This is a genomic window from Hydrogenophaga sp. (assembly GCF_041913525.1).
Classification (GTDB): Bacteria; Pseudomonadota; Gammaproteobacteria; order Burkholderiales; family Burkholderiaceae_C; genus Hydrogenophaga.
Map to the genome: position 1 here is coordinate 106983 of NZ_JAYSFD010000009.1, position 56393 is coordinate 163375.

The 56393-nt window shown below is 65.6% G+C and carries 50 protein-coding genes, 1 tRNA gene and 1 pseudogene (2 of these 52 cut by a window edge); 29 read left to right on the forward strand and 23 right to left on the reverse strand.

Going from position 1 to position 56393, the window contains the following annotated elements; all coding sequences use genetic code 11:
- From ACE3RQ_RS12645 to ACE3RQ_RS12660, 4 genes are all read right to left on the reverse strand, one after another.
- A protein-coding gene (locus tag ACE3RQ_RS12645; RefSeq protein WP_374522373.1) for a GDP-L-fucose synthase family protein crosses the window boundary here: on the reverse strand, nt 1-511 show its 5' portion. It extends 467 nt beyond the left edge of the window; the window shows 511 of its 978 coding nt (coding positions 1-511); it begins with the start codon at nt 509-511; its stop codon lies off the left edge, out of view.
- Between the two features lie 74 nt (nt 512-585).
- Nucleotides 586-1479, reverse strand: a complete 894-nt coding sequence (locus ACE3RQ_RS12650) for a hypothetical protein (RefSeq protein WP_374522374.1) — start codon at nt 1477-1479, stop codon at nt 586-588.
- A 635-nt stretch (nt 1480-2114) separates the two neighbouring features.
- Nucleotides 2115-2190, reverse strand: a tRNA-Ala gene (locus ACE3RQ_RS12655).
- Between the two features lie 23 nt (nt 2191-2213).
- A complete protein-coding gene (locus tag ACE3RQ_RS12660) occupies nt 2214-3113 on the reverse strand; it encodes an NAD(P)-dependent oxidoreductase (protein WP_374522431.1) in 900 nt (299 codons plus the stop codon).
- A 155-nt stretch (nt 3114-3268) separates the two neighbouring features.
- Between ACE3RQ_RS12660 and ACE3RQ_RS12665 the strand changes: the two genes are divergently transcribed.
- A complete protein-coding gene (locus ACE3RQ_RS12665; protein ID WP_374522375.1) occupies nt 3269-4156 on the forward strand; it encodes an alpha/beta hydrolase in 888 nt (295 codons plus the stop codon).
- A 13-nt stretch (nt 4157-4169) separates the two neighbouring features.
- On the opposite strand, the gene ACE3RQ_RS12670 is transcribed toward ACE3RQ_RS12665, so the two are convergent.
- Nucleotides 4170-5147, reverse strand: a complete 978-nt coding sequence (locus ACE3RQ_RS12670) for a GMP reductase (RefSeq protein ID WP_374522376.1) — start codon at nt 5145-5147, stop codon at nt 4170-4172.
- 205 nt (nt 5148-5352) lie between these two features.
- On the opposite strand from ACE3RQ_RS12670, the gene ACE3RQ_RS12675 reads away from it, so the two are divergent.
- The 5 genes from ACE3RQ_RS12675 (at nt 5353) to ACE3RQ_RS12695 (ending at nt 12978) form a co-directional block, all read left to right on the forward strand.
- Nucleotides 5353-7707: a UvrD-helicase domain-containing protein gene (locus ACE3RQ_RS12675; protein WP_374522377.1), complete on the forward strand. Its 2355-nt coding sequence runs from the start codon at nt 5353-5355 to the stop codon at nt 7705-7707.
- A gap of 165 nt (nt 7708-7872) precedes the next feature.
- Nucleotides 7873-8490, forward strand: coding sequence for a hypothetical protein (locus tag ACE3RQ_RS12680; RefSeq protein WP_374522378.1), 618 nt, complete (start codon nt 7873-7875; stop codon nt 8488-8490).
- A 190-nt stretch (nt 8491-8680) separates the two neighbouring features.
- Nucleotides 8681-10906: a PhoX family phosphatase gene (locus ACE3RQ_RS12685; protein ID WP_374522379.1), complete on the forward strand. Its 2226-nt coding sequence runs from the start codon at nt 8681-8683 to the stop codon at nt 10904-10906.
- Nucleotides 10907-11099: 193 nt separating this feature from the next.
- Nucleotides 11100-12374, forward strand: a complete 1275-nt coding sequence (locus ACE3RQ_RS12690; RefSeq protein WP_374522380.1) for an alpha/beta fold hydrolase — start codon at nt 11100-11102, stop codon at nt 12372-12374.
- A gap of 187 nt (nt 12375-12561) precedes the next feature.
- Complete coding sequence (locus tag ACE3RQ_RS12695; protein WP_374522381.1) at nt 12562-12978, forward strand: N-acetyltransferase family protein; 417 nt, start codon at nt 12562-12564, stop codon at nt 12976-12978.
- 8 nt (nt 12979-12986) lie between these two features.
- On the opposite strand, the gene ACE3RQ_RS12700 is transcribed toward ACE3RQ_RS12695, so the two are convergent.
- The 3 genes from ACE3RQ_RS12700 to ACE3RQ_RS12710 are packed head-to-tail and all read right to left on the reverse strand — an operon-like array spanning nt 12987 to nt 15125.
- Complete coding sequence (locus ACE3RQ_RS12700) at nt 12987-13772, reverse strand: BPSS1780 family membrane protein (protein WP_374522382.1); 786 nt, start codon at nt 13770-13772, stop codon at nt 12987-12989.
- A complete protein-coding gene (locus ACE3RQ_RS12705; protein WP_374522383.1) occupies nt 13769-14782 on the reverse strand; it encodes a homoserine kinase in 1014 nt (337 codons plus the stop codon). The genes ACE3RQ_RS12700 and ACE3RQ_RS12705 overlap by 4 nt, the downstream gene beginning before the upstream one ends.
- Nucleotides 14783-14801: 19 nt before the next feature.
- Entirely contained in the window at nt 14802-15125 is a 324-nt protein-coding gene (locus ACE3RQ_RS12710) for a hypothetical protein (RefSeq protein ID WP_374522384.1), read from the reverse strand.
- Nucleotides 15126-15193: 68 nt separating this feature from the next.
- Between ACE3RQ_RS12710 and polA the strand changes: the two genes are divergently transcribed.
- The 3 genes from polA (at nt 15194) to ACE3RQ_RS12725 (ending at nt 19901) form a co-directional block, all read left to right on the forward strand.
- Nucleotides 15194-17983 (forward strand): DNA polymerase I, encoded by a 2790-nt coding sequence (gene polA, locus ACE3RQ_RS12715; protein ID WP_374522385.1) that lies wholly within the window; start codon nt 15194-15196, stop codon nt 17981-17983.
- 86 nt (nt 17984-18069) lie between these two features.
- On the forward strand, nt 18070-18969 hold the full coding sequence (locus ACE3RQ_RS12720) for a dienelactone hydrolase family protein (protein WP_374522386.1): 900 nt from the start codon (nt 18070-18072) through the stop codon (nt 18967-18969).
- Nucleotides 18970-19031: 62 nt separating this feature from the next.
- The gene (locus ACE3RQ_RS12725) at nt 19032-19901 is read left to right on the forward strand and encodes a ZIP family metal transporter (protein ID WP_374522387.1); all 870 of its coding nucleotides are present in this window, start codon (nt 19032-19034) and stop codon (nt 19899-19901) included.
- 27 nt (nt 19902-19928) lie between these two features.
- Here the strand turns inward: ACE3RQ_RS12725 and ACE3RQ_RS12730 are convergent, their stop codons facing one another.
- Genes ACE3RQ_RS12730 through ACE3RQ_RS12740 form a run of 3 tightly spaced genes read right to left on the reverse strand, consistent with a single transcriptional unit; the run spans nt 19929 to nt 22907 of the window.
- Nucleotides 19929-20780 (reverse strand): sulfurtransferase, encoded by an 852-nt coding sequence (locus ACE3RQ_RS12730; protein ID WP_374522388.1) that lies wholly within the window; start codon nt 20778-20780, stop codon nt 19929-19931.
- Between the two features lie 37 nt (nt 20781-20817).
- Entirely contained in the window at nt 20818-21708 is an 891-nt protein-coding gene (locus tag ACE3RQ_RS12735) for a DMT family transporter (protein ID WP_374522389.1), read from the reverse strand.
- A 50-nt stretch (nt 21709-21758) separates the two neighbouring features.
- Nucleotides 21759-22907 (reverse strand): aromatic ring-hydroxylating dioxygenase subunit alpha, encoded by a 1149-nt coding sequence (locus ACE3RQ_RS12740; RefSeq protein ID WP_374522390.1) that lies wholly within the window; start codon nt 22905-22907, stop codon nt 21759-21761.
- Between the two features lie 293 nt (nt 22908-23200).
- Between ACE3RQ_RS12740 and xseB the strand changes: the two genes are divergently transcribed.
- The 7 genes from xseB to dut all read left to right on the forward strand — a co-directional run bounded on the left by xseB (nt 23201) and on the right by dut (nt 30800).
- Entirely contained in the window at nt 23201-23461 is a 261-nt protein-coding gene (xseB, locus tag ACE3RQ_RS12745) for an exodeoxyribonuclease VII small subunit (RefSeq protein WP_374522391.1), read from the forward strand.
- On the forward strand, nt 23458-24360 hold the full coding sequence (locus ACE3RQ_RS12750) for a polyprenyl synthetase family protein (RefSeq protein ID WP_374522392.1): 903 nt from the start codon (nt 23458-23460) through the stop codon (nt 24358-24360). The genes xseB and ACE3RQ_RS12750 overlap by 4 nt, the downstream gene beginning before the upstream one ends.
- Nucleotides 24361-24390: 30 nt before the next feature.
- A complete protein-coding gene (gene dxs, locus ACE3RQ_RS12755; RefSeq protein WP_374522393.1) occupies nt 24391-26289 on the forward strand; it encodes a 1-deoxy-D-xylulose-5-phosphate synthase in 1899 nt (632 codons plus the stop codon).
- A gap of 183 nt (nt 26290-26472) precedes the next feature.
- The gene (locus tag ACE3RQ_RS12760) at nt 26473-27078 is read left to right on the forward strand and encodes a TRAP transporter small permease subunit (protein ID WP_374522394.1); all 606 of its coding nucleotides are present in this window, start codon (nt 26473-26475) and stop codon (nt 27076-27078) included.
- A gap of 18 nt (nt 27079-27096) precedes the next feature.
- Entirely contained in the window at nt 27097-28902 is a 1806-nt protein-coding gene (locus tag ACE3RQ_RS12765) for a TRAP transporter large permease subunit (RefSeq protein WP_374522395.1), read from the forward strand.
- Between the two features lie 208 nt (nt 28903-29110).
- Entirely contained in the window at nt 29111-30193 is a 1083-nt protein-coding gene (locus ACE3RQ_RS12770; RefSeq protein ID WP_374522396.1) for a TRAP transporter substrate-binding protein, read from the forward strand.
- A 157-nt stretch (nt 30194-30350) separates the two neighbouring features.
- Nucleotides 30351-30800, forward strand: coding sequence for a dUTP diphosphatase (gene dut / locus ACE3RQ_RS12775; RefSeq protein ID WP_374522397.1), 450 nt, complete (start codon nt 30351-30353; stop codon nt 30798-30800).
- Between the two features lie 6 nt (nt 30801-30806).
- On the opposite strand, the gene ACE3RQ_RS12780 is transcribed toward dut, so the two are convergent.
- Complete coding sequence (locus tag ACE3RQ_RS12780) at nt 30807-31340, reverse strand: peptidylprolyl isomerase (protein ID WP_374522399.1); 534 nt, start codon at nt 31338-31340, stop codon at nt 30807-30809.
- Between the two features lie 26 nt (nt 31341-31366).
- On the opposite strand from ACE3RQ_RS12780, the gene ACE3RQ_RS12785 reads away from it, so the two are divergent.
- The 3 genes from ACE3RQ_RS12785 (at nt 31367) to ACE3RQ_RS12795 (ending at nt 33548) form a co-directional block, all read left to right on the forward strand.
- The gene (locus ACE3RQ_RS12785) at nt 31367-32524 is read left to right on the forward strand and encodes a JmjC domain-containing protein (protein ID WP_374522400.1); all 1158 of its coding nucleotides are present in this window, start codon (nt 31367-31369) and stop codon (nt 32522-32524) included.
- An 11-nt stretch (nt 32525-32535) separates the two neighbouring features.
- The gene (locus ACE3RQ_RS12790; protein ID WP_374522401.1) at nt 32536-33060 is read left to right on the forward strand and encodes a hypothetical protein; all 525 of its coding nucleotides are present in this window, start codon (nt 32536-32538) and stop codon (nt 33058-33060) included.
- Between the two features lie 161 nt (nt 33061-33221).
- A complete protein-coding gene (locus ACE3RQ_RS12795; protein WP_374522402.1) occupies nt 33222-33548 on the forward strand; it encodes a hypothetical protein in 327 nt (108 codons plus the stop codon).
- 96 nt (nt 33549-33644) lie between these two features.
- Here the strand turns inward: ACE3RQ_RS12795 and bamC are convergent, their stop codons facing one another.
- From bamC to ACE3RQ_RS12820, 5 genes are all read right to left on the reverse strand, one after another.
- Nucleotides 33645-34760, reverse strand: a complete 1116-nt coding sequence (gene bamC, locus ACE3RQ_RS12800; RefSeq protein ID WP_374522403.1) for an outer membrane protein assembly factor BamC — start codon at nt 34758-34760, stop codon at nt 33645-33647.
- A gap of 36 nt (nt 34761-34796) precedes the next feature.
- Entirely contained in the window at nt 34797-35690 is an 894-nt protein-coding gene (gene dapA, locus ACE3RQ_RS12805) for a 4-hydroxy-tetrahydrodipicolinate synthase (RefSeq protein ID WP_374522404.1), read from the reverse strand.
- 73 nt (nt 35691-35763) lie between these two features.
- Nucleotides 35764-36318: a class I SAM-dependent methyltransferase gene (locus ACE3RQ_RS12810; RefSeq protein ID WP_374522405.1), complete on the reverse strand. Its 555-nt coding sequence runs from the start codon at nt 36316-36318 to the stop codon at nt 35764-35766.
- On the reverse strand, nt 36318-36446 hold the full coding sequence (locus ACE3RQ_RS12815; RefSeq protein ID WP_374522406.1) for a hypothetical protein: 129 nt from the start codon (nt 36444-36446) through the stop codon (nt 36318-36320). The genes ACE3RQ_RS12810 and ACE3RQ_RS12815 overlap by 1 nt, the downstream gene beginning before the upstream one ends.
- A complete protein-coding gene (locus ACE3RQ_RS12820) occupies nt 36443-37681 on the reverse strand; it encodes an MFS transporter (protein WP_374522407.1) in 1239 nt (412 codons plus the stop codon). The genes ACE3RQ_RS12815 and ACE3RQ_RS12820 overlap by 4 nt, the downstream gene beginning before the upstream one ends.
- Nucleotides 37682-37782: 101 nt before the next feature.
- Between ACE3RQ_RS12820 and ACE3RQ_RS12825 the strand changes: the two genes are divergently transcribed.
- Both ACE3RQ_RS12825 and parC read left to right on the forward strand, forming a co-directional pair.
- Nucleotides 37783-39753 (forward strand): DNA topoisomerase IV subunit B, encoded by a 1971-nt coding sequence (locus tag ACE3RQ_RS12825; RefSeq protein WP_374522408.1) that lies wholly within the window; start codon nt 37783-37785, stop codon nt 39751-39753.
- A 128-nt stretch (nt 39754-39881) separates the two neighbouring features.
- Nucleotides 39882-42197 carry a DNA topoisomerase IV subunit A gene (parC, locus tag ACE3RQ_RS12830; RefSeq protein WP_374522409.1) on the forward strand — a complete coding sequence of 772 codons (2316 nt, stop codon included), beginning with the start codon at nt 39882-39884 and terminating at the stop codon, nt 42195-42197.
- Nucleotides 42198-42289: 92 nt separating this feature from the next.
- Here the strand turns inward: parC and ACE3RQ_RS12835 are convergent, their stop codons facing one another.
- Together ACE3RQ_RS12835 and ACE3RQ_RS12840 are read right to left on the reverse strand one after the other, a co-directional pair.
- Complete coding sequence (locus ACE3RQ_RS12835; protein WP_374522410.1) at nt 42290-42958, reverse strand: CsgG/HfaB family protein; 669 nt, start codon at nt 42956-42958, stop codon at nt 42290-42292.
- 93 nt (nt 42959-43051) lie between these two features.
- Nucleotides 43052-43519, reverse strand: coding sequence for a RidA family protein (locus tag ACE3RQ_RS12840; RefSeq protein ID WP_374522411.1), 468 nt, complete (start codon nt 43517-43519; stop codon nt 43052-43054).
- 230 nt (nt 43520-43749) lie between these two features.
- Between ACE3RQ_RS12840 and ACE3RQ_RS12845 the strand changes: the two genes are divergently transcribed.
- The 5 genes from ACE3RQ_RS12845 to ACE3RQ_RS12865 all read left to right on the forward strand — a co-directional run bounded on the left by ACE3RQ_RS12845 (nt 43750) and on the right by ACE3RQ_RS12865 (nt 51758).
- On the forward strand, nt 43750-46164 hold the full coding sequence (locus ACE3RQ_RS12845; protein ID WP_374522413.1) for a DNA internalization-related competence protein ComEC/Rec2: 2415 nt from the start codon (nt 43750-43752) through the stop codon (nt 46162-46164).
- Entirely contained in the window at nt 46161-47600 is a 1440-nt protein-coding gene (locus ACE3RQ_RS12850; RefSeq protein WP_374522414.1) for a circularly permuted type 2 ATP-grasp protein, read from the forward strand. Before ACE3RQ_RS12845 ends, ACE3RQ_RS12850 begins: the two co-directional genes overlap by 4 nt.
- 56 nt (nt 47601-47656) lie before the next feature.
- Nucleotides 47657-48616 carry an alpha-E domain-containing protein gene (locus tag ACE3RQ_RS12855; protein ID WP_374522415.1) on the forward strand — a complete coding sequence of 320 codons (960 nt, stop codon included), beginning with the start codon at nt 47657-47659 and terminating at the stop codon, nt 48614-48616.
- A gap of 99 nt (nt 48617-48715) precedes the next feature.
- Complete coding sequence (locus ACE3RQ_RS12860; protein ID WP_374522416.1) at nt 48716-49534, forward strand: transglutaminase domain-containing protein; 819 nt, start codon at nt 48716-48718, stop codon at nt 49532-49534.
- A 100-nt stretch (nt 49535-49634) separates the two neighbouring features.
- A complete protein-coding gene (locus ACE3RQ_RS12865; RefSeq protein ID WP_374522417.1) occupies nt 49635-51758 on the forward strand; it encodes a hypothetical protein in 2124 nt (707 codons plus the stop codon).
- Here ACE3RQ_RS12865 and ACE3RQ_RS12870 read toward each other — a convergent pair.
- A pseudogene (locus tag ACE3RQ_RS12870) lies at nt 51748-51978 on the reverse strand (lytic murein transglycosylase B); the annotation flags it as partial. The gene ACE3RQ_RS12865 and the pseudogene ACE3RQ_RS12870 overlap by 11 nt on opposite strands.
- Here ACE3RQ_RS12870 and ACE3RQ_RS12875 point away from each other — a divergent pair.
- Nucleotides 51959-52114 (forward strand): hypothetical protein, encoded by a 156-nt coding sequence (locus ACE3RQ_RS12875; protein WP_374522433.1) that lies wholly within the window; start codon nt 51959-51961, stop codon nt 52112-52114. The pseudogene ACE3RQ_RS12870 and the gene ACE3RQ_RS12875 sit on opposite strands and share 20 nt — an antisense overlap.
- A gap of 36 nt (nt 52115-52150) precedes the next feature.
- Nucleotides 52151-52780, forward strand: a complete 630-nt coding sequence (locus tag ACE3RQ_RS12880; protein WP_374522432.1) for an FAD-binding domain-containing protein — start codon at nt 52151-52153, stop codon at nt 52778-52780.
- Between the two features lie 26 nt (nt 52781-52806).
- Here the strand turns inward: ACE3RQ_RS12880 and ACE3RQ_RS12885 are convergent, their stop codons facing one another.
- On the reverse strand, nt 52807-54081 hold the full coding sequence (locus ACE3RQ_RS12885; protein ID WP_374522418.1) for an alpha/beta hydrolase family protein: 1275 nt from the start codon (nt 54079-54081) through the stop codon (nt 52807-52809).
- Nucleotides 54082-54244: 163 nt separating this feature from the next.
- On the opposite strand from ACE3RQ_RS12885, the gene ACE3RQ_RS12890 reads away from it, so the two are divergent.
- Nucleotides 54245-55102 (forward strand): delta-class carbonic anhydrase, encoded by an 858-nt coding sequence (locus tag ACE3RQ_RS12890; RefSeq protein ID WP_374522419.1) that lies wholly within the window; start codon nt 54245-54247, stop codon nt 55100-55102.
- 53 nt (nt 55103-55155) lie between these two features.
- Here the strand turns inward: ACE3RQ_RS12890 and mltB are convergent, their stop codons facing one another.
- Both mltB and ACE3RQ_RS12900 read right to left on the reverse strand, forming a co-directional pair.
- Nucleotides 55156-56265: a lytic murein transglycosylase B gene (gene mltB, locus ACE3RQ_RS12895; protein WP_374522421.1), complete on the reverse strand. Its 1110-nt coding sequence runs from the start codon at nt 56263-56265 to the stop codon at nt 55156-55158.
- On the reverse strand, nt 56262-56393 hold the 3' end of the coding sequence (locus ACE3RQ_RS12900; protein ID WP_374522422.1) for a transglutaminaseTgpA domain-containing protein. Its footprint extends 1893 nt past the window's final position; only the last 132 of its 2025 coding nucleotides appear in the window; its start codon lies beyond the right edge, outside the window; its stop codon occupies nt 56262-56264. Before ACE3RQ_RS12900 ends, mltB begins: the two co-directional genes overlap by 4 nt.

The following is a 56393-nucleotide window of genomic DNA, read 5'->3' on the forward strand; positions in this document are numbered from 1 at the left end:
GATTGGTGGGCATGACGCTGCGGTAGTCCACCCCATGTTGGCGGTTGTAGCTTTCACAAAGCTTGATGCCGGCGATCTTGGCAATGGCGTAGGGCTCATTGGTGGGCTCCAGTTGGCCGGTGAGCAGGGCATCTTCTGTGATGGGCTGGGGAGCCAGGCGTGGGTAGATGCAGCTTGAACCCAGGAACAGGAGCTTGTGTACGCCGTGCTGGAACGCCGCCTCGATTACGTTGGCCTGAATCATCAGGTTTTGGTAGATGAAGTCGGCTGGGTAGGTGTTGTTGGCGTGGATGCCGCCCACCAGGGCGGCGGCCAGGTACACCTGATCTGGCCGTTCCAAGTCGAAAAACCGTTGCACGGCGGCCTGATTGGTCAAGTCAAGCTCAGCGTGGGTTCGGGTGACGATCTGGGCTGGCGGTGTGCCTTGGGCCAGCAGGTGCCGCACGATGGCGGAACCCACCATGCCGCGGTGGCCGGCGACGTAGATCTTCTTCTGGGTGTGCAATCTCATGAGGCTAGGCTGTTGTGCCGCGGGGCTGCGGGATTGGCTGTGGCGCCGTGTGGGACACGTCAGCGAAAGGCAGATTAGTGGCCACCTGGCTTGGTTGGCGTGGCTTGCGGCTGCCCCAAATGGTGCCCTGCAGGACCACGGGCTGCGCGCCAATCAAGCCACGCACGATGCAGAAGAACCGCGCTGATCAACAGGCACAAGGTGCCCAATGCAGCAATTGCCGACCACAGGCTGCGTCGGGGTCCGGTTGTCTCATCGGGTAGGGTTGGAGTGGTCGCGATGGAGGCCTTTGATAGCCCGTTTAGCCGAGCCGCATTCAGGGCCAGTCGCTTTTCCAGTACCACCGTTTGTTCCATCACGGCGGGAACCGCCATGGCCAAAGCGCCGGTTTCCTGTGGCGACGACGCGCGCGACAGCCCTTCGCGCAACTGACGAGCAGTTGTTTCCAACAGGAGTCGCTGATCGGTCAGGCGTTGGCGTTCGGCTTCCAGCCAGGTGCGCTCCTCGTTCTTGGCGCGGCTGGCTTCAAGGGTTGCATTGAGCAGGGCGTCTGCCAACTGCTTGGCCTGCGCTGGCGACGCGGCAGTCACGGCCAATGCGATCGATCCCTCGGCGTTATTCACCCTGGTTTTTATTTGGTGGGGGGCCAATTCCAAGCCGGCCGATCCCGCGGCTTTCAGGACCTCTGGTGAAACCATGAGCGCAGGGATGGTCTTGAGCATTGAGGCATGCCAACCAGCCAATTCTGGTTCGATTCCCGAAGCCCCTTCCGCCGCAGGCTTGACCAGTGCCGTGCTGACGTACCGCTTGGGTGCCCAGTCAATAGCAAAAAAGGTGATGAGACCCACCAAGACCGGACCAAGCAGGAGTAAGCGAAGGTACTTGCTTAGGCTTTTCCAAAGCTCGCGCAGATCTGGGTTGCTCTCGGCGGTGACATCAGCAGAGCGAGATCGAAAATGACCAGTCACAAGCCCCACTCCGCTGTCAAGGCAGATCGAGAACCACCTGCTTCATCCCAGGGGGTGGACCCGGCGCCTCCTTGATGGACGCGACTCTTGGTCTGCATCATCTATCTCTCTCCCGTTTGGTTGTGGCTGCGAAGACTTTTCGTCTTGTGTGGCTCCGCGAATTATCTACGCCAAAGAACCCAGATTAGGCTGGGGTATTCCGATGGTCGTGACGATTTGCAACCCGAGTAGCAAGCCGTAAATCCGCTTGGCTTGGTTGAGTGCCGGGGCGCGAGCGGGCCCGAGTGATCGGAGCCCTGGACATGGTTGCCAACCAAGAGCGATTGGATCTGGAGCCGTCAATTCACGGCCCCTCATGGTGTTGAGGGTTGGGCTTGGCCAACCAATGAGCTTCGGCGAAACCAAGCACGGGCATGCCGAAGTCCGTTATAGGTCGACCATCAAAACCTCAGCGGCGATCGAGATGGATGTGGGTTATCCGGGGGCTTTTTCGTTGTTAATTGGCTCTGGTTCGCGCGACCGGCAGCCAATCAATGCGACTGGAGCGCTGTGCACTCGCTCCGCCGCGCCTGTCCAGGGGGCTGAACCGATCTCGCTCAATGAGACAAGTGGTTCCCGCCAAGCATTGTCTGGGGTGGTGGAGACGAGGAGGATCGAACTCCCGACCTTCGCATTGCGAACGCGACGCTCTCCCAGCTGAGCTACGTCCCCACGTTGCCGAAATTCTAACCAGATCAGGCCATGCCGTTGCGGCTGGCGAGCTCCACGAACAGGGCGGAATGGTCCAGCTCGGCCAGGCCGTGGTCGACGGCCTGGGCGTAGAGCTGCTCGAACAGGCCGGTGATGGGGGCCTCGAAGCCGATTTCCTGGGCGGTGGCCAGGGCGTTGCGCATGTCTTTGAGCTGCACCGCCACCGCGCCGCGCTTGGCGAAGTCGCGCTCGATCATGCGTTGGCCGTGCACTTGAAGGATGCGGCTGTCGGCGAAGCCGCCGGTGATGGCTTGTTTCACCTTGGCCATGTCGGCGCCGCCTTTTTCGCACAGCAGCAGGGCCTCGGCCACGGCGCCGATGGTGATGCCCACGATCATCTGGTTGGCGAGCTTGGTGAGCTGCCCGGCCCCGTGCGGGCCCACGTGGGTGGACCGACCCAGCACGTCCAGCACTGGTCGAGCCCGATCGAACGCGGCGGCCTTGCCGCCCACCATGATGACCAGCGTGCCTTCTTCTGCACCCAGCGTGCCGCCAGACACTGGTGCGTCCAGGTGCGACACGCCTTGCGACGCCAGGCGCGCCGCGTGGTCTCGGGCCTGGCGCGGTTGGATGGAGGACATGTCGATGACCACGGTGGCGGGGCGCAGCGCCTCGGCTGCACCTTGGCGGAAGAGCACATCTTCCACGGTCTGGCCGTCAGACAGCAGGGTGATGACGGCGTCTGCCTGGGCCACTGCTTCGGCAGGGGTGTCACACACCTGGGCGCCAAACGGGGCCAGTCGATCGGCCTTGCTGCGTGAGCGGTTCCAGGCGCTGACCTGCAGGCCAGCTTCGCACAGGCGCCGTGCCATTGGGAAACCCATCATCCCGATGCCAAGCACGGCCACGCGGGAAATGGGAGACGAAAGTGACGGTGTAGACAAAGGGTCGCTCACGGCCTTTGAGGGTTGTTCCGCCTGGAAAGACGGCGGTGGGTCAAATAGGATGGGGGAGAAGGGTACCGCATTGGCAGTGGCTCAGCGCATGGTGTGCTGGCCTGACAGCTTGCCGTCAGCAGCGGTGCCTTGAGGTGCCCACGATGTTGACCGCTCCGTCCCTTGATCCTGACTGGCTGAATCGCGAATACAACAACCGAGCCCTTGTGCCCGAACACGCCGACATGTTCGCCCGCTGGGCCAAGGCGTCGGCCGAGGTGCGCCAACAGGGCCCGGCACTGGTGGACGTGCGCTATGGGCACGGCCTCAATGAGCAGTTGGACATTTTCCCGGCACAGGCTGGGCGTGGTCAGCGGGCGTTGGCCCCGGTGCTGTTCTTCATTCACGGCGGTTATTGGCGCAGCCTGGACAAGGCCGACCACTCCTTCGTCGCACCAGCGTTCACCCAACAGGGCGCCTGCGTGGTCATGCCCAACTACGCGTTGTGCCCGGCGGTGACGATTCCCGACATCGTGATGCAGATGGTGCAGGCGCTGGCCTGGACCTACCGCCACATTGCCAAGCACGGAGGCGACCCGAAGCGCATTTCGGTGGTGGGGCACTCGGCCGGCGGTCACCTGGCCACCATGCTGTTGCTGTGCCGCTGGGCCGAGGTGGGGGCCGACCTGCCGGCGGACCTGGTGAAGAACGCGCTCTCCGTTTCGGGCCTGTACGACTTGGAGCCGGTCATGCACACGCCCTTTGTGCAGCCCTCGCTCAATATCACGCCTGAGCAGGTGGCCAAGGCCAGCCCGGCTCGCTTGCCCTCGCCGCCTGTGAGGGCAGGGCGGGGCAGCTTGGCCGTGGTGGCCGGCGCCAACGAAAGCAGCGAGTTCCGTCGCCACAACCGCCTCATCCGCGACGCCTGGGGCCCGGCCGTGGTGCCGGTGTGCGAAGAGTTGCCTGGGCTCAACCACTTCAACATCGTTGAGGCCATGGCCCAGCCTGGGCATCGCCTGCACCGGCTCTTGCGGGATTTGCTGGGCGTGTGAGCTGGCGTTCCAGTTACATGAGCAGGTGCTCGCCCGCGTTGTCGCCGCCCAGGATCACGTAGTTCACCTTGCGGATGTCCAGCAGCTTGGTGCCGCCCGAGTAGCTGATGGAGCTTTGCACGTCTTGCTCCATTTCGATGAGCGTGTCGGCCAGCTTGCCCTTCACCGGCTCCAGGATGCGCTTGCCTTCCACGTGGCGGTATTCGCCTTTGTTGAAGTCGCTGGCCGAGCCGTAGTACTCCTTGTAGAGCTCGCCGTCCACCTCCACCGTGCGCCCGGGCGACTCTTCGTGGCCCGCGAAGAGCGAGCCGATCATCACCATGGTGGCGCCGAAGCGCACGCTCTTGGCGATGTCGCCGTGGCTGCGGATGCCGCCGTCGGCAATGATGGGCTTGGTGGCCACGCGGGCACACCACTTCAGCGCGCTGAGCTGCCAGCCGCCTGTGCCAAAGCCGGTCTTGAGCTTGGTGACGCACACCTTGCCCGGGCCGATGCCCACCTTGGTGGCGTCTGCGCCCCAGTTCTCCAGGTCAATCACGGCCTCGGGCGTGCCCACGTTGCCGGCGATCACGAAGGCGCGCGGCAGCTTGGCCTTGAGGTAGGCGATCATGTCCTTCACGCTGTCGGCGTGGCCGTGGGCGATGTCGATGGTGATGTACTCGGGGCTCAGGCCTTCGGCCACCAGTTGGTCCACGGTGGCACGGTCGGCGGCCTTCACGCCCAGCGAGATCGAGGCGAACACGCCCTGCGCGTGCATCTGCTTCACGAAGGCCACGTTGTCCAGGTCGAAGCGGTGCATCACGTAGAAGTAGCCGTTCTGCGCCAGCCAGGTGCAGATGGACTCGTCCACCACCGTCTTCATGTTGGCCGGCACCACCGGCAGGCGAAAGCGCCGGCCGCCGAGTTCCACGCTGGCGTCGCATTGCGATCGGCTGTCCACGCGGCACTTGCGCGGCAGCAGCAACACGTTGTCGTAGTCAAAGATTTCCATACCAAGCTCCAGGGGGCTGTTGTTGAACAGATGAGCGCTTGGCTTGTGCCGGCCTTTGTGTCGCAGGGACAAAAAGAAACCGGGCGCAAGAAACTTGGGCCCGGTGATTGATTCTAGGCGTCAACCCTGGTCAGCGGGGGGTATGGGCGCTATACGGGAATCCTTATGGGGCGCCGGGCCCATGGGTGCTTCCTACAATCCCCGGATGTTCCCCGCTGACCCCAATGCCTCGTCCCCGCTGCTCGCGGGCCTGAACACCGAACAGACCGCCGCGGTTACCCTGCCGGCCGAGCACGCCCTCATCCTGGCCGGCGCCGGTTCGGGCAAGACCCGTGTGCTCACCACCCGCATCGCCTGGCTGCTGCAAACCGGGCAGGTGACGCCTGGCGGCATCATGGCCGTGACCTTCACCAACAAGGCCGCCAAAGAAATGATGACGCGCCTCTCGGCCATGCTGCCGGTGAACGTGCGGGGCATGTGGATTGGCACCTTCCACGGCCTGTGCAACCGCTTCCTGCGGGCACACCACGCAGTGGCGGGCCTGCCGGCCACGTTTCAGATTCTGGACACGCAAGATCAGCTCTCGGCCATCAAGCGCCTGTGCAAGCAGTTCAACGTGGACGACGAGCGCTTCCCGCCGAAGCAGCTGCAGTACTTCATCAGCGGCTGCAAGGAAGACGGTATGCGGCCACGCGATGTGGTGGCGCGCGATGAAGACGCACGCAAGAAGGTTGAGCTCTATGAGTTGTATGAGGCCCAGTGCCAGCGCGAAGGCGTGGTCGATTTCGGTGAGTTGATGCTGCGCAGCTACGAGGTGATGCGCGACAACGACCCCATCCGCGCCCACTACCAGCGGCGCTTTCGCCACATCCTGATCGACGAGTTCCAGGACACCAACCGCCTGCAGTACGCCTGGATCAAGATGTTCGCCAGCCCGCCCATCGCGGGCCTGCCGGCCGCCGGCAACGCGGTGTTCGCCGTGGGCGACGACGACCAGAGCATCTACGCCTTCCGCGGCGCGCGCGTGGGCAACATGGCCGACTTCGTGCGCGAGTTCCAGGTGCGCCACCAGATCAAGCTGGAGCAGAACTACCGCAGCGTGAGCAACATCCTGGAGTCGGCCAACCACCTGATCAGCCACAACACCAGCCGCCTGGGCAAGAACCTGCGCACCGACGCGGGCGCGGGCGAGCCGGTGCGCGTGCACGAGGCGGTGAGCGACTTCGCCGAGGCGCAGTGGATGGTGGACGAGATCAAGGCCTTGGTGAGTGACGGCCTGGCGCGCCACGAGATCGCCGTGCTCTACCGCAGCAACGCGCAAAGCCGCGTGGTGGAAACCGCGCTGTTCAACGCCGGGCTGCCCTACCGCGTGTACGGCGGCCTGCGCTTCTTCGAGCGTGCCGAAATCAAGCACGCGCTGGCCTACCTGCGCCTAATCGAGAACCCGCACGACGACACCAGCTTCCTGCGGGTGGTGAACTTCCCGCCGCGCGGCATTGGCGCGCGCAGCATCGAGCAGTTGCAAGACGTGGCCCGTGCCTCGGGCTGCTCGTTGCACGACGCGGTGAGCGCGGTCACCGGCCGCGCGGGTGTGGCCATCGGCGCCTTTGTGGCCAAGATGGACGTGGTGCGCGAGCAGAGCGAGGGCAAGAACCTGCGCGAGATCATCGAGCTGGTGCTGGACCGCAGCGGCCTGATCGAGCATTTCCGCGCCGAGCGCGAAGGGCAAGAGCGGGTCGAGAACTTGGAGGAACTGGTCAACGCGGCCGAGAGCTTCGTGATGCAGGAAGGCTTTGGCCGCGACGCCACCGCCCTCAAGCAAAGCCCGGCCAGCCAGGGCATTGACCCGAGCTTGCCGGTGATCGATGAGCCCCTGGAGCCCGCGGCGCCCGATGCCGACACCGGCGAGACCCTCAGCCCGCTCGCGGCTTTTCTGTCGCACGCCGCGCTGGAGTCGGGTGACAACATGGCCCAGGCCGGGCAAGACGCGGTGCAGCTCATGACGGTGCACGCCGCCAAGGGCCTGGAGTTCGACGCGGTGTTCATCACCGGCCTGGAAGAGGGCCTGTTCCCGCACGAGAACGCCATGAGCGACCGCGACGGCCTGGAGGAAGAGCGCCGCCTGATGTACGTGGCCATCACCCGCGCCCGCCAGCGCCTGTACCTGAGCCACTCGCAGACCCGCCTGCTGCACGGGCAGACCCGTTACAACCTCAAGAGCCGCTTTTTCGACGAGCTGCCCGAGCACTGCCTGAAGTGGCTCACGCCGCCGCAACCTTCCACCTGGGGTGGGGCCGGCAGCGCAGGGTGGGGCGGCAACCGGCAGATGGCGCAGCCTGCGTGGTCAACCGGCTTTACCAAGGCGCCGGCCCCGGCGCCCGAGCCCGACCGGGGGGTGGACATTCGCGTGGGTCAGGCGGTGTTCCACAACAAGTTTGGCGAGGGCAAGGTGCTGGCCATCGAAGGGGCGGGGGCCGATGCGCGCGCGCAGGTCAACTTCAACCGCCATGGCAGCAAGTGGTTGGCCCTGAGCGTGGCCAAGCTCACGCCGATCGAGTAGGGCCATGGGCCCTCGGGGGCGGTAGCGGTTGCAGGCCCCGGTGTGTCGGCGCTAGGGGGACCAAGCGATGGGCAAGGGCGTGGGCAGGAGATGAAATCACGCCCCAGCCCCAGGGACGCCACATTGGTCCCCTGGATTTGCGTTACCCCCCCGGAGATTCGCCTCATGTCCCAAGCCCTGTCCATTCCTGCCGCCGACTTTTCCCCTCTCAAATTGCTCAACGCCGGTGACCGCACGGCGCTCATTGGGTATGGACTGGCGCTCAGTCCGAGCGCGCTGATGGGCTCTTTCGGCTTCGTTGCCAAAGACGCGGTGACCCGCCGCCACTTGATGGAGGCCACGGTGGACCGCCTGCTGAGCACCTCCGGCATTCAGGTGTTTGGCTGCTATGACACCCGCGGCGATCGTTTGCTGATGATCACCATCCTGCTGCCCGACCCGCACGAGCCCGCCGTCACTTGGGAGCTCGCCATCAGTTCAATTGCCGCCGAGATGTCGGAGGCGCTCTGGCACAGCGCGTACGCCCATGCCCTGCAGTGCGCGATGGATGCAGGCGTTCAACGCCTCTCCGTCGTGGCTTCGATGCGTTACGAGGCTGTGGCCAACGTGCTGGGTGAGGTGGCCGAGCGCCTGGAAACCCGCGAGGGGCTGACGCGGGCCTATTTCTCGGTTCCCCATGAACTGGACGAACTGGTCAAGACCCTGGCCAAGTTCCAGGCGCTGGCGCACGTCAGCCACCTGGATTCTGGCCTTGGCGCTGTCGTGCCCTGGGCGGCGGACTGACGATTGCGCTGCGCACAGCAAGTGGCTGCTTGCTGTGCATTGGGCTGCTGTGCATCGGAATGGCAGTTTCGTGACGGTGGGGCAATTCCCTCTGTCACCAGGGGAGACCTGAGCCTTCACGGTTTCGTCATGGTCATTGACCACACTGCGCCTCGTTTCCAACCCGAGGCCTGCAGAGGCAACCACCAACATGGCGCACCACCCCATCGACGACCTCAATCCCACCGACAACGAACACTTCCAAGACGTGCTGGCACAGGCCAGTGTGTCCCGTCGCCACCTGATCCGTGGCGGCGTTGGCTTGGCTGCGTTGGGCACCGTGCCCTTCCTGGCCGCTTGCGGCGGCGGCGACGCCGCGCCTTCGCCTGCACCCACCGAGGCTGCGCTGGGTTTCAATGCCGTGGCCAAGAGCCTGCTGGACGAGGTAAAGCTGCCCGCCGGCTATACCTATAGCGTGGTGCACGCCACCGGCGACCGTTTGGTCTCCTCCGTGCCTGCTTACTCCAATACCGGCGCAGAACTGGATGCCTGGGAGCAGCGCGTGGGCGACCACCACGACGGCATGGACCTTTTCTACGTGGACGCCAGCGGCCGCTACTCGCGCACCGCCACCGCCCGCGCCGTGCTGGCGGTCAACCACGAAAGCTCGGCCGATTCGCACTTCTGGCACACCAAGGGCCAGACCAGCGGCGGCGTGAACGGCAAGAAGTTCAGCCAGTTCAACGGCTGGGACCTGCTCCCCCGCCCCGAGCTGGAGGTGCTGAAGGAGATCAACCACCACGGTGTGTCCATCGCCGAGGTGCGCAAGGGCGGCGACGGCAAGTGGATCTACACCGTTGACGCGCCCCTGAACCGCCGCGTCAACGGCCAGACGGTGATGCGCATCGCCGGCCCCGCCGCGCACCTGAGCGACATCAAGGCCTTCATGGCCACCGCCTACGACCCCAGTGGCGCCACCTCGCGCGGCACGCTCAACAACTGTGGCCACGGCAAGACCCCCTGGGGCACCTACCTGGCCTGTGAAGAGAACTGGGCCGCCTACTTCTTCATGCCCGCTGGCTCCGTGGACGTGGACGCTAAGACCAAGGCTTCGCGCCAGCGTTACGGCGTGATCCGTGCGCCCTTTGCCGGCACTGGCAACGCAGGCTCGCAGGGCTGGTCGTCGGTGTCCACCACCGACAACCGCTTTACCCGCTTCAACGTCTCCGCCCCGGGCGCCACGGCGGCCGACGATTTCCGCCAAGAGCCCAATACCTTCGGCTACATCGTCGAGATCGACCCGCTCAACCCCAACACCCAGCCTGCCAAGCGCGTGGCCATGGGCCGCTTTGCCCACGAGGCTGCCGTGTGTGGCATTCCCGTGGTGGGCCAGCCGCTGGCCTTCTACATGGGCTGCGATTCGCAGAACGAATACGTCTACAAGTTCGTCTCCACCGCGCTGTGGAGCGAGGCCGACATCGGCGGCGGCATGGTCGCTGGCGACAAGTACCTGAACGAGGGCAAGCTTTATGTCGCCAAGTTCAAGGCCGATGGCACGGGTGAGTGGATCGAATTGAACTTCGCCAACCCGCTCATCTCTGGCTACGCCAACTACAGCTTCGACAACCAGGCCGACGTGCTGGTGAATGCCCGCCTGGCCGCAGACGCCGTGGGCGCCACCAAGATGGACCGCCCGGAGTGGGGTGCCGTGAACCCGAAGAATGGTGAGGTGTACTTCACCATGACCAACAACAGCTCGCGCACCGTGGCCGGCACCGACGCCGCCAACCCGCGCGCTTACCTCGACAACGACGGCAAGGGCCGCTCGGGCAACCCCAACGGCCACATCATTCGCCTGAAGGAGACGGGTGCGGTTAACGCCACGGCCACCGGTTTCCGTTGGGACATCTTCCTCTTCGGCGCCGAAGAAGACGCGGGTGCCGGCATCAACCTCTCGGGTCTGAGCGCCAAAAATGATTTCTCGTCCCCCGATGGCCTGTGGTTCAGCCCGAGCACTGGCATCTGCTGGATTCAGACCGACGACGGCAACTACACCGACGCCACCAACTGCATGCTGCTGGCTGCCATTCCCGGCAGCGTCGGCGACGGTGCCAGCGTGACGGTGAACAACAGCCTCGGTGGCAACACCGCCTCACAGCAGACCTTTATCGGTGCTGCGCTGGGCGATGCCAAGCTGCGCCGCTTCCTGGTAGGCCCCAAGGGTTGTGAGGTCACGGGCATCACCGAAACCGCTGACGGCAAGACGCTGTTCGTGAACATCCAGCACCCGGGCGAAAACACCCCTGCCATCGCGAATGCTGCCGATTTCACGTTTGAGAGCCAGTGGCCTTCCAACGCCGGTTATGGCCCGGGTTCGCGCCCGCGCTCGGCCACCATTGCCATCTCGCGCACCGATGGCGGGGTGATCGGACTCTAAGACGCCTGTCATCAGTCGCCGGCCTTCAGAGAAAGACCCCGGAGGTGTTGGCCTCCGGGGTCTTTGTGTTGGCGTCGCTCTGCCCAGGGCCTTAGGCACCTGGCATGCGACGTTGGCACGATGTTGGTGTTGGGGGTGGATTTCTAGCATGCCCAGACCGATCGGTTTGGTCGGGCACGTAACAGGAATCCACATGACTATCAGAGACAACGTCGTTCGCCGGTGCATCAATGTGCGCGGCCTAGATACGCCCTCGGGACAGGCGCATATTCAGCAGGTGCCGGTCTATTACGAGGAGTACCGGACCAGTGATCAGGCCGACAAGACAGCCGTGATCTTTCCCTTCTTCCTGGGCAGCGCCCATGCGGCAGGGCAGCAGTCCTTGGACGCAAAGGGGCAGGTCATCGAAACAAGGCCTGGGTATTGGGACGCCCTCATCGGCCCCGGCGCCGCCATCGATACCAACGAGTACCGGGTGATCAGCTTCGAGCCCATCCTGAACCCCAACTTCCATCCTGGCCTTATCAATCCCGCCACGGGTAAGCGCTACGCCAGCTCCTTCCCCGGGTACAAGATTGCCGATTACGTCCAGCTCTACAACCGGGCCTTGTCGGCGCTGGGCGTTGACCACGCGAACCTGGTGGCCGGAGCCTCCATGGGCTCCATCCAGGCCATCCAGATGGCGCTGAGCGACCCAGACGGTTTTGATCAACTTCTGCTGGTGGTGCCTGGTTCCTTGTCGCTGGGCGACAAGGCCACGGCCCTTGTGTCGGGTTGGGTAAAGCAACTGGAATCCGATCCCGATTGGAACAACGGCGACTATGACCCCGCCTCGCCACCCAAGGCGGCGCTGGGGGATGTGTTGACCGACTTCTGGTTCCGTGCCATCTACCCGCAGAGCGGCCTGCTGGGCTGGGACCCGCAAGCCATCGATGAATTCAACGAGACCATCAGCGCCATGATGGCGGGCAGCGATGACGAGTTGCCCATCAAGCGCCTGGGCGCCGATTACGTGAGCCACCTGCAAGAAGAACTCAAGCGTAATGGAAAACTGTGCAGTGCCGCTTCCAAGGCCTTTGATGGCTATCTGAAGCAACGCGCTGCCCTGACCGCAGCGGTGGACCACAACATTCTGTTGTGGCAGCTGCGCTCCCTGCTGGACTTCACGGTCGATCTCGCCGGTATCACCTACATCGATGCTCCAGCGGTGGCGCTGGAAGGCAAATCGATGCTGGCTTTGGTGGCGCCCATGGATGATGTCTTGTCGGCCGACAGGGTGGACAGTCTGGAGTTGGTGTTCCGTCTTTTCGGCGGATCTGCCCGGGTGGAGGCGCCATTTGGCAGTGCAGCCCATCGGGTCGGGCTGAACGCGGCGACCTCAAAAGACGCCATGGCTAGGCAGGCCGATGGCCTGATTCGCGGCTTCCTGAGAAACCCTGGCGCAGGCAAGGTGCCAGCTAAGCTGTGAGGGGCCCGAGATGGACAACCCCTCTTCGCGCGCATGGGCGGTCGTGACCCTTACCCCGGTCGATGCCTCGCGAGTGGTTGAGCACTACTTGCAGCTGTCTCGGGAGGAACTGAGCCTTCGCTTTTTCTCGGGGATGCCCGAAGCGCCTGATCGCTTGAGGGAATGGGTGCAATCCACGGTGACGAGCATGCTCAACCGCAACAAGGTTCAACACTTGGGCATCGTCGATCCGCAGGCTAGCGAATCGCTGATCGCGGTGGGATCCTGGGGGCCCAGTCTTGGATTGCCCAAGACTGCTGATTTTGGCGTGAGCGTGGTGCCCAAGTGGCGAGGCAAGGGGCTCACGCTGGCCCTGCTGGACCACGCTTGTACAAAGGCGGTTCAGGCCGGGATGGAGACAATGCGCGTGGACTACCGGCCCGACAACTCGCCTGTGCGGACGCTGCTGCAATCCGTGGCCCTGGTGTTGCCGGTGGGCCAAGGCCAGGCCAGCGCCAAGGCCTCGCTGGGGCCATACGCCATTGAGGTCAGGAAAGTGGTGGAATCCGTGGCCGCGTTTCTGGATGCGGTGGGCATGGGCCCATCGGGCGAAGCCAAGCTCTGACGAGGCAATTAGCCGACGTCGGCTGATCCGGCTTCGTCCTGGAAGCTGTCGCGCACCGTGAACCACACCGAGGTGTGGAACATGGCCGCCATGATGAGCACCAGGGGATAGGCCAGCACGCTCAGCACCTGGGGGCTGCCGATCAACGCGGCCAGCACGCCCAGGGCCAGGCCCACCACCAGGAACACGGCCGCCCAGCCCAGTGTGTACACCAGCATGGCCCACTTATTGGCCCAGCAGGCCAGCAAGCTGAAGAACAGGCTTTTCACCGGGCGCACGCCACGCCAGTACACCAGCGCCGGTGCATGCCAGAAGGCCATCAGCACCGGCGTGTAGAGCAGCATGGCCATCCACAGGCCCGGCTGGTTCAAGGTCTCGCGCATCAGGTCGGTGGCGGCGTCGCTGGCGGCGCCCTGTGTTGCCGCCGGGGCAGGGCCGGCCATCAACAGGGAAAGCGAGATCACCGCGAACAAGGCCGCGGCGTACATGGCACCCAGCACGGCCATCGATTTGCGCTGCTCGGGGCTGCCCCGAAAAGCCGTGGCCAGCACAATGGGCATGGGAAACCGCCCGGCCTCGGCCTCGCGCGTGGCCGCCATCAGACCCAGCGTGGCCGCTGGCACCAGGGCCGCCGCCAGGGCCATGCCCACCACGGGCAAGAGCTGCAGCAGCGACACCACGGCCATGAACATGAAAAACAGCCCCGCCAGGGCCAGGGGCTGGCGCCAGAAGGTCTTGGCGCCCAGCTTCACCCAGGTCAGGCCCGTTCGGGCGGAAACGAGGTTGAGCTTCATGCCGCCACCGCCACACCCGCCAGCCAGCCCGCGGCCGTGTCAGCGTCGATCAGCAGGCAGTGCCGCAACACGCGCTCAAAATGGCCCGGGTCGTGGGGCTTGAGCAAGGCCGCTTCGCGCGGCAGGTAGAAGTCCCACAGGCGAGACAGCCAGAAGCGCAGGGCGCCGGCGCGCATCATGGCCGGTAGCAGTTCGCGCTCGGCCGCGCTCAGGGGACGCACCCGCTGGTAGGCGCCCAGCAAGGCACGCACCCGCTCGGCGTCGTGGCGCCCGCCCACCGTCTCGTCGGCGCTGTGGTCGATGCACCAGTCGTTCAGGCACACGGCCAGGTCGAACAGCCAGGTGTCGTGACCGGCGAAGTAGAAATCAAACACCCCGCTCAGGCGGTGGCCGTCGAACAGGGCGTTGTCGCGGAACAGGTCGGCATGCACCGGGCCGGTGGGCAGGGCGCGGTAGCTGGCCCCGGCGGCCACGTGGTTTTGAAAAGCCAGTTCGGCGCGGATCAGCTCGCTCTGCGCTGGCGAAAGGTAAGGCAACACCACGGGCACGGTGTCGTTCCACCAGCTCAGGCCGCGCAGGTTGGGTTGTTGCCGGTCAAAGTCGCGCCCGGCCAGGTGCATGCGCGCCAGCAGTTCGCCCAGCGCCTCGCAATGGGCCACCGTGGGCGCCAATTCGCTGCGACCGACCAGGCGGTTCACCACCGCCGCCGGCTTGCCCTGCACGCTGTGCAGGATGTTGCCCTTTTCATCGCTGGCGGGATCGGGCACCGGAATGCCCTTGGCCGCCAGGTGCTTCATGAGGTACAGGTAATACGGGAGCTGCTCGAAGCCCAGGCGCTCAAACACAGTGAGCACCGACTGCACCACCTCGCCATCGCGCTCGCTGGTGACGAAGTAGTTGGTGTTCTCGATGCCGCCTTGAATGCCTTGAAGCTCGGTGAGCTGGCCCAGGTGGAGCGATTGCAGCAAGGCGGCGGCTTCGCCGGACGAGACTTCGGTGTAGACGGCCATGGAAACGGTCGGGGGGAGATCAGAAATTCAGGATGCGCCAGCTGCTTCGACCGGCATTGCCGGTGGGTTTCCCACCCGTCTCGCCGGGCATCGGGGCATTGGGTTGCGGCTTGATTTCGTAGGCCGGTGCGCCGTTCTTGGGCTGCACGTCGATGCTCTGCGTCTGCCCGCCTACGCGCAATTCGTCGATGCGGGTGAGGGCATCCTCGTTGGTGATGTGCTCGATGCGGCTGTCGGGACGCTGCGCCGGGGCGGCAGCCGCTGGCGACGAGGGGGTCTGCGCCATGGCCGGGGCGGCCATGAGCAGGGCAGAGACAAGGAAGGAGCAGGGCAGGCGGCGCATACTGCATTGTAGGCAGGCAAGGCCCTTGGCGCGGTGCATTGGGGCCGTCTTCCCCGACAATTGCCCCCATGCCTGACGCCCTTGACCCCCGAGACCCTGCCTCCACGCTGCTGCTGATCGACGGCTCCAGCTACCTCTACCGCGCTTTCCACGCCATGCCCGATCTGCGGGCCGTGCCGGGCGACCCCAACAGCCCGGCCACCGGGGCGATTCGGGGCATCGTGAACATGATGCAAAGCCTGCGCAAGGAAGTGCCCGCGGCCTATGTGGCCTGCGTGTTCGACGCCTCGGGCCCCACCTTCCGTGACGAGCTGTACCCCGAGTACAAGGCCCACCGCAGCCCCATGCCCGACGACCTGCGCGCGCAGATCCCGCCCATTCACGAGGTGGTGCGGCTGCTGGGTTTTCCGGTGCTGGACGTGCCCGGCGTGGAGGCCGATGACGTGATTGGTACCCTGGCGCGCGCCGGGGCCGAGCAGGGCATGACGGTGGTCATCTCCAGCGGCGACAAAGACTTGGCGCAGTTGGTGAACGAGCGCATCAGCATCATCGACACCATGAATGGCAAGAAGCGCGACCTGGCGGGCGTGCTGGCCGAGTTTGGCGTGCCGGCCAGCCTGATGATCGACTTCCAGACCCTGGTGGGTGACGCCATCGACAACGTGCCGGGCGTGGAAAAGGTGGGCCCCAAGACGGCGGCCAAGTGGCTCAACGAATACGGCTCGCTCGATGCCCTGGTGGCGCGGGCTGGCGAGATCAAGGGCGTGGCCGGCGAAAACCTGCGCAAGTCGCTGGACTGGCTGCCCACCGGTCGCCAGTTGCTCACCATCAAGACCGACTGCGACCTCAACGGCTGGGTGCCCGGCCTGCCCTCGCTGGCGGCGCTGCGCGCGGGCGATCCCGACGACACCGCGCTCAAGGCCTTCTACGAGCAATACGGCTTCAAAGGCCTGGCCGCCAAGACGGCGACCAAGGTGGCGCCCGCCGGGCCCGCCTTGGGCGAGACCGGCGGCCTTTTTGACGATCCCGCACCGTCCGTTCAGGCCGACCGCCCGCCACTGAAGTACGACACCATCCTCACCTGGGCCGCCTTCGACGACTGGTTTGCCCGGCTGCAGGCGGCCGAGCTGGTGGCACTGGACACCGAGACCACCTCACTGGACGAAATGCGCGCCGAGATCGTGGGCATCTCCTTTAGTGTGGTGCCCGGCGAGGCGGCCTACATCCCGCTGCGCCACAGCGGCCCCGACGCGCCCGAGCAATTGCCTTTCGATGACGTGCTGGCGCGCTTGAAACCCTGGCTGGAAGACCCGGCCCGCCACAAGCTGGGCCAGCACATCAAATACGACCGCCACGTGTTTGCCAACCACGGCATCGAGGTGCGCGGCTATGTGCACGACACCATGCTGCAGAGCTACGTGCTGGAGGTGCACAAGCCCCACAGCCTGGAAAGCCTGGCCGACCGCCACACCGGGCGCAAGGGCATCTCGTACGAAGACCTGTGCGGCAAGGGTGCGCACCAGATTCCCTTTGCCCAGGTGGACGTGGCCAAGGCCGCCGAGTACTCGTGCGAAGACAGCGACCAGACCCTGGACGTGCACCGCGTGCTGTGGCCGCGCCTGCAGGCCGACGACAAGCTGCGCTTCATCTACGAACTGGAGATCGCCAGCAGCGAAGCGCTGTACCGCATAGAGCGCAACGGCGTGCTGATCGACGGCCCCACGCTGGCGGCGCAGAGCCACGAACTGGGCCAGCGCATCATCGCCCTGGAGCAAGAGGCCTACGCCATCGCCGGCCAGCCCTTCAACCTCTCAAGCCCCAAACAATTGGGCGAAATCTTCTTTGACAAGCTGGGATTGCCCGTCATCAAGAAGACGGCCACCGGGGCGCGCAGCACCGACGAAGAAGTGCTGGAGAAGCTGGCCGAAGACTATCCCCTGCCGGCCAAGATCCTGGAGCACCGCAGCCTGTCCAAGCTCAAGGGCACCTACACCGACAAACTCGCCCAACTGGCCCTGCCACGCACCGGGCGCGTGCACACCCACTACGCGCAGGCCGTGGCGGTGACCGGGCGCTTGTCCAGCAACGACCCCAACCTGCAGAACATCCCCATCCGCACGGCCGAGGGCCGTCGCGTGCGCGAGGCCTTCGTGGCCCCGCCGGGCAGCGTCATCGCCAGCGCCGATTACTCGCAGATCGAGCTGCGCATCATGGCCCACATCAGCGGTGACGCCGCCCTGCTGCGCGCCTTTCACGAGGGGCTGGACGTGCACCGCGCCACCGCCGCCGAGGTGTTCGGCCTGGCGCCCGAGCAGGTGAGCACCGAGCAGCGCCGCTACGCCAAGGTCATCAACTTCGGCCTCATCTACGGCATGAGCAGCTACGGCCTGGCCAAGGCCCTGGGCATCGACAACACGGCGGCCAAGAACTACATCACGCGTTACTTCGAGCGCTTCGAGGGCGTCAAGCGCTACATGGACGACACCCGCGAAAGCGCCAAGGAAAAGGGCTACGTGGAAACCGTGTTCGGTCGCCGGCTCTACCTTCCCGAGATCAAAAGCCCCAACGGCCCGCGCCGCGCGGCCGCCGAGCGCGCGGCCATCAACGCGCCCATGCAGGGCACCGCCGCCGACCTCATCAAGATGAGCATGGTGGCCGTTCAAAAGGCACTGGACGAACAGGCCCGGCGCACCAAGATGGTCTTGCAGGTGCACGATGAACTGGTGTTCGAGGTGCCCGAAGACGAGGTGGACTGGCTGCGCACCGAGATCCCCCGCCTGATGGCTGGCGTGGCGGCGCTGAAGGTGCCGCTGCTGGCCGAGGTGGGCATGGGGCCGAACTGGGAACAGGCTCACTGAGGCCTGTTTCGTGCCGGGGCGGTGAACTTCGCCGCCCTTGAGCGGTCTGTTGCCATTCCCGACCAACCCAAAAAAGGAGACAAGCCATGCTCAAGGAAGACCACGTTCAAGACCTCCACGCCTTGCTGCCCACCACCGGCACCACCACCGGCACCTCGCGCCGCACGGCGCTGAAGGCCGCCCTGGGCGTGGGCTACGCCGCGTCGGCATTGCCGCTGATGGCGCAGACCGCGATCAAGACCCCGTCTGACGGGCTCACCGTGGGTGAGATCACGCTCGACGTGAATGGGTTTGGTGTGCCCGTCTACCGCGCCGCGCCAGCCGGCAAGACCGGTCTGCCGGTGGTGCTGGTGCTGTCTGAGATCTTCGGGGTGCACGAGTACATCGCCGACACCGCCCGCCGCTTTGCCCGGGCTGGCTACCTCGCCCTCGCGCCCGAGCTGTTTGCCCGCCAAGGCGATGCACAGGGCTATGGCGAGATGGCCAAGCTCATCGCCGAGGTCATCAGCAAGGTGCCGGACGCGCAGGTCATGGCCGACCTCGACGCCTGCGTGAAGTGGGCCGCCGCCAATGGTGGCGACGCCAAGCGGGTGGCGGTCACCGGCTTTTGCTGGGGCGGGCGCCAGACCTGGCTCTATGCCGCGCACAACCCGGCCGTGAAGGCGGGGGTGGCCTGGTACGGCCGGCTGGTGGGCGAACCCTCGCCACTCACGCCCAAGCACCCGGTGGATGTGGCCGCCCAACTGCACGCGCCGGTGCTGGGCCTGTACGGCGAGGCCGACACCGGCATTCCGCTTGACACGGTTGCTAAGATGAAAGCAGCTTTGGCCAAAGGCAATGCCGCCGCCAAATCCTCGACCTTCGTGGTCTATCCGGAAGCCCCTCATGCCTTCCACGCCGACTACCGGCCCAGCTTCCGAAAGGGGCCGGCCGAGGACGGCTGGACGCGGGCCTTGAACTGGTTCCGGGAGCACGGTGTGGCCTGACGGCCGCTCCGCGCCACGAGCCCAGGCCGCCCAGTGCGGCCTTTTTTTGCGACCGAAAAACGATGACCCTGATTGCTATCCTGATTGGAACGATTGCTGCCGGTGTGGGCAGCGTGTGGCTGGCGGCCCTGCTGGGCTTTGCCATGCTGGCGCGTTTCACCCAGCACATGCTCAGCCTGGCGGCCGGTGCCCTGTTGGCCACCGCCTTCATGCACTTGCTGCCGGAAGCGTTCGAGAGCGCGGCCAGCGCGCACGAGTTGTTCGCGCTGCTGCTGGGGGGGCTGGTCTTCTTTTTCCTGCTCGACAAGGCCGAGCTGTGGCACCACGGGCATGAACACCACCAGCTCACGTCGGCGGATGCGCCCGAGCACCACCACGGGCACGACCACCCACATGCCCACCCGCATGCCCACGGCCACGCACACCACCATCACCACCACGACCACGCACACCACTATCACCACCACGACCACAGCCCGCGATCGGGCGGCTGGGCGGTGCTGGCCGGTGACAGCGTGCATGCATTTGGTGACGGCATCCTGATCGCCTCGGCCTTCATGGCCGACATGCGACTGGGCGTGGTGGCGGCCCTGGCCGTGCTGGCCCACGAAGTGCCCCACCACATGGGCGACCTGGTGGTGCTGCAGCAGACCTCTCGCACCTCGCGCATGGCCATCGTGAAGGTGTCGCTCGCTGGCACGGTGACGGCTCTCGGCGGCATCGTGGGCTATGTGCTGCTCAACCAGCTGGAAGATTTCTTGCCCTACTTCCTGGTGGCGGCGTCCAGCAGCTTTGTCTACGTGGCCTTGGCTGACCTGATTCCCCAGTTGCAAAAGCGCCTGGGCCTGCGCGCGACGCTGGCGCAGGTGGTGTGGCTGCTGGCGGGCATTGCGCTGGTGACCCTGGTCAGCGGCCTGGCGCACTCGCACTGAGGCGGCGCCGGCCTGGTTCGCCCAGGATCAGCCTCGGGCTCGCGGGGTGCCGGGGGTGTTGCACCAGGCGCTCCAGCTACCGGGGTAGAGCGCCGAGCGGCCCAATCCCGCGACCTCCATGGCCAGCAGGTTGGGCAGGGCGCTCACGCCGCTGCCGCACTGGTGCACCACGCCCGCGGGATCGCGGCCGCCCAGCAGTTGCAGGAATTCTTGCTTCAGTTGCTCGGCGGGTTTAAAGCGGCCATCGGGTCCGATGTTGTCGGCGAAGGGCCGGTTCAGGGCGCCCGGAATGTGGCCGGCCACCGGGTCAAGTGGCTCCACTTCGCCTCGAAACCTGGGGGTGGCCCGGGCGTCAATCACAGTTTGTCCTGGGCTGCCCAGTGCCTGCTGCAGCTCGGTTGTGCCCAGTGCCCGCACCAGCGAATTCCCCAGCACGAAGCGGCCGGGTGAGGGCGTTGGCGTTGGGTCGGCCGTGACGGGGCCACCCGCGGCTTTCCAGGCTGGCAGGCCACCGTTGAGTACCGCCACGGCCTCGTGACCACACCACTTCAGCATCCACCACAGCCGACCGCAGTAATTGGCGCCTTGGCGGTCCAGCACCACCACCTGCTGTTGTGGGTTCAGGCCCCAGGCCACCAGTCGGGCGGCAAAGGCCTCGCGCGAGGGCAGGGGGTGACGCCCGGCACTGGGCGACTGGTCGTGGTCGCTGAGGTCTTGGTCCAGGTCGGCGTGCAGCGAGCCGGGAATGTGTTCCTGGGCGTACTGCGCCTTTCCCGCTTGAGGGTTGCCAAGTTCAAAGCTGGCGTCCAGCACCAGCGGGGTGGGGCCGCTGGCCATCAGGCGCTGCAGCTCGGTGGCTTCGATCAGGGTGGTGTGCATGCCGCGATTGTGCGGCAGGTGTTCTGGTCTCGGGGCGTCAGCGCTCTTCGCCGGGCGCCTGTGGAACGGCCCGGGCGCGCAGCACCGTGGCGGCGATGCCGCTGGCCACGATCAGGCTCATGCCCAGCCACCCGATCAGCGGCAACTGGTCACCGAAGATGAGCAGGCTGAACAAGCCGGCGAACACGATGCCCGAGTACTGCAGGTTGGCCACCAGCATGGTGGCGCCGCTGGAGTAAGCGCGAGTCATGCACAGTTGGCCCAGTGCCGCCAGCACGCCAATGGGCAGAAGCCACAGGGCGCTGGGCCATGTCCATTCGCTTGCGCCCACGAACACCATGCCCAGGGCGCCAGCCAGCACCGCGCCAAAAGAGAAGTAGAAGACGGTGCGGCTCTCGGGCTCGCCCGCCTTGGCCAGGGCCGCCACCTGCAGGTAGGCGAGGGCAGCGAACAGGCCCGACATCAGGCCCACCAGGGCCCCCAGCGCCTGATCGCCGGTGAACGAGGGGCGCAGCATCATGGCCACGCCACCAAAGCCGGCCAACACCGTCAAGAAGAGCGGCCCCTGGCGGCGCAGCTCGCCGCCTCGGCTTTGCATCAGCAGCGAACCACCCAGCAAAAAGGTGGCGATCCAGACGCTGCTCATGTAATTGAGCGTCATGGCCGTGGCCAGTGGGAGCAGGGCGATGGCGTAGAACCAGGCGGTCAGCGAGATCGTGCCCACAATGCTGCGCCACACGTGCATCATGGGCAGCCGGGTGCGAAGGGACACGCCCTGCACGCGGGTCATGGCGTAGATGAACACCATGCCCACCATGCCGCGGTAGCACACGATCTCAAAGCTGTTGAAGTGGGCCGAGGCGAACTTGATGCACACGCCCATGCTCGCGAAGAACAGCGAGGCGAGCACCATCCACAGGGCCTGCATGGATCAGGCCCTGTGTGTGAGGAAGGTGCGAGAGAGGGGCAAGCCCGATCTCAGCCCTTGAGGGCATCGCCCAACTGGCGGCGATACCACTCGTGGAAGTGCTGCATGCCGTCTTCCATGGGGCTTTGGTAAGGGCCGACCTCGTTGTCGCCGCGCGCCAGCAGGGCCTTGCGGCCTGCGTCCATGCGCTCGGCGATCTCGTCGTCCTCGATGCAGGTTTCCATGTAGGCGGCCTGCTGGGCTTCGACGAATTCGCGCTCGAAGGCGACGATTTCCTCGGGGTAGTAGAACTCCACCATGTTCAGCGTCTTGTCCACGCTGATGGGGTGCAGGGTGGAGACGGTGAGCACGTGCGGGTACCACTCGACCATGATGTGCGGGTAGTAGGTCAGCCAGATGGCGCCGTGCTCGGGTGCCTGGCCCTGGCGGTACTGCATGAGTTGCTGGTGCCAGCGCTGGTAGACCGGGCTGCCGGCCTTGCCCAGCAGGTTCTGTGCACCCACCGTCTGCACCGAGTACTCGGGCTTGAACTCCCAGCGCAGGTCTTCGCAGGTGACGAAGTTGCCCAGGCCGGGGTGGAAGGGCGCGACGTGGTAGTCCTCCAGGTAGACCTCAATGAAGGTCTTCCAGTTGTAGTTGCACTCGTGCAGTTCCACGTGGTCGAGCACCATGCCCTCGAAGTTGAGGGCATTGCGCGGGCCCATGTGGGCCAGGTCGGCGTCGATGTCGCGGCCGTTGTCCTCGAACAGCAGGCCGTTCCACTCACGCAGGCCGTAGTTGTTGAGGTTCAGGCAAGGGTCGTGCGAGAAGTGGGGGGCGCCCAGCAACTCGCCAGCCTTGCCGCCGTTGCTGCCGCTGTAGGTCCAGCGGTGCAGCGGGCACACGATGTTGCCGCCGGCGTGGCCAGCTTGCGTGGCCGCCAGGTTGCCGCGGCCTTTGAGCATGACCGCTTGCCGGTGGCGGCAGACGTTGGAGACGAGCTCAATGCCAGACGGGGTGCGCACCAGGGCGCGGCCGCCCTGCTCCTGGGGGAGGGCGTAGTAGTCGCCGACGTTGGGAACCGACAGAGAGTGCCCCACATACCGGGGCCCGCGCTGAAAGATGGTCTCCAGTTCGCGCTGGAACAGCGCTTCATCGAAATAGCTGGAAACCGGAAGTTGGCTTGCGGCCTGCTGCAGTTGAAGACTCAAATCAGACATGTTGTCCTGACCTAAAGACTCCCCCTATGAAGGGGCAGGGTAAGCGCTGTGCTCGTCAGACGAATTCGCGCGGGATGGGTGAAGTGGTGCGTCCCTCCGGGCGTGCAAAGGCCCGTCAGTCATGAAAAAGAGGCGGGATTGTACCCTCGCCCCTGTTTTCAGGGGGGCTTTTGCCCTTGATCGCTAGAATCTTCGGTTTCGTCTGCGGCTTTGGCCAACGGCACATCAGGCTGGCGGCGCCCCTTTGCCGCATGGTCGGCGCTATGCTGAAGCCCCGCGAAACCCTATCCCCCATGAGTACCGCACCCTCCCGTTCCCGCTCTACCCCGGCCGCCCCCCAGGACCCGGTGGCGCCCAGCTACGAAGCCGCGCTTGACGAACTGGAGCGCCTGGTGGCCCAGCTTGACGCCGGCCAATTGCCGCTGGACGAGTTGATGACGCACTACCAGCGCGGCGCCGCGCTGCTGGCTTTCTGTCGCGACAAGTTACAGGCGGTGGAGAACCAGATCAAGGTGCTGGAGGCCAACGAACTCAAACCCTGGGACGCCGCGTGAGCCGCCTTGACCCCAACCTGAACTTTCCCGCCTGGCGCAGCGCGCAGCAGGCCGCCATTGAGGCCGCGCTGGAGCGCTTCGTGCCGCTGGATGCCCCCGCCCGCCTGGGCGAAGCCATGCGCTACGCCGTGCTCGACGGTGGAAAACGCCTGCGGCCCTTGCTCGTGCTGGCCAGTTGCGAAGCGGTGACCGGCCACCGCGAGGCCGCCATGCGCGCGGCCTGCGCGGTGGAGCTGATCCACGCCTATTCCCTTGTGCACGACGACATGCCCTGCATGGACAACGACGTGCTGCGCCGCGGCAAGCCCACGGTGCATGTTGCATTTGGCGAGGCCCAGGCCCTGCTGGCCGGCGACGCACTGCAAGCCCTGGCCTTTGAACTGCTGGTGCCCGGCGATGGCAGCATCGCGCCCGCCCTTAGCGCCGATCTGTGTCGGCGCCTGGCCCTGGCGGCCGGGGCCGATGGCATGGCGGGTGGCCAAGCCGTCGACCTTGCCAGCGTGGGGCTTGCCCTTGATCAACCGGCCCTGGAAGGCATGCACCGGCGCAAGACCGGCGCCCTTCTTCAGGCCAGCGTGATGATGGGCGCCGCCACCGGCGCGCCCGCGGCCACCACCTTGGCGGCGCTGGCCGACTACGGGGCCAGCATCGGGCTGGCCTTCCAGGTGGTGGACGACATTCTGGATGTCACGGCCGACTCGGCCACCTTGGGCAAGACCGCGGGCAAGGACGCCGCGGCCGACAAGCCCACCTTCGTGTCTCTGATGGGCCTGGACGCCGCGCAGGCCTATGCCGATGCGGTGCTGGCCAAGGCCCACGAGGCCCTGGACCGCAGCGGCATTTCGCAGAGCGCCACCTTGCATGCCCTGGCCGATTGGGTGGGCCGCCGCGCCTCCTGACCGCCTCGATCCTCTGAAGCGAAACCGACCATGAGTTCCTTGCTTGCCTCCATCGATCTGCCGGCCGACCTCCGCCGCCTCTCCCGGCAGCAGTTGCCCGCTTTGGCGCAGGAGCTGCGTGGCTTCGTGCTGGACAGCGTGTCCAAGACCGGAGGGCACCTCAGCTCGAACCTCGGCACGGTCGAGCTGACCATCGCGCTGCACTACGTGTTCAACACGCCCGAAGACCGCCTGGTGTGGGACGTGGGTCACCAGACCTATCCTCACAAGATCCTCACCGGACGGCGCGACCGCATGCACACCCTTCGGCAATTGGGTGGCATCAGCGGCTTTCCGCGCCGCGACGAGAGTGAATACGACACCTTCGGCACCGCCCACTCGTCCACCAGCATCTCCGCCGCCCTGGGCATGGCCCTGGCGGCCAAGGCGCAAGGCTCCGATCGCAAGGCGGTGGCCATCATCGGCGACGGCGCCATGACCGCCGGCATGGCCTTCGAGGCCCTGAACAACGCTGGCGTGGCCGATGGCCGCCTGCTGGTGGTGCTCAACGACAACGACATGTCGATCTCGCCGCCCGTGGGCGCGCTCAACCGCTACCTGGCCCAGCTCATGAGCGGGCAGTTCTACGCGGCGGCCAAGAACGTGGGCAAGCAGGTGCTCAAGGGCGCGCCACCGCTGTTCGAGCTGGCCAAGCGCCTGGAAGAGCACGCCAAAGGCATGGTGGTGCCCGCCACGCTGTTTGAAAAATTTGGCTTCAACTACATCGGCCCCATCGACGGCCACGACCTGGACTCGCTGATCCCCACGCTGGAGAACATCAAGAACCTGCTGGACCGCGACGAAGGCCCACAGTTTCTGCACGTGGTCACCAAGAAGGGGCAAGGCTACAAGCTGGCCGAGGCCGACCCGGTGGCCTACCACGGTCCTGGCGCTTTTGACCCCGCCGTGGGCCTCACCAAGCCCGCCACGCCGCCCAAGACCACCTTCACCCAGGTGTTCGGCAAGTGGCTGTGCGACATGGCCGCCGCCGACGAGCGCCTGGTGGGCATCACGCCGGCCATGCGCGAAGGCTCGGGCATGGTGGAGTTTGAAAAGCGTTTCCCCAAGCGCTACTTCGACGTGGGCATCGCCGAGCAGCACGCCGTCACCTTCGCCGCTGGCTTGGCCTGCGAGGGCATGAAGCCCGTGGTGGCGATCTACTCCACCTTTCTGCAACGCGGCTACGACCAGCTGGTGCACGACGTGGCGCTACAAAACCTGCCCGTGGTGTTCGCGCTGGACCGCGCCGGTATCGTGGGGGCCGACGGTGCCACTCACGCAGGTGCGTATGACATCGCCTTTCTGCGCTGCATTCCCAACATGGCGGTGGCCTGCCCGGCCGACGAGGCCGAGTGCCGCCAGTTGCTCACCACCGCCTACGAGCAGAACCACCCGGTGGCCGTGCGCTACCCGCGTGGCGCAGGCGTGGGCGCTGCAGTGCCCACGCACCTGGACGCGCTGCCCTATGGCAAGGGCGAGGTGCGCCGCTCGGGCCGGCGAATCGCCATCCTGGCCTTCGGCACCATGCTCTACCCTGCCTTGGCCGCCGCTGAGCGGCTGAACGCCACCGTGGCCAATATGCGCTGGGCCAAGCCACTGGACACGGACCTCTTGCACGAACTGGCCCAGACCCATGACGCCATCGTCACGGTGGAAGAAGGCTGCGTCATGGGCGGCGCCGGCAGTGCGGTGCTGGAGGCGCTGCAACTTCAAGGGCGTGCCGTGCCGGTGCTGCAGCTGGGTCTGCCCGATGAATTCATCGAGCACGGTGACCCGGCCAAGCTGCTGTCTCAGGTGGGGCTGGACGCGGGTGGTATCGAGCGTTCGATTCGCCAGGCCTTTGGCCCATTGCTGGATGAAGAAAACGGGGCGCAGGCACGAGCTGCCTGAGACGGGTTCCTGAGGGTTTACACCAGTTGGCGGCGTCAGGGTTGAGAAAACGCCCCTCACCTACAATCCCCGCACCGACCAACATCCGCACGCAGCCCGTCAGACCAGCGACAGGCTGCGTGTTTCTTTATCTGTCATCGGATAGTGGGCCTGCGTCGGTGTTCACAAGACATGGGAATCACAATGGGTGCATTGCTTAAGTTCTCGCGGGCCATCGACTGGCTCAATGCCCAGGTGGGCAAATACGCGATCTGGCTGATCATGGGTTCCACCCTGATCAGCGCTCTCAACGCCGTTGTTCGCTACACGTTCAACACCAGTTCGAACGCCATGCTGGAGATTCAGTGGTATCTCTTTGCCTGGTCCTTCCTGATCGCCGCGGCCTTCACGCTGCTCAACCGCGAGCACGTGCGCATCGACGTCATCAACAGCCGGCTGTCGAAGAAAACGCAGATGTGGATCGACATCATCGGCTTCGCCTTCTTCCTTACGCCTGTGTGTCTGTTGGTGCTGGACTTCTGCATCCCCATGCTGATTCAGAAATACCAGTCGGGCGAGATGTCGGGCAACCCAGGTGGTCTCATCCGCTGGCCCGTGTGGCTGGCCATTCCCGTGGGCTTTACCTTGCTCATGCTGCAAGGGTGGTCCGAGTTGATCAAGCGCGTCGCCTTCCTGCGTGGGCAGGGGCCTGACCCGACCCTGAAGGCTGGAGAGAAATCCGCTGAGGAGGAACTGGCCGAGATCCTGCGCCAGCGCGAAGCCTCCAAGACGGAAGCCACCTCTCACTGATCGCACAGGGACGTCACCATGGAATTCATCACGACCAACTACGCCCCGATCATGTTCGCGGGGCTGATCATGTTTCTGCTGCTGGGCTTCCCGGTGGCATTCAGCCTTGGGGCCTGCGGCCTCGCCTTCGGTGTCATCGGCATCGAGCTGGGGGTGTTTCCCTCGTCGGTCATGGCGTGGCTGCCGCAGCGCCTCATCGGCATCATGGCCAACGACACCTTGCTGGCCGTGCCTTTCTTCACCCTGATGGGGCTGATTCTTGAACGAAGCGGCATGGCGGAAGACCTGCTTGACACCGTGGGCCAGGTGTTCGGCCCCATGCGTGGCGGTCTCGCGCTGGCGGTGATCTTCGTCGGCGCGCTGCTGGCGGCCACCACCGGCGTGGTCGCCGCTTCGGTGATCTCGATGGGCCTGATCTCGCTGCCCATCATGCTGCGCTACGGCTATGACCGAAAGTTCTCCAGTGGCGTGATCGCAGCGTCCGGCACCCTGGCCCAGATCATTCCGCCCTCGCTGGTGCTCATCATCATGGCCGACCAGCTCGGCCGCAGCGTGGGCGACATGTACAAGGGAGCGTTCATTCCTGCCTTCATGCTGGTGGGCCTGTATGTGCTGTACGTGGTCTTTCTCGCCATCTTCAAGCCGCACAGCGTGCCGGCCTTGCCGCCCGAAGCCCGTGTGTACCGCGAGCCCAATGGCGATTCTGGCTACGTGTCGCTATCCGTTCTGATGGGTCTTTCTTTCCTGGTGTCCATCGTGCTGGCCCGCTACATGCCCGAGGTTCACACCTGGTGGCTGGGCGAGGAAGTGACCTCGGTGCCCACCGACGAGAAGATCGTGGTGGCCATGTGCGGCGGTACCTTCGTGGCGCTGGTGATCGCGCTGGCCAACAAATACGCCAAGCTGGGTCTGCTCTCGCGTCTGGCAGAGCGCGTGACCTTCGTGCTGATCCCGCCGCTGCTGCTGATTTTCCTGGTGCTGGGCACCATCTTCCTGGGCGTGGCCACCCCCACCGAAGGCGGCGCCATGGGTGCCGTGGGTGCCATGGTCATGGCCTGGGTGCGCAAGCGACTGGACATGAAGTTGCTGCAGCAGGCGCTGGCCAGCACCACCAAGCTGGGCAGCTTCGTGATGTTCATCCTGATCGGCGCCACGATCTTCGGCCTGGTTTTCCAGGCGGCCGATGGCCCGAAGTGGGTGGAGCATCTGCTGTCGGGCTTGCCTGGCGGGCCGGTGGGTTTCCTGATCGTGGTGAACGTCATGATCTTCTTCCTGGCCTTCTTCCTGGACTACTTTGAGCTGTCCTTCATCGTGGTGCCGCTGCTGGCCCCGGTGGCAGAGAAGCTGGGCATCGACCTGATCTGGTTCGGCGTGCTGTTGGCGGTCAACATGCAGACGTCGTTCATGCACCCGCCCTTCGGTTTCGCCTTGTTCTTCCTTCGCTCGGTGGCGCCGGACAAACCCTATGTGGACCGCGTTACCCAGAAGGTGATGGACCCGGTCACCACCATGCAGATCTACAAGGGCGCCATTCCCTTTGTGCTGATCCAGCTGGTGATGGTGGGTGTGCTGATTGCCTTCCCGGGTCTGGTCACTGGCAACCTCGACAAGGTCGAGAACTACGACCTCAAGGCCGTGGGTGAGCAGATGCAAGAGCAACTGTCTCCTGATGCTGAGCAGGGGGGCTATGGCAGTGACGAGGCGGGCGATGCGGAAGAGTCTGCACCTTCCGAGCCATCTGTTGACACGGAGCCCGCCGCGAAGGAGTCGTCGCAAGAAGACGACCCCATGAAGGCCATGCAGGATGCGTTGAAACAGAAGTGACGCTTCGCCAGGTCGGCGTCTTTGGGCGCCGGCCTAGCTGACCTTTCAGTTTCATGACGCGCACCAAATGCTCAAGGGAAAACCCTTTGCGCTCGAGAGCATGAGCTGCGCCGATAGTCAATAGAATGAAGACCGACTTCACAGTCTTGGCGTGACCCACGAGGCAACGCCATTTTTTTTCCCACTAGCAAATCCTGGAGCAATCTCAATGGATCGTCGTTCTATCGTGAAGAGTGCCGGTTTGGCCGGTGTGTTGGCCGCTGGTGTGGCCCCCGCCGTTCACGCCCAGCAGACCGTTCGCTGGCGCCTGGCCTCTAGCTTCCCCCGCTCGCTTGACACCATCTTCGGCAGCGCCGAAATGCTGTCCAAGACGGTCAAGGAGCTCTCCGGTGGCAAGTTCGAGATCTCCGTGCACCCTGCCGGTGAACTGATGCCCGCCTTTGGCGTGGTGGACGCGCTGCAAGGCGACAACATCGAAATGGCCCAATCGGCCGCTTACTACTTCACCGGCAAGGACCCGGCGTTTGCCTTCAGCTGCGCTGTGCCCTTCGGCCTGACGGCCCGCCAGAACGTGGCCTGGAAGCAGTACGGCGACGGCGGCAAGCTGCTGGACGATTTCTTCGCCCAGTACAACTTCCGAACCGCCAGCGCTGGCAACACCGGCACCCAGATGGGTGGCTGGTACCGCAAAGAGATCAAGACCGTTCAGGACCTCAAGGGCCTGAAGATGCGCATGGGCGGCGGTGTGTTCGGCGAAGGCATGGCCAAGCTGGGCGTGGTGGCACAGAACCTGCCCGCTGGTGACGTGTACCAAGCGCTGGAAAAGGGCACGCTGGACGCCGCCGAATTCGTCGGCCCGCACGACGACGCCAAGCTCGGCTTCAACAAGGTGGCTCCGTTCTACTACTACCCCGGCTGGTGGGAAGGCGGCGCTGACCTCGAATTCTTCGTCAACCTGAAGAAGTACAACGCTCTGTCGAACGAAAACAAGGCCATTCTGGATGCTGCCATGGCCGTGGCCGCCACCGACATGACCGCCAAGTACGACACCTACAACCCGATCGCCCTGAAGAAGCTGGTGGCCGCCAAGACCCAGCTCAAGGCCTTCCCGAAGGCCGTGATCGATGCCGGCTTCAAGGCCTGCATGGAGGTGTTTGCCGAGCACGAAGCCAAGTCGCCCACCTTCAAGAAGATTCACCAGAGCATGCGCGCTTTCCAGCGCGACCAGATTCTGTGGAACCGCTTCTCGGAGTTCCCGTTCAACCAGTACATGAACGGCGTCAAGATCTGATGCGACGGTCGCCCGGCCTGGTCGGGCGCCAACGGCTCCAAGCCCGCCGCCACGGCGGGCTTTTTTGTGCCCGTCTCAGGCTCGCCTTTGGTCAAAAGACCGCGGACTGCATGCGAGACAATTCAGGCCCTTTCCCTCACTGCTACCTCTGATCCTCATGGACCTCGACGTTCGAATTCTCGATCCGCGCCTGCAAGACCTCATGCCGGCCTATGCCACGCCCGGCAGCGCGGGCCTGGACCTTCGCGCCTGTCTGGATGCGCCCCTCACGCTTGAGGCCAATGCCTGGCAACTCGTGCCCACCGGCCTGGCCATCCACCTGGCCGATCCCGGCTATGCGGCCATGATCCTGCCCCGCTCGGGCTTGGGTCACAAGCACGGCATCGTGCTGGGCAATCTGGTGGGCCTGATCGACAGCGACTACCAGGGCCAGCTCATGGTGAGCGCCTGGAACCGAAGCGACGTGGCCTTCACCATCGAGCCCATGGAGCGCATTGCGCAGCTGGTGATCGTGCCGGTGGTGCAGGCCAATCTGCGCGTGGTGAACGAGTTTGCCTCGGCCAGTGAGCGGGGCACCGGTGGCTACGGCTCCACCGGGCGCAACTGACAACCCTCAGTGCAGGGTGGGCGATGCGGGCGGCGCGTCGTCCGGTGGGGTGACTTCCATGCGGAAGAAGCCCGTGCCCAGCGTGCCGCGCCCGATTTCTTCCTCTGCGGCCTCGCGCACGGCGTGCACTTTCAGGCGCACCCGCAGGGCGATGCCGGCCAGGGGGTGGTTGCCGTCGAGCACCACGTGGTCGGGGTAAATGTCGCTCACGAAGTAGAGGCGATCGCGGGGGGCAGCGGGGTTGCAGCCGTCGGGCAGGCCCTCGAAGCCCATGCCCTCTTCGATGTCGGCCGGGAAGCGGTCGCGCGGCTCCAGGAAGAGCAGGCGATCGTCGTAATCGCCGAAGGCGTCCTGGGGCTCCAGGTGCAGGTCAATGGAGTCGCCTGCCACATGCCCTTGCAGGGCCTCTTCGATCTTGGCCAGCAGGTCTTTGCCGCCCACGAGAAATTCGATCGGCTCGTCCAGTTCGTCGAGCACTTCACCCAAGGTGTCTTTGAGTGTCCAGGTCAGGGCCACGACACACTGTTCGGAGATGGGCATGAGACTTTTCATCCGACAATTGTCCCATGAGCACTGCCCCTGACCACCGTCTCCCCCATCCCGACCAAGCCCTCGACCTTCTTGGCGGCTTGAGCCCGGCGCGCTTCATGCGCCGCCACTGGCAAAAGAAACCGCTGTTGATTCGGCAGGCCATACCGGGCTTCCAACCGTTGCTGAACCGAAGCGAGCTGTTTGACCTGGCCGCACGCGAGGGAGTCGAGTCCCGTTTGATCGTGCACGGCACACAGGGCTGGAAGTTGCGCCATGGGCCATTTCCGCGGCGTGCCCTGCCGCCGGTCAAACAGCCGCGCTGGACGCTGCTGGTGCAAGGTGTTGACCTGCACGTGCCCGTCGTGCATGAACTGATGCAGCGCTTCCGTTTCGTGCCTGACGCGCGCCTGGACGACCTGATGATCTCTTGGGCCAGCGATGGTGGTGGCGTGGGTCCCCATTTCGACAGCTACGACGTGTTCCTGCTGCAGGCCAGCGGTCGCCGTCGTTGGCGCATCGGCCGCCAGAAAGACCTGAGCCTGCAACCGGACGTGCCGCTGAAGATTCTGAGCCATTTCGAGCCCGAGGAAGAGCACGTGCTGGAAGCCGGCGACATGCTTTACCTGCCCCCGCGCTGGGCTCACGATGGCGATGCGGAAGGGGCTGATTGCATGACCTATTCCATCGGCTTTCGCTCGCCCCAGCGTGGCGGCCTGGCCGGCGAATTGCTGCAGCGCATGGCCGACGAGGTGGACGACCCCGTGCTCTATCGCGACCCTGGCCAAGAGGCCACGGATCGACCCGCCGAGGTGCCAGCAGGCTTGCACGCTTTTGCCCGAGAGGCTTTGCTGCGCCTGGCCGCCGACGAGCAGGGCATGGCTTGCGCATTGGGTGAGGTGCTCACCGAACCCAAGCCCGCCACTTGGTTCGATGCGCCGTCAGGAGACTGGCGCGAAGCCGCCTTGGTGCTGGATCGCCGCACCCGCATGCTCTACGACGCGCGGCACATTTTCATCAATGGTGAAAGCTTCCGGGCCGCTGGTGCCGACGCCCGCCTGATGCGGGAACTGGCCGACCACCGCCGCTTGCCCGCCAAGCTTGTGCAGCGGGCCAGCGAAGACGCGCGCGCCCTGCTGCAAGACTGGTTCGACGCCGGTTGGCTTCACCTGGACCACACCGCCAACGCCATTTGAATGGGGCTGCCATGAACGACACCACCCAACCCGACGTCTCGCCCTTGCCACCCAGCGGTTTGCCGGAAGGGCGACTGGAAGGGCGGGTGGCGTTTCAGGACGCGGTGCGGTCAGCTCTGGCCTCGGCCGAGGCACAGGGCTGGTCGCAACTGGTGTTGAGCGATCCCGACTTTCTGGATTGGCCGTTGGGCGAGCGCGGTGTGGTGGAGGCACTTGATGGCTGGGCCCGACGAGGGCGCACGCTGCGCCTGCTGGCGGCCGACTTCGCTCGCCTGCGCGAGGCCCATCCTCGATTTCTGCGCTGGCGAACCACCTGGGGGCACCTAGTGGAGGCGCACGTGTGCCCGCACGCACCAGACCACGAGCTGCCCACCGCGATGTGGACGCCCACCTGGACACTGGAATGCCTTGACCCCGTGCACTTCACCGCTGTGGCCACCACGGCGGCAGACCGCCGGGTGGCGCTGAACGAGCGCCTGATGGGCTGGTGGCGACGCGGCACGCCCGGTTTCCCCGTGACCACAATGGGATTGTGAGCAATCGAAACAGGGTGCAACGCCGCGACCGCCGATCGCCTGGCCGGCCTATCATCTCCTGAGCTCCGCGCTCGTGGTCAGGTCCGCGCGGGCCGTGAGGGCTTCCTTCGGAGGCGCCACGCAGGAGGAGGGCCGGCCCATCAAGAAGAAGGAGATTCCCAATGAACAAGATGCAATGGTTGGCCGTGGTGTGCGCGGTCACCGCACTGGCGGCGTGCGGCCAGAAGGAAGAGACGCCCCCGCCCGTGGCGCCAGCCGCGGCGCCTGCGGCCGCTCCCGCCGAGACATCAGCCAGCGCCCCGAGCCTTAGCGGCGCTGCCGACACCGCCAAGCAGGCGGGCTCGCTGGCGGTTGACGCCGCCAAGGAGGCCGGTACGGCCACCGTGGATGCGGCCAAGGATGCCGCAGCCGCCACGGCCGAGGCCGCCAAGAAGGCCGCCGAGGCCACCAAGGAAGCCGCGCAAGACGCGGTCAAGCCCAAGCAATAAGCCTGGCCACGGCTCTTGCTCTGCGCCCTGCAGGGCAAGTACCAATGAAGAAGCCGCTCCGAGGAGCGGCTTCTTCTTGGGCCAAATGGCTGGGCCTCAGCGCATGTCGGCGGCCAGCAGGTCCACGATGCGCTGGGCGTTTTCAGACGTGTCGGGCTGACCGTTGGCGTTGAGCACCGACACGGTGGTGAGGTCGGACGCATCGCTCTTCACGACCACGCGGTAACGCTCGGGCTTGGGCTCGGGCGTGGTGGCGCCGAACATGCGGCTGAAGAAGCCGGGCTTTTCCACGTTCTTGAGCTGGGCCACATAGCGCACGAAGTAAACGCCTTCGCTGCGGTTGCGGTCTTCCACGGTGAAGCCGCTGCGGTCCAGCGAAAGGCCGACGCGGCGCCAGGCACGGTCGAAGTTGTCGGTGAACTGCAGCGCGGGCAGGTTGTTGACCTTGGCGACCTTCGCCGCCGACGCAGCGGGTGCGGTGGCAGCCACGGCCTTGGCCTGGGCTTCGCTCACGCCCAGCTTCACCATCAAGCGGCGCAGGAACTCGGTTTCGAGCTCTGGGTCGGCCGGGCGGGGTTGCCACACGGTCTGGTCTTTGTCTTTGGTGGAATAGACCTCGACCATGCCACGGTGGCTGATGTAGATCTCGGTGGCGCCATTGGCGCCGCGTTCCAGGCGGGTGCGGAACTTGTCGCGCTCACCGGTGGAGTACAGGCTGTCGAAGACCTTGCCGATGGTGCTGCGAATGATGTCCTGCGGAATCTTGGCGCGGTTCTCGGCCCAATCGGTTTCCATGATGCCCAGGGTCTGCTGGTCAACGTCAAGGAGGAAGCCGTTTTCTTGCCAGAAGTCGCGCACCGGGCCCCACAGCTCGCCTGCCGGGCGGTTGACCACCAGCCAGCGCTGGTTGCCCAAGCGCTCAATGCGCACGTCGCCCACGCTGGTGGGGGCCGTGCCCACGGCCGTGGCGGTGGGTTGTGCATTCTGGTAGCCGCTGGCGGTGACCGGCGCACCAGGCACCACGTAGCGCGATTCGCGCGACAGCTGCGTGAGGTCAGGTGGCACGTCCAGCGACGAGCCACGCTTGGCGCTCTTGTAGTCGATCTTGTCTTCTTGCAGGACCGAGCAGCCGCTCAGGGCCAGCGCGACGGCCAGGAGGCCGGCGAGTTGACGAGGGGTGCGGGCGGCGGCTTTGTACGGGCGGAGGGACATGGAAAGGGCTCGCGGTGGGTGCCAGTGAGGCGGTGATCAGGCCAGCAAACCGGCGCTCTTGAGCGCGGCTTCGACGGTGGGCACGTGCTGGCGCGACATGGGCGTCAGCGGCAGGCGCATGGTTTCGCCGCACAGGCCCAGGCGGGACATGGCCCACTTCAGCGGAATGGGGTTGGCCTCGACGAACAGGTGCTTGTGCAGCGGCATCAGGCGGAACTGGATGTCCATGGCCTTCTTCACATCGCCTGCCAGGGCGGCCACGCACAGTTCGTGCATGGCGCGCGGGGCGATGTTGGCGGTGACGCTGATGTTGCCCTGGCCGCCGCACAGCATGAGCGCCACGGCGGTGGGATCGTCACCCGAATACACGGCGAAGTCGGCCGGCTTGTCGCGGATGATCCACTGGGCGCGCTCGATGTTGCCGGTGGCTTCCTTGACGCCCACGATGCCATCCACGCCGGCCAGGCGCAGGGTGGTTTCCACCGACATGTCGGCCACGGTGCGGCCGGGCACGTTGTAGAGCACCACGGGCAGGTCGCCGGTGGCTTCGGCGATGGCCTTGAAGTGCTGGTAGATGCCCTCTTGCGTGGGCTTGTTGTAGTACGGCACCACCTGCAACTGGCAGTCGGCGCCGACCTTGCGGGCGAACTGGGCGAGTTCGATGGCCTCACGCGTGGAGTTGGCGCCGCAACCGGCCATGATGGGCACGCGTTTGGCGGCCTGCTCGACCGAAACGCGGATGATCTCGCAGTGCTCTTCCACGCTCACCGTGGGCGATTCGCCCGTGGTACCGACCACGCCAATGCAGTCGGTGCCTTCGGCAATGTGCCAGTCGATGAGCTTGCGCAGGGTGGGGTAGTCCACGCTGCCGTCTTCGTGCAGGGGCGTGGCCAGGGCCACGATGCTGCCGGTGATGGGTTTGATAGCCATAGCGTTTAGCTTGATGCGGTACGGTGCCGCGTTCGCTCTGGGAGGCGGGGCGCCTCAGATGCGATCCGCCATTCTACTCAGCGAGATCGAGGCGAAGCCTCTCGGTGTCCGGGTTGTCGGTGGGGGTGGCGCGACGGGCCACCACGCGCTGCACGAAGCGGTCAGGTCCGCGACAGAAGCCGTCTTCGTAGGCCACGATCTGCAGGCCCGCGCACACCCGCAGCAGCTCGCCTGGCTGCAGCAAAAACGCGGGGCGCGAGGGGCGGCCGATGCGCGCGTGGTCGATGCCGAAGGTCTCATAGATGAGCACGCCACCCTCGGCCACGCTGTCCAGCAGGGTGGGCAGCAGTTCGCGCCAGAGGTAGTTGGTGACGACCACCGCGCCGAAGCGCTCGCCCTCGAAAGGCCAGGGACCGTTCTCGATGTCGGCCTGCACCACGCGGCCCAGGCCGGCCACGGCGGCGATGGCTTCCGGGTCCCGGTCCACGCCGGTGACCGGGTGGCCGCGCTGCGCGAACCAGCGCAGGTGGCGGCCGTGGCCACAGGCCACGTCCAGCACGCTGGCGCCTGGGGCCACCACGTGCGACCAGCGCCGCACCCAGGCGGAAGGGTCTTCGGTGCCGTGCATCAGAAGCAGCTCCAGAGTTGGTCGGCGAGCTGCACCAGGAAATCGGGTCGGGTGTAAAGCATCAGCGTGGCCAGCAGCGCCAGGGCCACCAGTCCCCATGCCGCGGCATGGCGCACCACGGGGCTCATGCGGTGGCTCCCACGCGCTGCGGCCCACGCACGATGGGGGCTTCGCGCACCGGCAGGTTCACCAGGCAGGCAAACACGCCCAGGGCGATGGCGATGTACCAGACGATGTCGTAACTGCCAGTCTTGTCGTAGAGCAGTCCGCCCAGCCACACGCCCATGAAGCTGCCGATCTGGTGGCTGAAGAAGACGAAGCCGCTCAGCATGGACAGATGCGCCACGCCAAAGATCTGCGCCACCGCCGCGTTCGTGGGTGGCACGGTGGACAGCCACAGCACGCCCATCACGGCCGAGAACACGTACACGCTCATGGGCGACAGGGGCACCAGCAGGAACACGGTGATGGCCACCGAGCGAGCCAGGTAGATGAAAGCCAGGATGTGGCGCTTTGCCATGCGCTGGCCCAGTGAGCCCGCGGCGTAGGTACCGATCACATTGAACAGGCCGATCAGCGCCAGTGCGTAGCTGGCCACCTGGGGCGACAGGCCGTTGTCTTTGAGGTAGCTGGGCATGTGCACGCCAATGAACACCACCTGGAAGCCACACACGAAGTAGCCCGCCATCAGCAGTTGGAAGCTGCGGTATTTGAAGGCTTCTCGAAGAGCCTGCCCGATGGTCTGTTCGCGCTTGATCTGGCCAGCACCCGCGAAGCCCGGCTCTCGCAGGCCAAGGGCCAGCGGCACCACCATCAGCATGGCGCCGCCAAGCACCAGCAAGGCGGTCTGCCAACCCAGGTGGCCAATCAGCCAGCCCTCCACCGGCACCATCAGGAACTGGCCGAACGAGCCCGCCGCGGCGGCCACGCCCATGGCCCAGGAGCGCTTTTCGGCGGGGATCTGGCGCCCGATCACGCCGTAGATCACGGCATAGGTGGTGCCGGCCTGGGCGGCGCCAATCAGCACGCCAGTGGTCAGGGCAAAGCCCAGGGGGGTGGTGGTCAGGGCCATGCCGCCCAGCCCCAGCGCGTAGAGCACGGAACACACCGCCAGCACCCGGAAGGCGCCGAAGCGGTCGGCGGCCATGCCGGCGAAGATGCCGAACAGGCCCCAGGAAATGTTCTGCACCGCCAGCGCAAAGGAGAAGGCCTCGCGCGACCAGCCTTGGGCCTGGGTGATGGGTTGCAGCCAAAGGCCAAAGCCGTGGCGCACCCCCATGGACAGGGTGACGATGAGGGCGCCGCAGATCAGCACCTGGGCGGCTGACAAGCGAGCGGGGGAGGCGGGGGAAGAAGAAGACATCCGCGAACTGTACCCAAGGCCGGAGGGTATTGCCGACGCCGACTTGTCTATCTGTGAATGCATACAGTAGTTAAACATTCGCGTGGCTACAATCCGCCGCCATGGCAAGCCAATCCCCCTCGACCTATTCCGAAGGTTCCATTCGCGTCCTCAAAGGGCTGGAGCCGGTCAAGCAGCGTCCGGGCATGTACACCCGCACCGACAACCCGCTGCACATCATTCAGGAAGTGCTGGACAACGCGGCCGACGAGGCCCTGGCCGGGCACGGCAAAAAAATCAAGGTCACGCTGCACACCGACGGCTCCGTCAGCGTGGAAGACGACGGCCGTGGCATTCCCTTCGGTCTGCACCCGGAAGAAAACGCCCCGGTGGTGGAGCTGGTGTTCACCCGCCTGCACGCTGGTGGCAAGTTCGACAAAGGCCAGGGCGGCGCCTACAGCTTCTCGGGCGGCCTGCACGGCGTGGGCGTGAGTGTCACCAACGCCTTGTCCACCCGGCTGGAGGTGACCAGCTTCCGCGAAGGCCAGGTGGCCCGCCTGGCGTTTGCTGCGGGTGATGTGGTCGAGCCGCTGGCCGTGGCCCCACGCGGCGAGGGCGATCGCAAACAGGGCACCACCGTGCGCGCCTGGCCCGACGCCAAGTACTTCGAATCCGCCGCGCTGCCCATGGGCGAGCTGGTGCAGTTGCTGCGCAGCAAGGCCGTGCTCATGCCCGGCGTGACCATGCAGCTGGTCAACGAGAAAACCAAAGACACCCAGACCTGGCTCTACAAGGGTGGCCTGCGCGACTACCTGCAGCAGACCCTCAGCGCCGACCCGGTGATCCCGCTGTTCGAGGGCGAGGGCTTTGCCGAAAGCGGCCACGACAGCTTCGCCGAAGGCGAGGGCGCGGCCTGGTGCGTGGCCTTCACCGAAGACGGCTCGCCGGTGCGCGAGAGCTACGTGAACCTCATTCCCACCAGCGCCGGCGGCACGCACGACAGCGGCTTGCGCGATGGCCTGTTCCAGGCCGTCAAAGGCTTTATCGAACTGCACGCGCTCTTGCCCAAGGGCGTGAAGCTGCTGCCCGAAGACGTGTTCGCCCGCGCCAGCTATGTGCTGTCCGCCAAGGTGCTGGACCCGCAGTTCCAGGGTCAGATCAAAGAGCGCCTGAACTCGCGCGACGCGGTGCGGCTGGTGTCCAGCTACGTGCGCCCGGCCCTTGAGCTGTGGCTGAACCAGCACGTGGAATACGGCAAGAAGCTGGCCGAACTCGCCATCAAGGCCGCGCAAACCCGCCAGCGCGCCGGCCAGAAGGTGGAGAAGCGCAAGGGCAGCGGCGTGGCCGTGCTGCCGGGCAAGCTCACCGACTGCGAAAGCCGCGACATCGCCCACAACGAGGTGTTCCTGGTGGAGGGCGACTCGGCCGGTGGCAGCGCCAAGATGGGCCGCGACAAAGAAAGCCAGGCGGTGCTGCCGCTGCGCGGCAAGGTGCTCAACACCTGGGAGGTGGAGCGCGACCGCCTGTTCGCCAACACCGAGATTCACGACATCGCGGTGGCCATCGGCGTGGACCCGCACGGGCCCAACGACACGCCCGACCTGTCCGGTCTGCGCTATGGCAAGGTGTGCATCCTGTCCGACGCCGACGTGGACGGCTCGCACATCCAGGTGCTGCTGCTCACCCTGTTCTTCCGCCACTTTCCCAAGCTCATCGAGGCCGGCCATGTGTACGTGGCGCGCCCGCCCTTGTTCCGGGTGGACATCCCGGCCCGGGGCAAGAAGCCCGCCGCCAAGCAGTACGCGCTGGACGAAGGCGAACTCAACGCCATCCTCGACAAGTGCGTGAAAGAGGGCGTGGCGCGCGAGAAGTGCCAGGTGAGCCGCTTCAAAGGCCTGGGCGAGATGAGCGCCGAGCAGCTTTGGGACACCACGCTGAACCCCGACACGCGCCGCCTGATGCCGGTGACGCTGGGCGGACACGGTTTTTCGAGCACCGAGGCCCTGATGACCCAACTCATGGGCAAGGGCGAGGCCGCGGCCCGCCGCGACCTGATGGAACTGCACGGTGACTCGGTTGAGGTGGATATCTGACCCCCCCGCGCCGCTGCGCGGCACCCCCCAAGGGGCAACATCTGCGGCCCGGCGGAGCCGGTTCCGCGATGTTCTGGACCACAAGCACCTCTCGCGCGGCAACGCTTCGTAAAGGCTTTTGATTTCACATGAACGACACCCCAGAACTTGACCTGCGGCCCGCCGAAGCGCCCGGCGACGACAGCCTCGCGGCCTACGCCCAGCGCGCCTACCTTGAGTACGCGTTGTCGGTGGTGAAGGGCCGTGCCTTGCCCGATGTGTGCGACGGCCAGAAGCCGGTGCAGCGGCGCATTCTGTATGCCATGGACCGCATGGGCCTGAGCTACAGCGGCAACACCGCCGCGCGCCCGGTGAAGAGCGCGCGCGTGGTGGGTGACGTGCTGGGCCGTTTTCACCCGCACGGCGATCAGGCGGCGTATGACGCGCTGGTGCGCATGGCGCAAGACTTCGCGCAGCGCTACCCGCTGATCGACGGCCAGGGCAACTTTGGCTCGCGCGACGGCGACGGCGCGGCGGCCATGCGCTACACCGAGGCCCGCCTGGCCAAGATCACCGGCCTGCTGCTCGACGAGATCGACCAGGGCACGGTGGACTTCGTGCCCAACTACGACGGCTCCACCCTGGAGCCCAAGCAGCTGCCCGCGCGCCTGCCCTTCAACCTGCTCAACGGCGCCAGCGGCATCGCGGTGGGCCTGGCCACCGAAATTCCCAGCCACAACCTGCGCGAGGTGGCCGAGGCCTGCGTGGCCCTGGTGAAAAACCCGGGCCTGGCCGACGACGAGCTGTTCGCCATGATCCCCGGCCCCGACTACCCCGGTGGTGGCCAGATCATCAGCCCGGCAAGCGACATTGCCGATGCCTACCGCACGGGCCGCGGCAGCCTGAAGGTGCGCGCGCGCTGGAAGATCGAAGACCTGGCGCGTGGCCAGTGGCAATTGGTGGTGAACGAGCTGCCGCCCGGCGTGAGCTCGCAGAAGGTGCTGGAAGAGATCGAGGAGCTCACCAACCCCAAGGTGAAGGCCGGCAAGAAGGCGCTCACGCAAGACCAGACCCAGCTCAAGGCCAGCATCCTGGCCGTGCTCGACGGCGTGCGCGACGAGTCCAGCAAGGACGCGCCGGTGCGCCTGGTGTTCGAGCCCAAGAGCAGCCGCATCGAGCAGCAGGAACTCATCACCCAGTTGCTGGCGCACACCAGCCTGGAAACCTCGGCGCCGATCAACCTCACCATGATCGGCATCGACGGCCGGCCCACGCAGAAGTCGCTGCGCCAGATGCTGCAGGAGTGGGTGGCCTTCCGCCAGACCACGATCACGCGGCGCTCGCAGCACCGCCTGGACAAGGTGCTGGACCGCATCCATATCCTCGAAGGCCGGCAGCTGGTGCTGCTGAACATCGACGAGGTGATCGCCATCATCCGCCACAGCGACGAGCCCAAGGCCGCGCTGATCGCGCGCTTCAACCTGAGCGACCGCCAGGCGGAAGACATTCTTGAAATCCGCTTGCGCCAGCTGGCCCGCCTGGAGGCCATCAAGATCGAGCAAGAGCTCAAGGAACTGCGCGAAGAGCAGGGCAAGCTCGAAGACATCCTGGCCAACCCGGCCAGCCTCAAGCGGCTCATGGTCAAGGAGATCGAGGCCGACGCCAAGACCTTCGGCGACGAGCGCCGCACCCTCATCCAGGCCGAGAAAAAGGCCGTGGCCGAGATCAAGGTGGTGGACGAGCCGGTGACGGTGGTGGTCTCCAGCAAAGGCTGGGTGCGCGCGCGCACCGGCCACGGCCACGAACCCGGCAGCTTCGCCTTCAAGGCCGGCGATGGCCTGTATGGCACCTTCGAGTGCCGCACGGTGGACACGCTTATCGTGTTTGGCAGCAACGGCCGGGTGTACTCGGTGCCGGTGGCCAGTTTGCCGGGCGCTCGCGGCGACGGCCAGCCCATCACCACGCTGATCGACCTGGAAGCCGGCAGCCAGCCGTTGCACTATTTCGCTGGCCCGCTGGCGGCGCAGTTGCTGCTGTCCAGCAGCGGGGGCTATGGTTTCCTGGCCACGGTGGAGGCGATGGTCTCTCGCCAGAAGGGCGGCAAGTCCTTCATCAGCCTGGGCGAGGGCGAAATGCCCTGCGCGCCGTCGCACGCCATTGGCGCCACGCACGTGTGCTGCGCGTCTACCGGCGGGCGCATCCTCACTTTCGAGATCGGCGAGCTCAAGCAGATGGACAAGGGTGGCCGCGGTCTGATGCTGCTGGACCTGGAGCCCAAGGACACGCTGGCCGGTGCCGCCGCCTACACGCGCAGCGTGAAGATCGAGGGCATGGGCCGAGGTGGCAAAGAGCGCGATGAGACGCTGGAAATCCGCAGCCTGAACAACGCCCGCGCCGCGCGTGGCCGCAAGGGCAAGGCGGCCGATCTGGGCTTCAAACCCAATCGCGTGACGCGGGTGGAGTGAGGGCCGGGCGGAAGAACGGGGCGCCGTTGGCTGTCTTGCGCCCTGGCCACCGCTCACGCCAATGTGTCAGGTCGCCTGGCTGGATCGGCCCCTTATTTCGCCGGGGTCCAGGCGCCCGAGTCGATGGAGGCCACCAGCCTTTGCACCGCATCGCGGATGGCCTGGTCGAGCACGTTGTCGTTTTTGTTGTTGAGGGGTGCTACCGCGGCGAAGGCATCGCCCAGGCCGGTGCTTTTCCAGTCGGGATGGGTTTGCTCCGCGGCGCCAGGGACGGAATGCACCACCCTGGAGAAGGAAGGGTTCACCACTTGTAGCTCTACCTTGGCGAAGGTGACCTGGAGGTTGCCTTGGCCCATTAGGCTGAAAAGCGAGTGGTCTTTGAGTTCTCGTCGACCAAGCTCGATGATGTTGCCGGTGATGACGTAGGAGGTCTCCGCGTTCAACACCACTTCGGCCGACAGCAGGGGCCTTGGTTGAGGGGTGCCCAGATAGTTGCCGTCTGCCACTTGAAAGTGGTTGTTGCCACGCAGATGGGCCAGGAGCAGCTGCTGGGATTGTTTGCTCAGGCGGTCGAGGTCCTCACTGGAGAGTGCGCGCTTGATGGGCGACCTGATATCGAATGCCCCAACGGACACCGGAATGCGGGGGCTTTGTTGGCGCTTGTTGGCGGCCTGAGAAAGCGATGGGGTGTCTGCGACGGTGACGGCGCAGCCGCTCAGCGCCATGCAGGCGGCCAGCACCGCCCAGTACTTGGATGACATCAAATGGCTCCTATGAGCGCTGGCGACATGCCGGCGCAGGGCAACCATTGAACAAGTGGAAGGCGCTGGCCTCTATCCGGTGGTGGAGGTCGGTTACTTGACCTCGGCGATCAGCTCGATCTCCACGCAGGCGCCCATCGGGATCTGTGCCACGCCGAAGGCGCTGCGGGCGTGGGCACCCGCTGGCCCGAACACCTGGCCCAGCAGCTCGCTGCAGCCGTTGGTGACGAGGTGCTGCTCGGTGAAGGTGGAGGTGCTGTTGACCAGGCTCATCACCTTGACGATGCGCTTCACGTCATCCAGCGTCTTGCCGCTGGCCTGGCAGGCCGCGTGCAGCGTGCCCATCAGGTCAATGGCCACGGCACGCGCGGCCTGCTGGCCCTCGGCGGTGTCCATGGTCAGGCCGAGTTGGCCAACCCAGGGTTTGCCGTCGCGCTTGGCGATGTGACCAGACAGAAAAATCTGCTGGCCGGACTGCACAAAGGGCACGTAGGCGGCAGCGGGCACCGCCACCGGCGGCAGAACTATGCCGAGCTGGCTCAGCCGGGTGTAAACGCTCATGAAGGTCTCCTGACAAACAAGCCGGCCATTCTAGGTGGGGCCTGCTCGGGTGGGTGAGGGGGCTGGCGACAAGCCAAGTGCCTCCATGGCTGTACTGATAATGGACTACATCAAGGCGCGTTGCGAGGTGGGCGGCGCACAGAAGTCGGGCAGGGAGGCCGCAATGGCGAAAAGAGGCGGGCAGGCGCGTGCGCGCGCCGGGGGCAAGGGCGTTGACCGGGCGGCTGCCAATGGCGCCGAGGGCTGAGGGCGGGCTGGGCCCACTGTGGGCGCTGGGCGGCGTGGTGCTGGGCACCGCTTGCCAGTTGCAGCAGGTCGAGCTCTGGGCAGCGTGGGCCTATGCGGCCTGTGGCCTGGGTGCCGGTTGCTTGGCGTTGCCGGGCGCGCGCCGGTACCGGCTGCTGTGGCTGATGGCCGGTGCGCTGCTGGGGTGGGGCCTGACCGGTGCGCGGGCCGTGGCCTACCAAGGCGGCGCCCTGGACCCGGTCTGGCAGGCGCGTGATGTGCAGGTGGTGGGCCGCGTGGCGAGCCTGCCGCAGTTGGACGAGCAGTCCGAGCGCTTCGAGTTCGTGCTCGAGTCGGCCCAACACGAGGGGCGGCCACTGGCACTGCCCCGCCGGGTGCAGCTCTCTTGGTGGGCGCTCTCCCCCGAGCGCCGTGTAGTGGCGGGCGAACGCTGGGCCTTCACGGTGCGCTTGCGCCGGCCCCACGGCTTGTTCAACCAGCATGGTTTTGACCGCGAGTTGTGGTGGTGGGAGCGCGGCCTGTTGGCGGTGGCGCAAGTGCGCGATGGCCCTTCTGGTGCCGCGCCGAAGCGCCTGGGCATGACGCCTTGGCACCCCATTGAGTGGGCGCGGCAGCAGTGGGTGCAGCGCATTGAGCACCGCGTGCCGTCGGTGCGTGAGGCGGGCTTGCTGGCGGCGCTGGCCGTGGGCGACCAGAACGCCATTGCCGCCGATGACTGGACGCTGTTCCGCATCACGGGTGTGGCCCACCTGATGAGCATTTCAGGGTTGCACATCACGGGTTTTGCCTGGCTGGCCACGGCGCTTCTGGGGTGGGGGTGGCGGCGCGCAGGTCGGCATTGGCCTGCGCTCTTGCTGCGCTGGCCGGCGCCCGGCGTGGCCAACTGGGGTGGGCTGCTGCTGGCGGTGGTGTATGCCGGCCTGGCCGGTTGGGGCGTGCCCGCCCAGCGCACGGTGTGCATGCTCGCGGTGGCCGTGGCCTTGCGTGCCTCGGCGCGGCAATGGCCCTGGCCGGTGGCCTGGTTGGCGGTCTTGGGCGTGGTGGTGGTGCTCGATCCGTGGGCCATGCTGCAGGCGGGCTTTTGGTTGAGCTTCGTGGCCGTGGCCTTGCTGATGCTGAGCCCGCAGCCGGCCATGGTTCAAGGGGTGGCGCTCTGGCGCCGCGCCCCGGCGGCGCTTGGGCGCATGGTGGCCGAGCAGTCGCGCCTCACCCTGGCCCTCGCCCCGTTGACGCTGCTGCTGTTTGGCCAAGCATCGGTGGTGGGCTTGCTGGCCAATTTGCTGGCCATTCCCTGGGTGACGCTGGTGCTCACGCCCTTGAGCCTGCTGGGTGCCGTGTTGCCCTGGGCCTGGGACGCCGCTGCCTGGGCTGCCGGGGTGCTGCTCGCCGCGCTGTCTCCCCTGGCCCAATGGCCGATGGCGCAGCTGGTTCGGCCGGTGGTGCCTTGGCCGATGGGGGCGATGGCCGTGTTCGGGGCTGCGCTGGCGGTGATGCGCTGGCCCATGTCGTGGCGCGTGGCGGGTGTCTTGCTGGCACTGCCGGCCCTGCTGTGGTCGCCGCCCCGCCCTGCGCCCGGGCAGTTCGAGGTGCTGGCCCTTGACGTGGGGCAGGGCAGTGCGGTGCTGGTGCGAACGGCGGGGCACAGCCTGCTGTACGACACAGGCCCGCGCTGGGGCCCCACCAGCAATGCGGGTGAGCGCGTGGTGGTGCCGGCGCTGCAGGCCAGGGGTGAGGTGCCGGACATGGTGGTGGTGAGCCACCGCGACAGCGACCACGCGGGTGGCTCGGCCGCCGTGGCCGCCGCCTGGCCGCAAGCGCGGTGGTGGTCGTCGTTTGACGAGGACCCGGCCCGCCGCTGTGTGGCCGGGCAGCGATGGCAATGGGATGGGGTGAGTTTTGAGGTGCTGCACCCCTACGCGCAAGACCACGCGCAAGCCCGCCTGTCCACCAACGCCATGTCATGCGTGCTTCGCGTCAGCGCAGGCGAGCGGGCGGCGTGGTTGTCGGGTGACCTCGACGCCGACCGCGAGGTGCGGCTGGCGCTGGCCCGTCCTGACTTGCGGGCCGACCTGCTCGTGGCGCCACACCACGGCAGCCGCACTTCATCGCACCCGGCCTTGCTCAATGTGCTGCAACCTTCGCTGACCATCGTGCAATCGGGCCACCTCAACCGCTTCGGGCACCCGGCGCCGGTGGTGCTGCAGCGCTACAGCGAACGCGGCATTCGCTGGGTGAACACGCCCGATTGCGGCGCCGCCCGCTGGCGCAGCGATCGCCCCGAGGTCATCGACTGCGACCGCTTGCGCCTTCGACGCTACTGGAACGCCCCTGGTCGGGGCTTGGTGGGTAGGGGTGGCCCGGCTCTTGCTATGCTGGAAGCAGGAGAACCCAGCCCATGAGCCGACCGATGTTTGACGAAATGAACGCCTCGCCCACCGAGGTGCGGGCCCACTACGAGAACTACGCCCGCTGGCTTGCCCAGCAACCGCCCGAGCTGATGGCGGCCAAGCGAGAAGAGGCCGAAATGATTTTCCGCCGCGTGGGCATCACCTTCGCGGTGTACGGCGACAAAGACGAAGACGGCGCGGGTACCGAGCGCCTGATTCCCTTTGACCTGATCCCCCGCATCATTCCGGCCCATGAGTGGCACAGCATGGAAGAGGGCCTGGTGCAGCGGGTGAGCGCGCTCAACCGCTTCGTTTACGACGTCTACCACGATCAGGAAATCATCAAGGCCGGCATCATCCCGGCCGACCAAATCTTCCAGAACGCGCAGTTCCGCCCCGAGATGATGGGCGTGGACGTGCCGAACCAGATTTATTCGCACATCGCCGGCATCGACATCGTGCGCGCCCCCAACGCCCAGGGCCAGGGCGAGTACTACGTGCTCGAAGACAACCTGCGCGTGCCCAGTGGCGTGAGCTACATGCTCGAAGACCGCAAGATGATGATGCGGCTCTTCCCCGACCTGTTCGAGACCAACCGCGTGGCGCCCGTGGCGCATTACCCCGACCTGCTGCTGGAGACCCTGCGCGCCGTCAGCCCCGCCACCACGGCCGAGCCCACGGTGGTGGTGCTCACGCCCGGCATGTACAACAGCGCCTACTTCGAGCACGCCTTCCTGGCGCAGCAAATGGGCGTGGAACTCGTTGAGGGGCAAGACCTGTTCGTCAAGGACAACTTCGTCTACATGCGCACCACGCGCGGGCCGAAGCGGGTGGACGTGATCTACCGCCGCGTGGACGATGACTTCCTCGATCCGCTGGTGTTCCGGCCCACCTCCACCCTGGGCTGCGCGGGCTTGCTGGGCGTGTACCGCAGCGGCAACGTGGCCATCTGCAACGCGGTGGGCACCGGGGTGGCCGACGACAAGTCGATCTACCCCTACGTGCCCAAGATGATCGAGTTCTACCTGGGCCAGAAGCCCATCCTCAACAACGTGCCCACTTTCATGGGGCGCGATCCGGAAGACCTCAAGTACATCCTGGCGCATCTGCCCGAACTGGTGGTGAAAGAGGTGCACGGCGCCGGTGGCTACGGAATGCTGGTCGGCCCGGCGTCCACCCAGGCCGAGATCGAGGCCTTCCGCCACGCCGTGCTGGCCAACCCCTCGGGTTACATCGCCCAGCCCACCTTGTCGCTCTCCACCTGCCCTACCTATGTGGAAAGCGGCATCGCGCCACGCCACATCGACCTGCGCCCCTTCGTGCTCTCGGGCAAAGAGGTGCAGATGGTGCCCGGTGGCCTCACGCGCGTGGCCCTCAAGGAGGGCTCGTTGGTGGTGAATTCGTCGCAAGGCGGCGGCACCAAAGACACCTGGATTCTGGAAGCCTGAATCCCCACACATGGCCCTTTGACTGGCTCAGGGCAAACGGAAACCGGAGTGCACCCATGCTTTCACGTACCGCAGATCACCTTTTCTGGATGTCCCGCTACACCGAGCGGGCCGAGAACACCGCCCGCATGCTGGATGTGAACTACCAGACCTCGCTGCTGCCGCAATCGGCCGCCGTGGCGCAGGTGGGGTGGGAAGGGCTGTTGTCGATCAGCGAGCTGCTGCCCGCCTACACCGCCAAATACGGGCAGGCCATCACGCCGCGCAACGTCATGGATTTCATGGTGCGCGACGAGTCCAACCCGTCCAGCATCGTGGCCTGCCTGCGCGCCGCCCGCGAGAACGCCCGTGCGGTGCGCGGTGCGCTCACCACCGAGGTGTGGGAAACGCAGAACGCCACCTGGCTCAAGCTGGCCAGCTACCTCAAGACGCAAGATTTCGAGCGTGACCCCGGTGCCTTCTTCGAGTGGGTCAAGCACCGCTCGCACCTCTCTCGTGGCGTGGCCATCGGCACCATGCTGCAGGACGAGGCGTTTCACTTCTACCGCATGGGCACCTTCCTGGAGCGGGCCGACAACACCGCCCGACTGCTGGACGTGAAGTTCCACGCTGTGCAGAGCGACTTCTTCGGCGCCGCCAGCGAGCTTGACCAAGAGTACGACTTCTACCACTGGAGCGCGATCCTGCGCTCGGTCTCGGGCTTCGAGGTGTACCGCAAGGTCTACCGCGACGTGATCTCGCCCGAGAGAGTGGCTGAACTGCTAATCTTGCGCGCCGACATGCCGCGAAGCTTGGCGGCCAGCCTCAACGAGGTGGTGAACAACCTCAACGTTGTGGCCAACGACCTTAGTGATGAAACCCTGCGTCGCGCCGGCAAGCTGCAAGCCGAGCTGCGCTTCGGTCGCATCGACGAGATTCTCTCCACCGGCCTGCACGCCTACCTCACCCAATTTCTTGACCGAGTGAACGAACTTGGCGGTCGCATCAGCCAGGATTTTCTGGTGCCAACGCATTGATGGCCTCACACTTCAAGGGCGATGGCCGATAGGTGACCGCTCTGTCGCGGTAAACCGAGAGGTTCTTTCCAGTCCTTGCCCGATCGCCCCGAACCTCGCATGCTTTCCATTCGTCACACGACCCGTTATGGCTACACCGAGCCACTGCTCTACTCGGTGCAGGTCCTGCATCTCTGGCCCAGTAGCGGTCCATGCCAGCGCGTGGTCGACTGGGCCATTCGGGTGCCGGGCCGCTTGATCGAGTTGCCCGCCACCCAGGGAAATCGAGAGCACAGCTTCAGCCTTAGCGTTCGTGCGCCCGATGGGTTGACACAGATGTCGGTGATGGCCCAGGGCCGGGTGGAGCCCACCGGCGTGGCCGAGTTCGACGACGCCGGGGGGCTGCCGCCAGCTTTCTACCGCCGTTCATCAGCCCTGGCCGAACCCCATCCCCGCATGAGTGCCTGGGCTCGGGAAAGCCTGGGCGCCAAGGCTCAGGCGCCCACCGTGCCGAACGTCCTGGCCCTGGCAGAGGCCGTGGCCCAGCGAGTGCGCTACCGTCCCGGCAACACCGGGGTGGAGACCACTGCCCTGGAGGCTTTCGACTGGGGGCTGGGTGTTTGCCAGGACCAGGCTCATGTGATGACTGCTCTGTGTCGCGGACTGGGGTGGCCAGCGCGTTACGTCAGTGGCTATTTTTTCGCCCAGAACGAGCCTGAACTGGCCAGCCACGCCTGGGTGGATGTGTGTGTGGACGAGGGGCGTTCGCGGTGGCTCAGCGTGGACGTGACCCATGCCTGCCCCACCGACCGGCGACACGTGCGCTTGGCCGCAGCGACCGACTACGCTGCCTGCTTGCCCATCAAGGGCATGCGCAGAGGCGGGGGCCAAGAGACGATGGACGTGAGAGTGCAGATCGACCCAGTCCCCATTGCCTAGTGACGCCGCGGGGGGCCGTGCCTGAGCGGCATCGCGGATGTCTTGGTGGTCACGCAGTGAGTTGTCGGGCCCTTCGGTCCGCTGATTCTCCTGCGTCGCCATGGAAGACAAGACCGTTCCCCTGCTTCATCTGACCGATATTGCCAATGCGCGTGCGCTGGCTCGCCGTCGGTTATCGCTGCTCGATCTCAACCTTCGCCAGTTGGCCATGGTGTTGCTGAGCCCCGAAGAGTTCGCCGAGTGGTCTGGTGCAACCGTTGAGCCAAGTGAACCTTCGCCTCTTCGAAGCGCTGATGTGGCACGCGGTTTTGCATCACCTCGCCATCGAGAGCGTCGCTACACCCATTTGCAGCTGGGCAGTCGAAGTGCGTCCATGGCAGACAGGTTGTCGATACCATGCAAGGTCCCGCACTTTCTCGGGCATGAGATTCTTGCACTGGGCCTTGATGGCTTGTCGACAACGTCACAGCGGTCACGCAGCAGCAGGATCATTCAGCGCCTGTCGACGTTCAGCCCCCGAGGCAAGGACAAAGTCTCCAGTGGCGCCACCGACTCGGCCTGCCGTGTGGCAGTTGTCAGGGCCCTGCGAGGATTGCTTCAACTGCGTCAGCAATGGGATCGGATTGTGGGTATCCGATCGCCAATCAGTCTTGACGCCCTTGCAGACCAAGTGGCTCAAATGCAGGCTGGCGTTCTGGCAGTAGGGGCCTCTCTGGAGTGCTTCTCGCCTGCATCGCGCGAGGCGCAGGATTTGCGCGAAAGACTGCTTCAGTTGGTGGCGTGGGACTCCGACCTCTACGCCATGGTCATGCCCTGGGTGAATCGGCAGCGGCTTGGCGCAATCCAGGTGCACGCGGTTGATATGGCCAATCTCTTGCGAAGCCCACTGGACGATGCCGATGTCTTGCTCGCGGCTCAGTACGGGCTGGACGCCGATGAAGCCGTGGCGTTTCGAAATGCCCAATGGGCACTGTCAGCCTCACGCCTGCCGGGGCGACTCAATGACCGTTACCTGCATGAGCATCCCGATGGTCCCTGGTCTAAGGGCGGCATGACCAGCGTCTTCCGCCTCGTTTACCAGGGCGACCCCGAGTTGCTGGTAATGGTGTGGAAACCTGAAGACCCTACGGCAGGTTCTGTGGCATCTGATTTGATTGGGATTACCTGCAATGATGCTCGGGGCGGGACTCCATCACACTGCGCAGGACGCAGCGTGGCTACCTACCAAGTATCCAAGCGCCTCGGCCTTGGCCTGGTGCCCAAGACAGAATGGGCCGTGCACAAGGGGCGATTGGGCACTGCCATGGCCATGGCAGATGGCAGAGCGCCCAGCAGCAAAGGGCCTCTGAACTTGCCGCTTAATACCCAGACGGCGGTGGCGCTCAAGGCGTGCGATGGTGCCTTGTTAAGACTCAGCCGACAGTTTCGATTCTGTTCAGTTGAGTGGAGTGACCAGCTGGATGACTGCCTGGTCTTTGATCAATACCTGCTCGACTGTGTGTACGACCCTGACGGGCGCTGCGTGGTTGACCGACAAGGCGATCGCCTGCGAACAAAACGCCGTGAGACCGTGTGGGTGTGTCAAGACTTTGACTCGCCCTCGTTGCGCCGCCAGATGATTCGGCTGCAATGGCTTGATCACCTCACGGGGCAGGTCGACCGAAACCCGATGAACTACTTGGTGGCCTGGGCTGACGATGGTCGCGCACAGGTCAGCGCCATCGATAACGATTTGTCCTTTCCCGCTGTGCCAGAAGTGCCTCCACCTTCAGGCACCAACATGATCTGGTTACCCTACATGCCGCCGTTGGTGGACAGCGAGATGGCCGAGGCCATAGCGGGTTTGAGCGATGCCGATTGGCAACAATGCTTGCACGGATTGGTGATGCCCAATGAATTTCAGTTCGCTTGCGCGCGCCTGGCTGCGGTCAAGGCCAAGATTCGTGACCTGGAAGCAGCGGGTAAGGTGATCGGCTCCACCGATCAGGATTGGGCTCGTTCCGATGTGGCCTACTGGCTGGGTTTGGCTGACATTGCGCAGGACATACACGCTGCCCGGAATGACGAGCAGCTGGGTGAGTTGTGGCTTCAGGCCTGTTGCCATTCTTACCTGAGACGCGACGCGACCAAACAGGCCATGGTGCTGGCGGCGCGTGATCCCATTGCGTATTTCGACCCAGCCGCCATTCAATCTTTTATTTGCAACGAGCTGCTCACTGGCTGAGGCGCGCCCGCACCGCCTCGTCCAGCTCGATCACCGCCATGGCGGCGTAGTAGCTGCTCCAGTTGTAGCGGGTCACCTCATAGAAGTTTTCGGTGCCCGCCACATAAGAGGGCGGGGCGCTACCGTTCTGCAGTTCCACCAGCGCCAGCGGACCGGCATGTTCGGCCGCTGCGCCCTCCAGTCCGGCACCCAGGGCCTGCATGCGGGCGGCGCTGAAGGTGGTGCAGGCCACGCGCGAGCGCATGCTCGACACCGGGCTGGCCTTGTTCCTGAGCCGGCTGCACTGGCACTGCCATTTCATCCAGAAGCTGGAGACCGAGCCCGCCATCGAGTACTGGAACATGCACCGGGGGTAAGACGGCCTGCGTGAGGCCGAGTACAACCCGGCCCGCCTGCAGGCACTGATGGAGGGGCGCACCGGCTGGCCCATGGTGGATGCCTGCGTGGCCATGCTGCGCGAGACCGGCTGGCTGAATTTCCGCATGCGCTCCATGCTGGTGTCGGTGGCGGCGTATCCGCTGTGGCTGCACTGGCGCCCGGTGGGCGAATGGCTGGCGCGCGAGTTCCTGGATTGCGAGCCCGGCATCCACTGGAGCCAGATGCAGATGCAGAGCGGCACCACCGGCACCACCGGCATCAACACCACCCTGGTCTACAACCCCGTCAAGCAGGCGCAGGACCAAGTCCCCCATGGCCGGTTCGTGCGTCACTGGCTGCCGGCGCTGCAGCAGGTGCCCGACACCTGGCTGTTCCAGCCCTGGCTGATGCCGCCCGACCTTCAGCAGCGCATGGGGCTGCGGCCGGGGGTGGATCTGGTCGATCCGGTGGTCGATCTGGACACCGCCACCTGGCTGGCCAAGGACCGGGTGAATGCCCTGCGGGCCCGGCGTGAGGTGCAGGCCGTGCAGGCCGACATCCTGCGCCGCCACGGATTTAGACAGCGCCGCACCGAACAGGTGGCCGGACCGCGCCAGCGCCGCGTTGCCGAAGTGGCGTCACAGCAGATTGGCTTCGACTTCTGAGCCGCCTCCGCCGGCGGCCCATCCAATCACTTCATCCCGCGCATCCAGGCAAGGGCTTCCGGCGCTGCGGTGACGAAGGTGGCGCGGTGATCGGCACCGGGAACTCGGCGGGTTTCCACCCGGTTTCCGGTGGTGTTCGGCTGGCCGATGAGGATGTTCTGGTAGGTGCTGGCCAATGTGGCGATCGGTTCCTTGAGCACTTCGTCCCGGGAGCCGTAGAACATCTTCAGGGGCGTCCTGAAGAGCTGCCGGTAGGTTTCGTTGCGACGCAACAGTTCGCCGTACGCCGAACCTGCGAAATGAGCGGGATCCCGGTACTCCGGCCTGAAATAGCCGATGAGGGGCAGGGGGCCGAATCGCTGGAACATTGCGAGCAGGTCGGCTTCCGAGCCATAACGGCGGTGGTAGATGCTTTCCAGGGCCGCGTAATGGTCGGGGTGGATGACCGATCGGGCCAGACCGGGCCGCGCGTAGTAGTGCTCGTAAGAGAACACCGTCAATGCCACGATGGTGTTGAGCCACACCGCATCGATCCCCTGGCGGGGGTAGTACATCAGGCCATTCAAGGCGGCGAACGGGTCACTGGGAGCCGATGCGGTGAAGGCCGCGTCGACCTTCACTCCTGCGGATTCGAGTTTCTGCAGAAAGCCGGTGGTGTTGAGGCCACCCAGCGACCAGCCACCCAGGAACAGCCGGGAGGTGGCGATGTCCTTCTGCCGCAGAAACGTCTGCACGTCCAGGTACAGGTCGTAGTTGACCTGCTGGGTCGCCTGCTTCACGAAGTAGGCCTCGGGTTCCTGTGCGTGACCACCCATGCCGAGATAGTCGGCTGCCATCACCGCAAACCCGTTGCCCGCAAACAGGGCCACCATGTAGCGGGTTTCGTAGGCGGCGTCGTAGTGGGGCAACCCGCTCGGGTTCTCCCGTCTGAACGCGAACGAGGGCACCTCGTACTTGCCAAACACCGTGCCGTGCTGGTACGAGATCAGCGGCAGCGAGCCGTTGCTGCGGCCCTTGGGCAAGGCCAGCAGACCCGTCACCCGGACTGTCCGGTGGCCCTGCTCCGGAACGCTCGAGTCGTACTCGACTGTGTAGATGTCCACGTCCTGGGTCGCCGTCGAAGGCGTGGGCACGGCGTAGGGCGGCTGGGCACCGGTGTGCTTCATGAACGCCGCGCGTTCTTCGGTGAGCACCAGGTTCAGTTCATGAGCGGGAACGGTCTTGAGGAAGGTGAAGACCGCATTCGCCGCATGGGCGCCGGGGATCATGAGGGCCAGCAGGAGGCTGAAGAAAACACGCATGGGAATGGCTTTCAGGGGGTGATCCCGATGTCGCACCCAGGGGGGCACCCATGGCATCGGGCGATGGCGCTGTCGGTTGTGACCGGTCAGAAGCCTCATTTTTTATCACTTTATCTTGTAATCACAAATTAAACTGTCATTCGATACTTTTTGGATGACATCAATGAAAACCAAGCTTTTCTTCACCGCCCTGGCACTTCAGGGCTGCCTTCTGCCGTCTGCACACGCAGCCGATGGGCATGGGCACGTGTCCATCGCCGTCGTGAAGGCTCAGAACGACGCACTCGAGAAGAACACCGACGGCAAGGGTTTCGGGCCGCAGTCACCTCGTGACCTGGCACAGAAGAGCGGCCAGAACATGCGCGCGTTTTCCCCTGCACCCCGTTATCAGCAGATGAACCTGTGCAACATCCACATGCACAAGAACGCAGAGCACAAGGGCGGCGAGTTCACGCTGTATGCAGGGACTGGCGACGGCCATGGTTTCGAGTCGGGTTACAAGTACGCCGGCCAGCTCAGCCACGGCGAATCCAGGCCGCTCGGGACAGGCGTCTGCAAGGGCGACCATGGTGCTCTGCAGGTCGGCGACACCATCGAAGTCCACTATGTGCACAGCACCGCACAGGTCAAACCCGGCCCCACCCTGGCCGCCTGCCTCAGCGAGTCGGACATGAACCCGCAACTTCGTGTCGAGGCCCAGGTGTTCGTGCTGGTCAACAACAGCCAGGCCGCCGATTTCCTTCGCTTGATGGCCGTGGGTGAACGCAGCGGTTACCAGCAGGCGTTGAACATTCCGCGTACGACAGGCACCCCGATTCAGTACGCCGGCTCCACCACCGGGCCGTCTTACAACGAAAAAGGCTCTCCCCTGCAGGTCACCTGGAGCGTGCGACCCAAGGTCATGAAGGTCAATGCCACCACCGTGGACCAGTGGTGCAAGGACAACCCGTTTCGGGAGAACCACGCCCACGGCGTGCGCAACCTGGTCCGCAGCGAGAAGCTGCTGTCGCCGATGCACTGACACCGGGCCGGTGAGGGCCGGCCGGCTCGGCCGGTGATCGGCGCGGCGACGCCTCAGCGCGCAGCGTTGCCGGCCGTCGCCATCCGCGACCGCACCGCTTCGCCCAGCTCGATCACCGCCATGGCGTAGTAGCTGCTCCAGTTGTAGCGGGTCACGACATAGAAGTTTTCGGTGCCCGCCACGTAAGAGGGCGGGGCGCTGCCGTTCTGCAGTTCCACCAGCGCGAGCTGGCCAGGGTGGCGGCGCCCGGCCTCGTCCAGCGCCGCGCCCAGGGCCTCGAAGCGGGCCGGGGCGAAGCTGGGCAGGATGTCGGGCGCCAGCAGGGTGTCCAGGTTCTCGCGCGAGGCCTCCACCCGCACCGGGTAATGCGTGGGCATGCCCGGCTGCCAGCCAAAGGTCTTGAAGTAGTTGGCCACCGAGCCAATCACGTCGGCTGGGCTGTCGAACAAATCGACCTTGCCGTCGGCGTCGAAGTCGATGGCGTACTTCGCCCAGCTGCTGGGCATGAACTGCGGCCAGCCCATGGCCCCGGCGTAGCTGCCCAGCAGCGCCAGCGGGTCTTGGCCTGTGCGGTGCGTCAGGCTCAGGAACTGCTCCAGCTCGCTGCGAAAGAACTCGCTGCGGGCCGCCGCGCGCGGGTGGCTGGGCGGGAAATCGAAGGCCAGCGTGGTCAGCGCGTCGATCACGCGGAAGTTGCCCGTGTGGCGGCCGTACAAGGTCTCCACGCCAATCACGCCCACGATCAGGCTGGCCGGCACACCGAACTGCGCCTCGGCGCGGGCGAGGGTGTCGCGGTTGGCTTCCCAGAAGCGCTGGCCGGCCGCCAGGCGAATGGGCTCGATGAAGCGCGCGCGATAAGCGGCCCAGTTCTTGGGTTGGGTGCTGGGGGGTGGCGTGGACAGGCGCACGATGGCCGGCACCCGCTCGGCCGCGCCGATCTGGGCGCGCACCCAGGCCGGGTCAAGGTCGCGGCGGGCGGCCAGGTCGGCGGCGAAGGCCATGGCCGCCTCGCTTTGCGCGTAGCGGAAGTTGGGGGCCTCGGCCGGTCGGGTGCTGCCCGGGCGGCGCTTGGCGGGCAGGTCGGCGGCCTGGGCCACGGCGCCGCACAGGGTGGCGGCCAGGGCGATGCCCAGGGACAGGTTCAGAAGAGGGCGGCGAATCATGGCGATGGGCGCTTGGGCCAGTGCAGTTGCTTGAACGCGGCGCGCAGGCGCCGCAGGTCAGCGGAGGGTTCTTTGGCGTAGCGCTGGGCTTCCAGGTCCAGCAGCCACAAGGCGATGTCTTTTGCCTG

Coding starts and splice junctions, on each gene's coding strand:
- ACE3RQ_RS12665 (WP_374522375.1), top strand. CDS start 3,269: ATGTTGACCGCTCCGTCCCTTGATCCTGACTGGCTGAATCGCGAATAC.
- ACE3RQ_RS12670 (WP_374522376.1), bottom strand. CDS start 5,147: ATGGAAATCTTTGACTACGACAACGTGTTGCTGCTGCCGCGCAAGTGC.
- ACE3RQ_RS12675 (WP_374522377.1), top strand. CDS start 5,353: ATGTTCCCCGCTGACCCCAATGCCTCGTCCCCGCTGCTCGCGGGCCTG.
- ACE3RQ_RS12680 (WP_374522378.1), top strand. CDS start 7,873: ATGTCCCAAGCCCTGTCCATTCCTGCCGCCGACTTTTCCCCTCTCAAA.
- ACE3RQ_RS12685 (WP_374522379.1), top strand. CDS start 8,681: ATGGCGCACCACCCCATCGACGACCTCAATCCCACCGACAACGAACAC.
- ACE3RQ_RS12690 (WP_374522380.1), top strand. CDS start 11,100: ATGACTATCAGAGACAACGTCGTTCGCCGGTGCATCAATGTGCGCGGC.
- ACE3RQ_RS12695 (WP_374522381.1), top strand. CDS start 12,562: ATGCTCAACCGCAACAAGGTTCAACACTTGGGCATCGTCGATCCGCAG.
- ACE3RQ_RS12700 (WP_374522382.1), bottom strand. CDS start 13,772: ATGAAGCTCAACCTCGTTTCCGCCCGAACGGGCCTGACCTGGGTGAAG.
- ACE3RQ_RS12705 (WP_374522383.1), bottom strand. CDS start 14,782: ATGGCCGTCTACACCGAAGTCTCGTCCGGCGAAGCCGCCGCCTTGCTG.
- ACE3RQ_RS12710 (WP_374522384.1), bottom strand. CDS start 15,125: ATGCGCCGCCTGCCCTGCTCCTTCCTTGTCTCTGCCCTGCTCATGGCC.
- polA (WP_374522385.1), top strand. CDS start 15,194: ATGCCTGACGCCCTTGACCCCCGAGACCCTGCCTCCACGCTGCTGCTG.
- ACE3RQ_RS12720 (WP_374522386.1), top strand. CDS start 18,070: ATGCTCAAGGAAGACCACGTTCAAGACCTCCACGCCTTGCTGCCCACC.
- ACE3RQ_RS12725 (WP_374522387.1), top strand. CDS start 19,032: ATGACCCTGATTGCTATCCTGATTGGAACGATTGCTGCCGGTGTGGGC.
- ACE3RQ_RS12730 (WP_374522388.1), bottom strand. CDS start 20,780: ATGCACACCACCCTGATCGAAGCCACCGAGCTGCAGCGCCTGATGGCC.
- ACE3RQ_RS12735 (WP_374522389.1), bottom strand. CDS start 21,708: ATGCAGGCCCTGTGGATGGTGCTCGCCTCGCTGTTCTTCGCGAGCATG.
- ACE3RQ_RS12740 (WP_374522390.1), bottom strand. CDS start 22,907: ATGTCTGATTTGAGTCTTCAACTGCAGCAGGCCGCAAGCCAACTTCCG.
- xseB (WP_374522391.1), top strand. CDS start 23,201: ATGAGTACCGCACCCTCCCGTTCCCGCTCTACCCCGGCCGCCCCCCAG.
- dxs (WP_374522393.1), top strand. CDS start 24,391: ATGAGTTCCTTGCTTGCCTCCATCGATCTGCCGGCCGACCTCCGCCGC.
- ACE3RQ_RS12760 (WP_374522394.1), top strand. CDS start 26,473: ATGGGTGCATTGCTTAAGTTCTCGCGGGCCATCGACTGGCTCAATGCC.
- ACE3RQ_RS12765 (WP_374522395.1), top strand. CDS start 27,097: ATGGAATTCATCACGACCAACTACGCCCCGATCATGTTCGCGGGGCTG.
- ACE3RQ_RS12770 (WP_374522396.1), top strand. CDS start 29,111: ATGGATCGTCGTTCTATCGTGAAGAGTGCCGGTTTGGCCGGTGTGTTG.
- dut (WP_374522397.1), top strand. CDS start 30,351: ATGGACCTCGACGTTCGAATTCTCGATCCGCGCCTGCAAGACCTCATG.
- ACE3RQ_RS12780 (WP_374522399.1), bottom strand. CDS start 31,340: ATGCCCATCTCCGAACAGTGTGTCGTGGCCCTGACCTGGACACTCAAA.
- ACE3RQ_RS12785 (WP_374522400.1), top strand. CDS start 31,367: ATGAGCACTGCCCCTGACCACCGTCTCCCCCATCCCGACCAAGCCCTC.
- ACE3RQ_RS12790 (WP_374522401.1), top strand. CDS start 32,536: ATGAACGACACCACCCAACCCGACGTCTCGCCCTTGCCACCCAGCGGT.
- ACE3RQ_RS12795 (WP_374522402.1), top strand. CDS start 33,222: ATGAACAAGATGCAATGGTTGGCCGTGGTGTGCGCGGTCACCGCACTG.
- bamC (WP_374522403.1), bottom strand. CDS start 34,760: ATGTCCCTCCGCCCGTACAAAGCCGCCGCCCGCACCCCTCGTCAACTC.
- dapA (WP_374522404.1), bottom strand. CDS start 35,690: ATGGCTATCAAACCCATCACCGGCAGCATCGTGGCCCTGGCCACGCCC.
- ACE3RQ_RS12810 (WP_374522405.1), bottom strand. CDS start 36,318: ATGCACGGCACCGAAGACCCTTCCGCCTGGGTGCGGCGCTGGTCGCAC.
- ACE3RQ_RS12815 (WP_374522406.1), bottom strand. CDS start 36,446: ATGAGCCCCGTGGTGCGCCATGCCGCGGCATGGGGACTGGTGGCCCTG.
- ACE3RQ_RS12820 (WP_374522407.1), bottom strand. CDS start 37,681: ATGTCTTCTTCTTCCCCCGCCTCCCCCGCTCGCTTGTCAGCCGCCCAG.
- ACE3RQ_RS12825 (WP_374522408.1), top strand. CDS start 37,783: ATGGCAAGCCAATCCCCCTCGACCTATTCCGAAGGTTCCATTCGCGTC.
- parC (WP_374522409.1), top strand. CDS start 39,882: ATGAACGACACCCCAGAACTTGACCTGCGGCCCGCCGAAGCGCCCGGC.
- ACE3RQ_RS12835 (WP_374522410.1), bottom strand. CDS start 42,958: ATGTCATCCAAGTACTGGGCGGTGCTGGCCGCCTGCATGGCGCTGAGC.
- ACE3RQ_RS12840 (WP_374522411.1), bottom strand. CDS start 43,519: ATGAGCGTTTACACCCGGCTGAGCCAGCTCGGCATAGTTCTGCCGCCG.
- ACE3RQ_RS12845 (WP_374522413.1), top strand. CDS start 43,750: ATGGCGCCGAGGGCTGAGGGCGGGCTGGGCCCACTGTGGGCGCTGGGC.
- ACE3RQ_RS12850 (WP_374522414.1), top strand. CDS start 46,161: ATGAGCCGACCGATGTTTGACGAAATGAACGCCTCGCCCACCGAGGTG.
- ACE3RQ_RS12855 (WP_374522415.1), top strand. CDS start 47,657: ATGCTTTCACGTACCGCAGATCACCTTTTCTGGATGTCCCGCTACACC.
- ACE3RQ_RS12860 (WP_374522416.1), top strand. CDS start 48,716: ATGCTTTCCATTCGTCACACGACCCGTTATGGCTACACCGAGCCACTG.
- ACE3RQ_RS12865 (WP_374522417.1), top strand. CDS start 49,635: ATGGAAGACAAGACCGTTCCCCTGCTTCATCTGACCGATATTGCCAAT.
- ACE3RQ_RS12875 (WP_374522433.1), top strand. CDS start 51,959: ATGCGGGCGGCGCTGAAGGTGGTGCAGGCCACGCGCGAGCGCATGCTC.
- ACE3RQ_RS12885 (WP_374522418.1), bottom strand. CDS start 54,081: ATGCGTGTTTTCTTCAGCCTCCTGCTGGCCCTCATGATCCCCGGCGCC.
- ACE3RQ_RS12890 (WP_374522419.1), top strand. CDS start 54,245: ATGAAAACCAAGCTTTTCTTCACCGCCCTGGCACTTCAGGGCTGCCTT.
- mltB (WP_374522421.1), bottom strand. CDS start 56,265: ATGATTCGCCGCCCTCTTCTGAACCTGTCCCTGGGCATCGCCCTGGCC.